The 57,671-nt window shown below is 71.4% G+C and carries 42 protein-coding genes and 1 riboswitch (1 of these 43 running past the window's edge); of the genes, 20 read left to right on the forward strand and 22 right to left on the reverse strand.

From position 1 onward, the window contains the following. Positions 1-135 precede the first annotated feature (135 nt). A complete protein-coding gene (locus AB0K14_RS12850) occupies positions 136-1,059 on the reverse strand; it encodes an alpha/beta hydrolase (protein WP_360449944.1) in 924 nt (307 codons plus the stop codon). A 136-nt stretch (positions 1,060-1,195) separates the two neighbouring features. On the opposite strand from AB0K14_RS12850, the gene AB0K14_RS12855 reads away from it, so the two are divergent. The 4 genes from AB0K14_RS12855 (at position 1,196) to fxsT (ending at position 10,165) form a co-directional block, all read left to right on the forward strand. After that, complete coding sequence (locus tag AB0K14_RS12855) at positions 1,196-3,130, forward strand: MDR family MFS transporter (protein ID WP_360450661.1); 1,935 nt, start codon at positions 1,196-1,198, stop codon at positions 3,128-3,130. 153 nt (positions 3,131-3,283) lie between these two features. Continuing rightward, positions 3,284-4,783: a hypothetical protein gene (locus AB0K14_RS12860; RefSeq protein WP_360449947.1), complete on the forward strand. Its 1,500-nt coding sequence runs from the start codon at positions 3,284-3,286 to the stop codon at positions 4,781-4,783. A gap of 21 nt (positions 4,784-4,804) precedes the next feature. After that, a complete protein-coding gene (locus AB0K14_RS12865; protein WP_360449950.1) occupies positions 4,805-5,860 on the forward strand; it encodes a MoxR family ATPase in 1,056 nt (351 codons plus the stop codon). A 54-nt stretch (positions 5,861-5,914) separates the two neighbouring features. Then, positions 5,915-10,165: an FxSxx-COOH system tetratricopeptide repeat protein gene (fxsT, locus tag AB0K14_RS12870; protein WP_360449953.1), complete on the forward strand. Its 4,251-nt coding sequence runs from the start codon at positions 5,915-5,917 to the stop codon at positions 10,163-10,165. Here fxsT and AB0K14_RS12875 read toward each other — a convergent pair. The 3 genes from AB0K14_RS12875 to AB0K14_RS12885 all read right to left on the reverse strand — a co-directional run bounded on the left by AB0K14_RS12875 (position 10,162) and on the right by AB0K14_RS12885 (position 13,222). Then, a complete protein-coding gene (locus tag AB0K14_RS12875) occupies positions 10,162-11,979 on the reverse strand; it encodes an HEXXH motif domain-containing protein (protein ID WP_360449955.1) in 1,818 nt (605 codons plus the stop codon). The genes fxsT and AB0K14_RS12875 overlap by 4 nt on opposite strands. Positions 11,980-12,016: 37 nt before the next feature. Next, positions 12,017-12,181: a hypothetical protein gene (locus AB0K14_RS12880; RefSeq protein WP_360449957.1), complete on the reverse strand. Its 165-nt coding sequence runs from the start codon at positions 12,179-12,181 to the stop codon at positions 12,017-12,019. Positions 12,182-12,319: 138 nt separating this feature from the next. After that, on the reverse strand, positions 12,320-13,222 hold the full coding sequence (locus AB0K14_RS12885; RefSeq protein WP_360449960.1) for a hypothetical protein: 903 nt from the start codon (positions 13,220-13,222) through the stop codon (positions 12,320-12,322). Positions 13,223-13,334: 112 nt separating this feature from the next. On the opposite strand from AB0K14_RS12885, the gene AB0K14_RS12890 reads away from it, so the two are divergent. After that, the gene (locus tag AB0K14_RS12890; RefSeq protein WP_360449962.1) at positions 13,335-14,600 is read left to right on the forward strand and encodes a hemolysin family protein; all 1,266 of its coding nucleotides are present in this window, start codon (positions 13,335-13,337) and stop codon (positions 14,598-14,600) included. Positions 14,601-15,603: 1,003 nt separating this feature from the next. Continuing rightward, positions 15,604-17,100 carry a glycosyltransferase family 4 protein gene (locus AB0K14_RS12895; RefSeq protein WP_360449965.1) on the forward strand — a complete coding sequence of 499 codons (1,497 nt, stop codon included), beginning with the start codon at positions 15,604-15,606 and terminating at the stop codon, positions 17,098-17,100. Here the strand turns inward: AB0K14_RS12895 and AB0K14_RS12900 are convergent. Then, on the reverse strand, positions 17,066-19,195 hold the full coding sequence (locus tag AB0K14_RS12900) for a tetratricopeptide repeat protein (RefSeq protein WP_360449967.1): 2,130 nt from the start codon (positions 19,193-19,195) through the stop codon (positions 17,066-17,068). The genes AB0K14_RS12895 and AB0K14_RS12900 overlap by 35 nt on opposite strands. An 87-nt stretch (positions 19,196-19,282) precedes the next feature. After that, on the reverse strand, positions 19,283-20,698 hold the full coding sequence (locus AB0K14_RS12905; RefSeq protein WP_360449969.1) for an aminopeptidase P family protein: 1,416 nt from the start codon (positions 20,696-20,698) through the stop codon (positions 19,283-19,285). A gap of 183 nt (positions 20,699-20,881) precedes the next feature. Here AB0K14_RS12905 and AB0K14_RS12910 point away from each other — a divergent pair, with 183 nt between their 5' ends. Next, a complete protein-coding gene (locus AB0K14_RS12910; RefSeq protein WP_360449970.1) occupies positions 20,882-23,392 on the forward strand; it encodes a hypothetical protein in 2,511 nt (836 codons plus the stop codon). Here AB0K14_RS12910 and AB0K14_RS12915 read toward each other — a convergent pair. Further along, complete coding sequence (locus AB0K14_RS12915; protein WP_360449972.1) at positions 23,389-24,165, reverse strand: SDR family oxidoreductase; 777 nt, start codon at positions 24,163-24,165, stop codon at positions 23,389-23,391. The genes AB0K14_RS12910 and AB0K14_RS12915 overlap by 4 nt on opposite strands. Before the next feature lie 124 nt (positions 24,166-24,289). Here AB0K14_RS12915 and AB0K14_RS12920 point away from each other — a divergent pair, with 124 nt between their 5' ends. Continuing rightward, a complete protein-coding gene (locus tag AB0K14_RS12920; protein ID WP_360449975.1) occupies positions 24,290-24,859 on the forward strand; it encodes a TetR/AcrR family transcriptional regulator in 570 nt (189 codons plus the stop codon). Here the strand turns inward: AB0K14_RS12920 and sigJ are convergent. Further along, positions 24,856-25,695 carry an RNA polymerase sigma factor SigJ gene (sigJ, locus tag AB0K14_RS12925; RefSeq protein WP_360449978.1) on the reverse strand — a complete coding sequence of 280 codons (840 nt, stop codon included), beginning with the start codon at positions 25,693-25,695 and terminating at the stop codon, positions 24,856-24,858. The genes AB0K14_RS12920 and sigJ overlap by 4 nt on opposite strands. 136 nt (positions 25,696-25,831) lie before the next feature. On the opposite strand from sigJ, the gene AB0K14_RS12930 reads away from it, so the two are divergent. From AB0K14_RS12930 to AB0K14_RS12950, 5 genes are all read left to right on the forward strand, one after another. After that, on the forward strand, positions 25,832-26,935 hold the full coding sequence (locus tag AB0K14_RS12930; protein WP_360449981.1) for an amidohydrolase family protein: 1,104 nt from the start codon (positions 25,832-25,834) through the stop codon (positions 26,933-26,935). Between the two features lie 91 nt (positions 26,936-27,026). Continuing rightward, positions 27,027-27,473: a GNAT family N-acetyltransferase gene (locus AB0K14_RS12935; protein ID WP_360450664.1), complete on the forward strand. Its 447-nt coding sequence runs from the start codon at positions 27,027-27,029 to the stop codon at positions 27,471-27,473. 46 nt (positions 27,474-27,519) lie between these two features. Next, positions 27,520-27,903 carry a hypothetical protein gene (locus tag AB0K14_RS12940; protein ID WP_360449983.1) on the forward strand — a complete coding sequence of 128 codons (384 nt, stop codon included), beginning with the start codon at positions 27,520-27,522 and terminating at the stop codon, positions 27,901-27,903. A gap of 46 nt (positions 27,904-27,949) precedes the next feature. Beyond that, a complete protein-coding gene (locus tag AB0K14_RS12945; RefSeq protein ID WP_360450667.1) occupies positions 27,950-28,321 on the forward strand; it encodes a hypothetical protein in 372 nt (123 codons plus the stop codon). Positions 28,322-28,686: 365 nt separating this feature from the next. Then, positions 28,687-31,776 carry an efflux RND transporter permease subunit gene (locus AB0K14_RS12950; RefSeq protein WP_360449985.1) on the forward strand — a complete coding sequence of 1,030 codons (3,090 nt, stop codon included), beginning with the start codon at positions 28,687-28,689 and terminating at the stop codon, positions 31,774-31,776. Positions 31,777-31,918: 142 nt separating this feature from the next. Here the strand turns inward: AB0K14_RS12950 and AB0K14_RS12955 are convergent, their stop codons facing one another. Next, complete coding sequence (locus AB0K14_RS12955) at positions 31,919-32,053, reverse strand: hypothetical protein (protein WP_360449987.1); 135 nt, start codon at positions 32,051-32,053, stop codon at positions 31,919-31,921. Between the two features lie 94 nt (positions 32,054-32,147). Between AB0K14_RS12955 and AB0K14_RS12960 the strand changes: the two genes are divergently transcribed. Together AB0K14_RS12960 and AB0K14_RS12965 are read left to right on the forward strand one after the other, a co-directional pair. Continuing rightward, entirely contained in the window at positions 32,148-33,350 is a 1,203-nt protein-coding gene (locus AB0K14_RS12960) for an MFS transporter (RefSeq protein ID WP_360449990.1), read from the forward strand. Further along, complete coding sequence (locus AB0K14_RS12965) at positions 33,347-34,585, forward strand: cytochrome P450 (RefSeq protein WP_360449992.1); 1,239 nt, start codon at positions 33,347-33,349, stop codon at positions 34,583-34,585. The genes AB0K14_RS12960 and AB0K14_RS12965 overlap by 4 nt, the downstream gene beginning before the upstream one ends. A 42-nt stretch (positions 34,586-34,627) precedes the next feature. Here AB0K14_RS12965 and metH read toward each other — a convergent pair whose 3' ends face one another. The 4 genes from metH to AB0K14_RS12985 all read right to left on the reverse strand — a co-directional run bounded on the left by metH (position 34,628) and on the right by AB0K14_RS12985 (position 41,319). After that, positions 34,628-38,227, reverse strand: coding sequence for a methionine synthase (metH, locus tag AB0K14_RS12970; RefSeq protein WP_360449995.1), 3,600 nt, complete (start codon positions 38,225-38,227; stop codon positions 34,628-34,630). Then, positions 38,227-38,305: riboswitch (S-adenosyl-L-homocysteine riboswitch) on the reverse strand. It overlaps the preceding gene by 1 nt. A gap of 70 nt (positions 38,306-38,375) precedes the next feature. Further along, positions 38,376-39,203, reverse strand: coding sequence for an LUD domain-containing protein (locus AB0K14_RS12975; protein ID WP_360449997.1), 828 nt, complete (start codon positions 39,201-39,203; stop codon positions 38,376-38,378). Continuing rightward, the gene (locus AB0K14_RS12980) at positions 39,200-40,594 is read right to left on the reverse strand and encodes a LutB/LldF family L-lactate oxidation iron-sulfur protein (protein ID WP_360450000.1); all 1,395 of its coding nucleotides are present in this window, start codon (positions 40,592-40,594) and stop codon (positions 39,200-39,202) included. Before AB0K14_RS12980 ends, AB0K14_RS12975 begins: the two co-directional genes overlap by 4 nt. Continuing rightward, positions 40,591-41,319, reverse strand: a complete 729-nt coding sequence (locus AB0K14_RS12985; protein WP_360450003.1) for a (Fe-S)-binding protein — start codon at positions 41,317-41,319, stop codon at positions 40,591-40,593. Before AB0K14_RS12985 ends, AB0K14_RS12980 begins: the two co-directional genes overlap by 4 nt. 59 nt (positions 41,320-41,378) lie before the next feature. Between AB0K14_RS12985 and AB0K14_RS12990 the strand changes: the two genes are divergently transcribed. Beyond that, complete coding sequence (locus AB0K14_RS12990; RefSeq protein ID WP_360450005.1) at positions 41,379-42,092, forward strand: FCD domain-containing protein; 714 nt, start codon at positions 41,379-41,381, stop codon at positions 42,090-42,092. A gap of 69 nt (positions 42,093-42,161) precedes the next feature. On the opposite strand, the gene AB0K14_RS12995 is transcribed toward AB0K14_RS12990, so the two are convergent. Both AB0K14_RS12995 and AB0K14_RS13000 read right to left on the reverse strand, forming a co-directional pair. Continuing rightward, positions 42,162-43,550 (reverse strand): rhamnulokinase family protein, encoded by a 1,389-nt coding sequence (locus AB0K14_RS12995; protein WP_360450008.1) that lies wholly within the window; start codon positions 43,548-43,550, stop codon positions 42,162-42,164. Between the two features lie 360 nt (positions 43,551-43,910). Further along, positions 43,911-45,572 carry a heme peroxidase family protein gene (locus AB0K14_RS13000; protein ID WP_360450011.1) on the reverse strand — a complete coding sequence of 554 codons (1,662 nt, stop codon included), beginning with the start codon at positions 45,570-45,572 and terminating at the stop codon, positions 43,911-43,913. Positions 45,573-45,850: 278 nt separating this feature from the next. Here AB0K14_RS13000 and AB0K14_RS13005 point away from each other — a divergent pair, with 278 nt between their 5' ends. Then, positions 45,851-46,585 carry a class I SAM-dependent methyltransferase gene (locus tag AB0K14_RS13005; protein ID WP_360450013.1) on the forward strand — a complete coding sequence of 245 codons (735 nt, stop codon included), beginning with the start codon at positions 45,851-45,853 and terminating at the stop codon, positions 46,583-46,585. A 221-nt stretch (positions 46,586-46,806) separates the two neighbouring features. Here AB0K14_RS13005 and AB0K14_RS13010 read toward each other — a convergent pair whose 3' ends face one another. Then, positions 46,807-48,834, reverse strand: coding sequence for an alpha-L-fucosidase (locus AB0K14_RS13010; RefSeq protein ID WP_360450015.1), 2,028 nt, complete (start codon positions 48,832-48,834; stop codon positions 46,807-46,809). Positions 48,835-49,454: 620 nt separating this feature from the next. Between AB0K14_RS13010 and AB0K14_RS13015 the strand changes: the two genes are divergently transcribed. Then, positions 49,455-50,309, forward strand: coding sequence for a transglutaminase-like domain-containing protein (locus AB0K14_RS13015; protein ID WP_360450018.1), 855 nt, complete (start codon positions 49,455-49,457; stop codon positions 50,307-50,309). Here AB0K14_RS13015 and AB0K14_RS13020 read toward each other — a convergent pair. Beyond that, positions 50,279-51,145 (reverse strand): SDR family NAD(P)-dependent oxidoreductase, encoded by an 867-nt coding sequence (locus tag AB0K14_RS13020; protein ID WP_360450020.1) that lies wholly within the window; start codon positions 51,143-51,145, stop codon positions 50,279-50,281. The genes AB0K14_RS13015 and AB0K14_RS13020 overlap by 31 nt on opposite strands. 130 nt (positions 51,146-51,275) lie before the next feature. Beyond that, a complete protein-coding gene (locus AB0K14_RS13025; protein WP_360450022.1) occupies positions 51,276-52,277 on the reverse strand; it encodes an AraC family transcriptional regulator in 1,002 nt (333 codons plus the stop codon). Between the two features lie 69 nt (positions 52,278-52,346). On the opposite strand from AB0K14_RS13025, the gene AB0K14_RS13030 reads away from it, so the two are divergent. After that, on the forward strand, positions 52,347-53,861 hold the full coding sequence (locus AB0K14_RS13030) for an NAD(P)/FAD-dependent oxidoreductase (RefSeq protein WP_360450025.1): 1,515 nt from the start codon (positions 52,347-52,349) through the stop codon (positions 53,859-53,861). Between the two features lie 51 nt (positions 53,862-53,912). Here the strand turns inward: AB0K14_RS13030 and AB0K14_RS13035 are convergent, their stop codons facing one another. After that, on the reverse strand, positions 53,913-54,449 hold the full coding sequence (locus AB0K14_RS13035) for a TetR family transcriptional regulator (RefSeq protein ID WP_360450028.1): 537 nt from the start codon (positions 54,447-54,449) through the stop codon (positions 53,913-53,915). Between the two features lie 110 nt (positions 54,450-54,559). On the opposite strand from AB0K14_RS13035, the gene AB0K14_RS13040 reads away from it, so the two are divergent. Further along, positions 54,560-55,480 carry an SDR family NAD(P)-dependent oxidoreductase gene (locus AB0K14_RS13040; protein WP_360450030.1) on the forward strand — a complete coding sequence of 307 codons (921 nt, stop codon included), beginning with the start codon at positions 54,560-54,562 and terminating at the stop codon, positions 55,478-55,480. Here AB0K14_RS13040 and AB0K14_RS13045 read toward each other — a convergent pair. The 3 genes from AB0K14_RS13045 to AB0K14_RS13055 all read right to left on the reverse strand — a co-directional run. Then, positions 55,455-56,270 (reverse strand): TIGR02569 family protein, encoded by an 816-nt coding sequence (locus tag AB0K14_RS13045; RefSeq protein WP_360450033.1) that lies wholly within the window; start codon positions 56,268-56,270, stop codon positions 55,455-55,457. The genes AB0K14_RS13040 and AB0K14_RS13045 overlap by 26 nt on opposite strands. Positions 56,271-56,351: 81 nt before the next feature. Next, complete coding sequence (locus tag AB0K14_RS13050; protein WP_360450036.1) at positions 56,352-57,113, reverse strand: SDR family NAD(P)-dependent oxidoreductase; 762 nt, start codon at positions 57,111-57,113, stop codon at positions 56,352-56,354. A 108-nt stretch (positions 57,114-57,221) separates the two neighbouring features. Further along, a protein-coding gene (locus AB0K14_RS13055) for a discoidin domain-containing protein (RefSeq protein ID WP_360450038.1) crosses the window boundary here: on the reverse strand, positions 57,222-57,671 show its end. It continues 1,212 nt past the right edge of the window; the window shows 450 of its 1,662 coding nt (coding positions 1,213-1,662); its start codon lies off the right edge, out of view — the gene reads right to left on this strand; its stop codon occupies positions 57,222-57,224.

Below are 57,671 nucleotides of genomic sequence, written 5' to 3' on the forward strand. Positions count from 1 at the left end.
CGTCGGCCTACTCCTGGCCACCGGCCAGGCACACACCCGACCAGCCCACCACAAGAAGGGCACCAAACCCCGCCGAACAGCTTAAACGGCAAGCTAAGGGGCACGCGGATCCCGCCGCGCGGGCGGCAGGCGGCCTCAGCCGACGTGGGCCGTGATCCAGCGGGTCAGGGTGTCGAGGTAGCCGGGCGCCAGGTGGCCGCCGTCGACGAGGACGCGGTGGTTGGCGCCCGGGAACACCTCGACGGTCAACGTCGCCCGCCGATCGCGGTCGGGGTGGGTGGCGGCGGCGGTGAACAGCTCGACGCTGTCGGCGACCGGGACCAGTTCGTCCGCACCACCGAAGATCGCCAGCTGCGGGCAGCGCAGGCGCAGCGCGTCCGGGACCGGGTCGTGGTCCAGCTTGCGCTTGATGCACTCCCAGAGGCGTTCGTCCACGTCGGCCCAGTACTCGGCGAACTCGGGTGGCGTCGCGGCGGCCTCGACCTGCCGGTTCGCCTCGGCCAGATCGGCGTCGCGTCGACCGGCCTCGACCACGCGGTCGTACGCGGCCAGAGCGGCGGCGACACCCTCCTCGGTGACGCCTTCCGTCCCGCGCAGCCAAGTGGCCAGGGCGTAGCGGTCCTGGACGCCGTAGGTCATGCCCGGGGTGCCGTTGGTGACCACCCACGGCACGTCGTCGCGCAGGGTGGCCGCGCGCAGGACCACCCCGCCGCCCTCGCTGTGGCCGAACAGCCCGGTGACCGCGGCTCGCACGCCGGGCCGACCGCGCAGGAAGTCCAGCGCGGCGGCGGCGTCGGCGGCCAGGTCGGCCGGCGTCGAGGCGAGCCAGTCACCGGATGAGCCGCCGACGCCGCGCTTGTCGTAGGACAGCACGGCGATCCCGGCCTCGACCAGGTGCGCGCGGATCGCCGGGAAGTGGGTGCCGTTGTTGCGATCGGACGGTCCCGAACCGCCGACCATGACCACGCCGGGCGCCGGTGCGCCGGTGTCGGGCACGGTCAGCGAACCGGCCAACGTCACCCCTGCACCGGCGAAGCTGATGTCGCGAGGGTTCCCCATGGGATCGAGTATCACCCGGCCGTGGTCGTGGCGGGCGGGGGCGCGACGGCGGTTTTAGGGTCGAGCCCGGGAGGTGCACGTGGTCGAACGGGTCGAGGTCGGGCGCGGCGCGCGTCGCGCCGTCGTCTCGGTGATCATGCTCGGGATGCTGCTCGCCGCGCTCGACCAGACGATCGTGGCGACCGCGCTGCCCACCATCGTCAGCGACCTCGGCGGCGGCGGGCACCTGTCCTGGGTGGTCACGTCCTACCTGCTCGCCGAGACGATCATGACCGCCCTGATCGGCAAGTTCGGCGACCTGTTCGGCCGGAAGCGGGCGTTCCTGGTCAGCGTCGCGCTGTTCCTCGTCGGCTCGTTCCTGTGCGGCTGGGCCGACTCGATGACCTGGCTCATCCTGGCCCGCGCGGTGCAGGGGCTCGGCGCGGGCGGGCTCATGGTCACCTCGGCCGCGGTCATCGCCGACGTGGTGCCGCTGTCCGAGCGCGGCAAGTACCAGGGGTTCATCGGCGCGGTGTTCGGCGTCGCCACGGTCGTCGGCCCGCTGCTCGGCGGCCTGTTCGTGGACCACCTCAGCTGGCGCTGGGCGTTCTACGTCAACCTGCCGCTCGGCGTGGTGGTGCTGGCCGTGGGGGCGTTCGCGCTGCCCGGCGTGCGCGGTGCCGGTCGGCAGAAGATCGACTACCTGGGCATCCTGCTGATCGGCCTGGCCGCGACCGGCCTCACCCTGGTCACCAGTTGGGGTGGCGTCGAGTACCCGTGGGCGTCGCCGACGATCATCGTGATGGCGGTCGGGTCGGTGATCGCGCTCGCCCTGTTCGTGGTCGTCGAGAACCGTGCGGCCGAACCGATGCTGCCCATGCGCCTGTTCCGCAGCCGTGTGTTCACCGTGTGCACGGTGCTCAGCTTCGTGGTCGGGTTCGCCATGCTCGGCGGTGTCACGTTCCTGCCGACCTACCTGCAGTACGTGCACGGCGCGTCGGCGACCCAGTCGGGGCTGGAGATGCTGCCGCTGGTGGTCGGCCTGCTGATCGCCTCCGTCACGACCGGCAACGTGATCAGCAAGACCGGCCGCTACCGGGTGTTCCCGCTGGTCGGCAGCCTGCTGATGGTCGGTGGGCTGCTCCTGCTGTCCCGGCTGGACCCGCAGACGTCGTTCTGGCAGGCGTCGGGGTACATGCTCGTGCTGGGTCTGGGCGTCGGCATGTGCATGCCGGTGGCGATGGTGGTCGTGCAGAGCACCAGCAGCTACGAGGACCTGGGCGTGGCCACGTCCGGCGTGAGCTTCCTGCGCACCCTGGGCAGCTCGTTCGGCGTGGCGGTCTTCGGCACGGTGTACGCGAGCAACCTGCCGGGCAACCTCGCCGCCGCCACCCCGCCGGGCGTCGACCCGGCCGCGGCGGCGAACGTGCAGGCCCTGCACGCCCTGCCCGAGCAGGTCAAGGCACCGATCATCGCCGCCTACGCGGACACCCTGCACCTGGTGTTCCTGTCCGCCGCGCCGGTCGCCGCGGTCGCGTTCCTGGTCGCCCTGTTCCTCAAGGAAGTCCCGCTGCGCGACACCGCCCGCGCGGCGGCGACCGAGGTGGGCGACAACTTCGCCGCGCCGCACACGGCGGACTCCGGTGACGAGTTGGAGAAGCTGGTCGCCCTGATCGTCAGCCGCGAGCGCCGCGACCCCACACCGGACGTGCTGAGGGACTCGGGCGTCCCCCTCACGCACGCGCAGGCGTGGCTGGTGGTGAAGGTGTTCCGGCAGAGCGTCGACCACGGTGCCGCCACCCTGGACCAGCTGGCCGAGACCACCGGCGTGCCGGCGGGCGTCTTCGAACCGGTGGCACGCCAGCTCCAGACCAGGGGCTACGTCACGGAGTCCGACGGCCACTACCGCTTCACACCTCAGGGCACCGAGGTGTTCACCGCCCTGGTCGCCGCCTGGCGCCGCTGGCTGCTGGTCAAGCTCACCGACTGGCACTGCGACGACGTCGAGTTCACCGACGCGGTCGACCGCGTCGCCACCGACCTGACCACCAGCGGCCGCGCCCTGACCCGCCACCCGGCCACCGTCGGCTGACCGCATTTTGCGGTTGTTCCCGGTGTGGACGTTCGTGGGTATTGCGTAATTCCGTCGGATACCACACCATCACTATTCACCGGTTCGTGTGCTCGCTGATCTGCCTCGAACGGGTCTGGTCGGTCTGCCGGAGGGACGCGGAAGGACAGGCTCGTGGGATTCGCACCGGGGCACCAGGCTGTGCAGCTACGGATCCAGCGGGACGTCGTGGACGCGTTGGAAGGCACTGCGGCACTGCGGACCGACGGCGGCAGGCAATTGCTGGTCGACCTGCTTTCCGACGTCTTCGCCGGCACCGTGTTCCTGCGCGCGCAATTCGCCAGTCGGGTGCAGTTGGTCGACCTGGTCAGACACTGCTGTGCACTCCCCGGTGGGCTCCACTCGCTCGCCGCGGGTGTCGCCATGCTGGAACCCGGGGCGGTCACGCTCCCGACCCTGATGGTTTCGGCGGACGAGTGGGAGGCCTTGAGCGCCCTGCCGATCGAGGACTGGCACGAACTGCGAGCCTCGCTGCTCCTCGTGCGGCTCGCCGGCGACGAGCACGCGGAGCGCATCCGGCTTCGAGGGCTGCTGCGCTTGTGCACCGAGTCACGGATGGACGAGCTCCCCGATCACTGCCGATGGGTGTGGGAGACATTCCTTCACCTGGCAGGTGTGAACAGCGCTCCGGACTCCCCTCCGCCCGCGTTGATCTTCCTCGGTCGGGTGGCCGACGAGGTCCGGGATCTGGTGCTGGGCGCAGAATTGCGGAACTGGGTCCGACGCTGGTCCGACTCACTCGGCTTGAGGTCGCCGGAGTCCCGGCAGGCCGAGCCGTGGCGGGATATGGGCGAGATCGTGGTCTCCGTCGATGTCGACCTGGTGATCCAGTTCGATCCTGACCCCACGGATCGTGACCGCTTCCTGGTGTCCCACTGGCGCAATTGGGGCACGCGCGGCCCGCACTCCGCCCGGCGTGGCGACACGATCGTCGATCGCGTCGACCTCGAACGCGAGGTCGACCGGTTGATCTCCGAACTGGAGGTGGAGTTGGGCAGTTCCCCCGAAGCGTCCGACGCCGGCCAGATCTTCCTCGTCTTCGTCGTGCCCTGGGAAATGCTGAACGTGCCGGTCGAGTTCTGGCGCAAGGCCTCGATGTCCGAGGACGCCGTTCCGCTGGCGGTGGACCACCCCGTCGTGCTCAGCAGCCTGGAGCGGATGCGGGCCGTCCGTCACCGGTTGGCCTGGAAGCAGCGGTGGCGCTTGTTGTCCAGCCGTCCGTCCACCTGCCGCGCCTACTGGAGCAGGCCGAGCGGGGGCGAGTACTTCACCCGGCTCGCGGCGGACCTGAGCGACGACCACATCGCCTCTCTGGTGCTCAGCGAGCCACCTGCGAACCTCGCCGGCATCGCGTGGCGGGAGATGGCCATGGCTTTCCGAGCTGGAATACCCGCGATCATCTGGGATCGTGAGGACTGCGCGGACGACGGTTTCCGCGCGGCGATCGCCGCCGTGCACGCCGACGGCGACGAGATCGCCGGACTGCCTCGGCGCATTGCGGCTTTGCGCCGGGAGGCGCTTCGAGTGGATCCGGACCAACGCCATGCCGGACGTCGTCTTGCAGTACTGTGGGACGACCCTGACCGACTTCCGGAGTCCGCTAGCGCCTGGTGAGGCCCAGAGAGGGTATTTTCGATGGGGTTGGACAGCGCGGCCGACGAACCGGCCGAATTATCGTCTGGCGGGCGCGGTGCGGTACCCGATTGGTGGATATATCGAGGTGTCGGACGAGTCCTGACCGCCGAAGAACGCGATTCGAGGTGGCCCAAGCCGCCATCGTGGCGCAGATTCACCGGTGGTCCCGATCTGCCCGTTCCCGAGTTCGATGCTGTCGAAGCCCAGCGTCGACTGGGTCACCACATGTTCAATTCCCTCGACTACGGGGTGCTGGAGAAGATCAATTCGGCGATCCTGCTCGCCCGGCCGCTGGTGGTGGTCGGTAAACCAGGTGTGGGCAAGTCCAGCCTGGCCTACTCGATCGCGCGCGAACTCGGGTTGGGGCGAGTGCTCCGATGGGGTATCACCAGTAGGTCGACGGTCAAGTCCGGGCACTACGAGTACGACGCGATCGGGCGCGTGCACGCGATGAGCCTGAAGGAGAAGAACAACGACGACATCGGGAACTTCGTCCAACTCGGACCACTCGGCACGGCCCTGCTCCCGCACCGGCTGCCCAGGGTCCTGCTGATCGACGAGATGGACAAATCCGACGTCCACTTGGTGAACGACCTGCTCGGCTCGCTCGAAGAGGGCGAATTCAGGATCCCGGAACTGGAACGCTTCCACGAACCGGTCGTGGTCGTGCGGACCGCCGACCCGGGTGCCCGAGCGCCGATCACGGGCGGCAGGGTGGTGTGCCACGCCTTCCCCTTGATCATCATCACGAGCAACGGGGACCAGGACTTCCCGCCGGCCTTCCTTCGGCGCTGCCTGTACGTCGAACTCCCCGAGCCCGGCGTCGAGCAGTTGGCGGACATGGTCGCCGCGCACTTCCCCGATGAGGCGGAAGAACTGGCGGCCGGCCTGGCTGGTCAGTTCGACGCCGTTCGCGCCGAACACGGCGGTCATCTCGCCGTTGACCTCCTGCTCAACGCCGTGCACGTGATCCGCGCCCAAACGCCGTCCGGCCTGGACCGGAACCAGGCGGAGGCGATGGTGCGCGCCATCGTGAACCGGCTGTCGCCCGAATGACGACCGCCACCGCGCTTCCGCCGAGCCGAGGGTGACTATCTGTCGGAGTGGTCAATGGATGGCAGGGAAGCGGGTTCTCCCGGGCTCACCGCGCGTGAGATAGCGGATGCGTTGTGGCTGCTGACCGGGGGTCGGGCAAGTGATCCGGTCCCGACGACGAACGAGGAGGACGCGCGGCTGCGGGGAGCCCGGCGGCCTGCGCGGTCCGCCGACGAGCAGCCACCGCGAAGCCCTGAGAGCACGCGGCCCGGCCCGCCCGGACCGGAGATGACGACGACGGGCGGCATGGCGGCGGTCGGTTTCGACACCGCACCGCTGGTGGGCGGTTCGGGCAAGCGCGGAGTGCCGCGCCTCGACCAAGTCACCTCAGCCCGGGGCGTGCAGCACGCTTTGCGATCCTTCCGCCAGGAGACCCCGTCGGCCGACGAGTGGGAGTTCGACGAGGAGGCCACGGCTGTCGGCGCGGTGCTCGACCAGCGGTGGCTGCCGGTCTACCGGCCGGCCGCGGAATTGCGCTGGGACGCCGTCCTGGTGGTCGACGACAGCCCCTCGATGGCGCTGTGGCAGGCGACCGTGGACTCGTTCGCACGGACGCTGGTCAAACAGGCGGTGTTCCGCAACGTGCACCTTCGGAGGTTCGGCGAGGAGCCCAACGGCAGGATCGTCGTTCGTGGCACGGGCACCCGAGCGACTCCCAGGAGCATCTCCGAGGTGGTCGACCCGGCCGGTCGACGCATCGTGTTGGTCATGACCGATGGCGTGAGCGCGATGTGGCGGTCCGGTAGCGCCTTCCGCGCACTGCGGACCTGGGGTTCGGCTCATCCGGTGGCGCTCGTTCACGTCCTCTCCTGGCCGATCGTGCAGAGGATGGGAATCGAGATCCACCGGCTGAGGCTGAAGTCACCGGTGCCCGGCGCGCCGAACTCGCGGCTGAACTGGGTGCCGCAGTCTCCCGCGCCGGGAGTGTTCGACGACCTCGAAGACGCCATGCCGGTCTGCGTCCTGGGGTTGGGACCGGTCGACGTCGAGCGGTGGGCCCGGATGACCACTTCCGCCACGACAGGGGCCGACCTGGCCGCGATCCTGATCCCGCAAGCGCCCGTCAGTCCGGGTCCACCGGACGCTGAGCGCACGCCGGCGGTGCTCGTCGGTCTTTTCCGGGCCACCGCGTCGCCGGAGGCGTTCGAACTCGCCACCCATCTCGCGGCGGCGCCGCTCGACCTCGAAGTGATGTCCTTCCTGCGAGCTCGCCTGGTGACCGTTTCGAGAACCGAGCACCTCACGGAGTTTCTGGGCAGCCCTTTGGTGGTGGACGCGAAGCACTCGGCGGGAACCGGCGAACCTGAACGGGTCATATTCGAGTTCGCGACCGGTGTGCGTGAGGAGTTGCTCGCTTTCAGCCGCCGGACATCGACACTGCGTGTCCGTGCTGCCGTACACCATCACCTGGCCGAAGAACTGCCCGTGTTCCGCCGGATCCTCGACGGCAGTTCCAGCGAGGAAGCGCCGGGTACGCGTTTGCTCGCGCGGCAGTTCTTCCAGGCCGAACTGGCGGCGACCCGAGCGTTGTCGGGGCCTTATACCGCGGCGGCTGCGGAAATCGGTCGGCTGCTCGATGGAGACCTCCTACGCGAGCACAGCACGTCACGGTCGCCGGTCAGGCCCACAGGTGTGGACGCGACCTCGGATCGGACCGCGACACCATCGGAACCGCTCCGTCGGGGTGGTCACCCGTCGCTGTCCGCCGGAGCGGCTACGACGGGTGGTCGGGGCGGCCGTCCGGTTGCCTCGGCCCACCGGGCCGCACCGATTTTCGGTGGAGTGCCGCCGCGCGATCCGAGATTCACGGGACGGGACGACCTGTTGAGGGCACTCGACGAGCGACTGGTGCCGGGAATCGTCACCGCCGCTGAGCCCGAGGTGCTGCACGGCCCGGGTGGCGTCGGGAAATCAGAACTGGCGATCGAGTACGTCTACCGCAATCAAGCCAATTTTGACGTTGTGTGGTGGATACCGGCCGAGCGAACCGTCAAGATCGCGAATTCGCTCATGGAACTGGGATTGCGACTCGGTCTCGATGTGGGGATCGAGTCCAATGCTGCGGTGCAGTCGGTGCTCGACGCGCTCAAAGGCCAGCCCCGGTACAACGTTCCGTCGAACTGGTTGCTGGTGTTCGACAACGCGCGCAGCCCTCAGGCGATAGAGCCGTACCTGCCCATCGGAGGGCCTGGTCGCATCCTGGTCGCTTCACGTGATCCTCGATGGTTGAGCGCGGCACGGTGCCTTGACGTCACGGTCTTCCAACGCGCCGAAAGCGTGCAGTTGCTGTGCCGGCGTGACCCCGCACTGAGCGACGTGGATGCGGATCGCCTGGCGCAGGCGTTGGGCGACCTGCCGCTCGCCGTCGCGCAGGCGGCGGCGTGGCGCATCGAGACGGGCATGCCCGCCGGTGAGTACTTGGACCTGCTCGCTGAGAAACAACTTGAGCTGGGTGACGTCACCGAGACACTCGATTATCCCCAGTTCGTCGCGGCGATGTGGAACCTGTCGCTCGGCGAGCTCAAGCGCAAGAATCCCTCGGCGTTCCGGTTGCTCCAAGTGTGCGCCTTCCTGGCACCGGAGCCGATCAACCGCACGATGTTCACCTACAGCCGCAACATCACCGGCGTGCCGAACGAGCTGTCCCGGGTGCTCCGCGACCGCTTGCGGCTCAACGAGGCCATCCGCGACGCGAACCGCTTCGCGTTGGTGCGCGTGGACCACCGCACGAACTCCATCGAGCTGCACCGCCTCGTGCAAGCCGTGCTCATCAGCCAGATGAGCGAGGACGAACGCGTGACCATGCGCAACGCCGCACACCTGATGCTCAGCGAAAACGACCCGGACGGACCGGAAGAGCCGGACAACTGGCCGGTCTACGTGGACCTGAGCGCGCACCTGTCCGCCTCCAACGCCTACGAGAGCGATGCCGAGCCGGTCCGATCGCTGCTCTACAACCAGGTGCAGTTCTTCTACCGGTGGGGTGATCACAAGCGCAGTGCCGAGTTGGCCGAGAGGATCTACCGGATCTGGTTGGAGCGGCTGGGGGAGGACCACCCGGAGACCTTGCGGATGGGTCGTTGGTACGGCTTCATGCTCTGGGCGCAGGGCCGGTACGCCGAGGCGACTCCGCTGAACCTGGAACTGCTGGAGCGGCACCGCCGTACCTTCGGCGAAGAGCACGAGGAGACCATCCAGGCGATTGGCCAGGTCGCGGCGGACAAGCGGGCGGAGGGGGACTTCGTCGGCGCGCTGGAGCTGTCGAAGCGCAGCTACGACATCTGCGTCCGCTACCTCGGCGACGAGGACCCGGTGACCCTGAACGCGGCGCACAACCTGGGCGTGAACCTCCGCCTCGTCGGGGACTTCACCTCCGCCGTCAAGCTCGACGCCGACACGTGGGACCGCAGGGTCCAGATCTACGGCCAGGAGCACGAGGTGCCCCTCTTCACCCAGGTGGGCCTCACCCTCGACAAGCGGGAGCTCGGCAACTACCGGGAGGCGGCCGCCGAGCATGAGGAGATCATGCGCATGTACGAACGGCTCAGCGTGGGGAGACCGCTCAACCCGACCTGGCTCCGCGCCCTGCGCCACTTCGCTGTGATGCGCCGCAAGGCAGGTGACCACGGGGGCGCGATGACTGCGGCGGAGACGGCGTACGACGGCCTGCGGCGACGGTACGACCTCGACCACCCCGAAACGTTGGCCGCCGCGTTGGCCCGTTCCATCGAGCTGAGGCACCTGGGCCGTCTGGAGCAGGCCGCGCAACTCTCGCAAGACACGCTGACCCGGTACGGAAGGACGTTGGGCCCTCATCACCCGCACACTCTGTCTGCGGCCGTCAATGTGGCGATCGTGCGCCGTTTGATGGGGGACTTGGAAGGCGCACGCCGACAGGACGAGGCGGCCCTGGACGGTTTCCTCGCCCGGCTGGGTGACGACCATCCCTCCACCCTGATCACCCGTATCAACCTGGCCAGCGACCTGCACGCCGTGGGCGAGGTGCAAGCTGCTCACGACGCCGACGCCGAGACCCTGAGCCGCGCGACCGCGGTCTTCGGTGCGGAGCACCCCACGACGCTGGCGTGCCGTACGAACCTCGCGCACGACTTGCGTTCCCTCGGGCGAACGGACGAAGCGGGCCTGATGCGGAGACGAGCGGTGGACCTCATGCGCGCACGGCTCGGGAGTCACCACCCCGCGGTGACCGAACTCAGTGATCCAGAGGCGCGTGCGAACTGCGACATCGACCCGATGCCGCTCTAGTCGTCCCCTCCCAGCCATGCGGCGAGGCGCTCGACGTCCGGCATGCCACCGGCTGCGGTGATCGCTTCCCGCACCGCGCGGACCAGGTGCGGGTGTTCGAGCAACGCCCTGGAAGCCGGGCCGGGGGACAGGTGGCGCACCGCGAGTCCGAAACCGGACCACGCGCCCGGCCGGGTCGATCCCGCGCCGAGTTCCGCCGCGTACAGCGCGTGCGCCCGCTCGTGCTCTCCCGCCACGAGGGCGAAGTCCGCCTCCGTCAGATCCGCAGCCACTTCCCGCACGTGTTCCGAGGAGCCTGATCGCATGGCCTCGAACTCCGCGCGGCCGGTGAGCAGGACCCGGATGAGGATCGCCTTGGCGTCCAACCTGGGCGGCGTGGCAGCGCCGGCCACGACCGGGCGATGGTCGGAGGTCGGCGCGGGCTCATCCGCGAACCAGCGTTCGGCGCACTCCAGCACGTGCGCTCGCGGCGGGTGGAGGTGGGTGGCACGCCAGGCCGCGCGGTGGTCCAGGGCAGCCGTCTCGGCGGCCGAGAGCAGTTCTGCCGGTACCTCCAGGTCCAGCAGTGCCGTCAGTCGTTCCGCGAGGACGCCCGCGAACCTCTTCCCGGGCTCGGTCAGTGATGGATGACGGCGGAGCGCGTCGAGCGCTTCCCCGACTTGTCCCCGCAACAGGGCGAAGTCGAAGTGCATCAGGGCGGCTTCTCCTCCGGTCGAGTGCCCGCGTTGCCGCGCCAAGAACTCGACGACGGACAGGAAGGCGTTCACCCCCTGGTACAGGCCGGCGACCGGACGGGCGTCGTCGCGCCACGGCGCGTAGCAGGCGGCGGCCGAATCGACGCTGGTCAAGGGCGCCAACTGGCCAATCGCGTTCAGTTTGCTGTGCTGGTACTCGTGCACCATCGTCATCGCCAGGTGCGCGGCGTCGTGCGGTTCGGAGATGATCGCGGCGCCATAGCCGTCGCCGACCGAGCCGCTGTGCGACCGGAAGCGGAAGACGGTCGAGCGGGGAGTGATCATCGACAAGCCGTCGGCCAGTTCCCGTGCCTGGTGCGGGTGGTGCCGCTCCAGGAGCGTCCACGCTCCGGTGAAGATCGACTGCCACCGCGCCACCGCCGCACCGGACAGAGGCGTGGGGCGTTCGGGGATCGCCAAGCCCCGGTACGGCCCGGTGTCGTCCAAGTGGACGCGTGGCGCGGTGGAACCGACTTCACCTCGGAGGATGTGATCCGGCTGCCACTCGACCGGGTGGGCATCGCCCGAGCTGGTCTTCACCGTCAACCCCGACGCATCCGACACCAGCGTGCAGTGACCCCATTCGGCGGCATCGGGCACTCGTGCCGCGCCCAAGCCGGGAAGCACCGCGACGCCCTCCCACAGGGGGATTCCCAGGGTGAAGCGCAGTCCTGCGGCGACGCCGCCCGCGGCGGCCAACAGGTGCAGTTGGCCGATGTGGAACCACAGGGGTGCGGGGTCGGTCACCCGGCCCCGCATGCGGCGCAGGAGGTGCGCCGACCAGACGCCGACCTGCGGACGTGACAGCAGGTCCGCCACCGCCTCAGGTCGGGTGCGCTCGGCCGCGACCAGGAGTTCCCACGCCTCGTCCACCGGGGGTATCGGACTGCTCGGCGAGCGGTGTCCGCGGGCGTGGTGCAGCACCAGTCGCAGGGCGAGCAGCCGTCTCGTCCTCCCGACGCCGCGCAGCAGGGCCATGCTGCCGTCGTCGGGTCGACCGGAGGCCAAGGCGTCCAACTGGGCCAGGGTGATCCCGTGGTTGAGCAGCGGTATCCCGCTCGGCGGGTTCGAGCCTGGCACCTCGTTCGCCTTTCGCCGTGGTCGTGGAGCTCGCCGGTCAGGAGTCGTGGCCTCCTACGCTGCTGCTGGCGTGGTCGACCTGCCTGAGGAAGCGCTCGGTCGACGGGGAGAGCACCTCGGCGTCCAACGCGTCCAGCGCGTCGAGAGGGACGTCCGTCAGGTCGAGCAGGCCGGAGTCGATGCGGATTGGCGATTCATCCACTGGCTGGCCTCCCGAGACGGCCACAGGTAGGGCGGTTCTGACGCCGCGAGGAACGACTTCCGAGAGCATGGCTGAGTGTAAAGTCACGGAAACGGAGCGGGAGAGGCGCATGGCGGTACCCCGTGACGTCAGTGGCAACTATGCGCCGCCGGTCCGCTGTGCCAGCAGGGTGTCGAGTTCGGCCATGGCGGACGTGCCGTCGGCGTAGAAGCGGACCGCTTCCTGCAACGCCTTGAGCCCGTTCGGGTACTGCGCACACGTCCGGACGATGCTGACCGTGTCCGCTCGATCAGAGCTGTGTCGGGGGACGGAAGCGGCGAAGGGCAGTTCACGGAGCACCAGGTCTCGTCCTTCCCGGGTGTCGAACCCGGGGGCACGCAGCAGGACGGCGACGATCGTGCCCAGGTCGGCCAGGCTGAGAGGAGCCTGCGGGGAACCGGAGGTCGACCGCTCGACGGCGACGGGTTCCCCGTCCACCAGGCGCACCCACACCCGCGCGTGCACCTCTTTCACGTCGGCATCGGCCTGCCGGTACGCGTCCGGGCGCGCGGCGGGCTGGTGGCGGACCACGGACTGGTAGAACGGGTCCGAGGCGATCAGCACCAGCGTGGCCGTGGACTCGCGCAGTGCCCGCTTGGCCTCGGCCGCGTCCAGGATGCGGTAGGTGAAGATCATCTCGGCGCTGGTCTTGCCGTGCCCGTCGTAGTGCACTTCGCCTGCGTGCACGGCCATCCGCAGGCGCAGGCGTGCCCCGGTGGCGTGCACGTGGTTGTGCTCGCGCAGCGCGGCTGCCAGGCGTTCGGGCAGTCGGTCGACCAGGATGCCCTTGGGGGTGTCGGCGGGCAGCAGCACCATCACGCTGTCCCCGACGTCGTCCGAGGCGTCGTCGTCCCATGGCAGGCCGCAGTCGGCGAAGGCAGTCGTCAGCACCTCGTACAGGCCGTCACGCACGGCGGTGCGCTGCCTCGACGTCCTCGTCTCGGCCCCGTAGCCCTCGACGTCGACCACGACGAATGAACGATGGTGCCCCGCTGATCCCATAGGACCTCCCCGAGACGGTTGTAGCCCAGGAGGACCACCGGGTGGGAGTGCCGCCACTCGAAATGACCAATCTCCGGTTGCGGGGTGGACCGGTTCGGGTATGGAGTCGGGTGTGGACGGGTACGGGTGGACGATTGCGCTGGTCGCGGTGCTGGTGTTGCTGAACGCGCTGTTCGCGGGCAGCGAGATGGCGTTGATCAGCCTGCGCGAGGGCCAGTTGCGGTCGCTGGAGCGCGACGACCGGGCGTCGGCGAGGACGCTGGTGCGGCTGGCCCGCGACCCGAACCGGTTCCTGGCCACCATCCAGATCGGCATCACCTTGGCCGGGTTCCTGGCCTCGGCGACCGCGGCGGTGTCGTTGGCCGCGCCGCTGGTGCCGGTGCTGTCGTTCCTCGGCGACGGGGCGAACGCGGTGGCGATCGCCCTGGTCACGGTCGTGCTGACGTTCCTGACCCTGGTGTTCGGCGAGCTCGCGCCCAAGCGGCTGGCGATGCAGTACGCGCTGCGCTGGGCGTTGCTGGTGGCACGGCCGCTGCACGTGCTGTCGGCCGCCTCACGGCCGGCGGTGTGGCTGTTGAGCGCGTCCACGAACGTGGTGGTCCGGCTGTTCGGCGGCAAGCCGGACGCGGAGTCGGAGCAGATGTCGTCCGAAGAGCTGCGCGAGCTGGTCTCCGCCCAACGGGGACTCAACGCCGAGCAGCGCATGATCATCACCGGCGCGTTGGAGATCGACGAACGCCGGTTGCGCGCGGTGCTGGTGCCGCGGCGGGCGGTGGTCACGCTGGACGCCGACCTGGACGTGCCGACCGCCCGCGCCGAGCTGGCCGCCTCCGGCCACTCCCGCGCGCCCGTCGCCCGCGGCGGGCACCTGGACGACGTCGTGGGCGTCGTGCACCTGCGTGACCTGCTCGAAGACGACGCCAAGCTGGTCGACGTGGCCCGACCGCCGGTGGTGTTCCCCGACTCGGTGCGGGTGTCCGACGCGCTGCGCCGGTTCAAGGCCGAACGCGAGCAGCTCGGCCTGGTCGTGGACGAGCACGGCGCGGTCGACGGCATCATCACGCTCGAAGACCTGCTGGAGGAGATCGTCGGCGAGATCCTGGACGAGACCGACCGCGACGTGATGGCGGTGCGCAACGCCGCGGACGGCTCGCTGGTGCTGCCCGGCACCTTCCCCATGCACGACCTGGTCGACCTGGGGATCGAACTGCCCGACGCGCCCGAGGGCGACTACGCCACCGTCGCGGGCCTGGTGCTGGTGGTGCTCGGCCGCATCCCCGAGGGGCCCGGTGACCGGATCACCGTGTCCGGCTGGAACGTCGAGGTGCTGAAGGTCGAGCACCACGCCATCACCTCCGTGCGCCTGCGGAAGGGCTGAAGCCCGTCCCCGGGTGGGGGCGGGACGACGGGTCGACGGCCAGGCGGCGACCTGTGCCGGCGGGATCCCGATCATCACCTGGGACCGGGAGGACTGTTCCGGCGGCTGTTCACGCGAAGCCGTGACCTACCTGCTTCCCTCCGGTGAGGCGCGTCGGTCACCGGACCTGTCCACCTGCGCCTAGACCCGCTGTCGGCAGTGACACCGATGAGCCGCATGTCGCCCGTGGTCTTGCCGTATTGTGGGATGACGCACAGCGTCTACCGGAACCACTGACCTTGAACAGGGTTCGCAGGGAGGTATCCGACCTTGCCTTACCGGTGCGCTGGCACGCTATTCACCGGCCTTGCCGATTTCCGGCTCGGTCCGGCATTCACCTGAATGGCCACTCTTCCGTTCGTCGAATCGGTCCTCAGTGGGCCGTTCTTGCTGCGGCGGAAGGAACGGGTGATCCTTCATGGGCCCTTGTTCCCATCCCGTCGAACTTGGCCCCGGTCGCCCCGGCACTACCCGGCCGACGTGTGGTGCAGTGCCGCTGAGCTGTTCGCGGCACCGGACCGCGGGGTCGAAGGCGGTATTCGACGCGGCCGCGACTCGTCCTCGTGGTTCGTTCCACCCCTGAACGAAGAGTCGGTATCACCCTCGCGCGATTGTGGCACCGCCACCCGCGGCCCGAAGCGGACCGGGCAGTGCGGTCGGCCTGGTTCGGACTGCACCTGCGGAATTCCAAGTCGGGCGGTACCCCGAGTCATGCCGAAGCCGGTGGTCGGCAATGATGGGTCGATCGGGGATTCGGAGAGCGGAAGGCGACCGAACACGTGTTCTCAATGACACGGTTCGTCGTTGCGGAATGCAGGAGGAGTCGAGGTGACGGCTACCGAGCCGGAGATAAGGGGAAACATCCTCGCACCGCCCGTCTTCGGTGGGGTGCCGCCGAGGAACGTGAACTTCACCGGCAGGGCGGTCCTGCTCCACGATCTCGAAAGGTGCCGCGTCTGCGGCGATGCTGCGCGAAGCGCTGCACGGCATGGGCAACGTGGGCAAGTCGCACCTGCCCATGGGGCACGCCCACCGCAACCGCACGAACCCCCGCGTCGAGAGCGGCATGCCCGCCTCGCTCTTTCCGAACCGCACGGCCACGAGTGCACAGGAGCAACGCGTGACGACGACCCGACACCAGCCGACGACACCCGTGGTCGAGTCGCAGCCGCGTCGAGGGGAGGACAGAACCACCGGTACCCCGCCGGTCGCCGGTGTGCCCGAGCACGATGAGCGGGCGGCCCGAGCAGTGCCGGCCGAAGCCAGATCGGTGCTGATCATCCTCATCCTGTGCGACGAGTGGTTCCCGGGTAAGGGTGGAATCAGTTCCTTCAACCGCTACCTGTGCAGGGCCCTCGCGGCTGCGGGGCACCGCGTGCTGTGCCTGGTGCCTTCCGCGACACCGGTCGAAGAGGGAGATGCCGAGGCGAACGGGGTGCGATTGATCACCGCGAGGCAGCAGGGAGGTGTCACCGACTCGGAGGCGTTGATGCGCAAGCCCGATCTGCCGGACGGCGTGGTCCCCGACGTCGTCATCGGCCACGCCAGGATCACCGGTCCCGCCGCGCGGGTGCTGGTGGAGAGCTGCTACCCGACGGCGCGGCGGCTGCACTTCGTGCACATGCATCCCGACCAGATCGTGTGGGGGAAGCCGGATCGGGAGGACGACGCCGCGTTGACCAGCGAGGAGCGTACGAGGCAGGAGCGCGATCTGTGCGTAGGTGCGGCTCGTACGATCGCGGTCGGACCGAAGCTGCACGACTATGCGCTGAGCAAGCTGACCTATTCGCTCCGCGTCCCGAACGCGGTGCAGATCGTCCCGGGGTTCGACGACGTCGACGTCCGGCGGCCGAGCAGGGACGGAACCCCGATCGTCACGGTCGTGGGGCGAGTGGCCGATGCTTACAACAAGGGCGTCGACCTGGCAGCCATGGCGATCGGGCACTCGATCCTCCGGCTCAACGTTCCCGAGCACAGACTGGACTTCCTCGTCCGAGGCGTTCCAGCGGGGGAGGGCGACGACATGCGTGGCTGGATCCTCAAGTGGTCCGGCGTGCCGGGTCTCACCGTCTCCATGCGCAACTACGCCTCCAACCCCCAAGATGTCATCGATGACCTGGACATGACGAGCCTGCTGTTGATGCCCTCCCGCGAGGAGGGCTTCGGACTCTCCGCTTGGGAAGCGATGCGGCTCGGGATCGCGGCGCGGGTCAGCGCGCGGAGTGGATGCGGCTGGCTGCTGAGCGCGGCGCTCCCGGACGACTTGGCGAGGAACGTCGTGTTGCCCGTGCACAAGGACGATGCCCGCGATGTCGAACTGTGGGCGAGTCACATCAACGCGGTCATGATGAACCCCCAGGCCGCGTTCGACACCGCCTGGAAGGTGCGGAACGTGCTGGCGGAGCGTTACACCTGGGCCGATGCGGTCAAGGTCGTGGAGACGGCGCTCCAGCCGGGTTGACCGGACCCGAGGCCGCTTCGGCGACGCGCAGGCGGTCGCGTACTTCTTCGGCCTCCTGTGGGTCCAGGTGCTCCATGAGCGCCAGGGAACGGTGCCACGCCGTGGTCGCGTCAGCATGCCGACCTGCGGCCCGGTGAGTGACACCGATCTCGTTCAGGACGAGAGCGGCGTAGTAGTCGTCGTGCAGGGCGAGGTCCAGTGCCAGCGACTCCTCGTAGTGCTTGATCGCCTCGTCCCATCGGCCGAGTCGGGTATGGGCGGATCCGAGGACCCGCAGCGCATCGGCCGCCCCTTCGGCATTGTCGATGCCCTGGTAGAGCGCGAGGGCCTTGGTGCTGTAGGTGATCGCCCGCTCCGGGATGCCGGTGTGCAGGGCGCAACGGGCGGCCGAGTTCAGGGCGGTGGCGCGCAGGTTGGTGCTGCCTGCGGCTTCGGCCAGGGCCAGGGCACGGTGTGCGTCGGTGTCCGCTTCGGCATGGGCACCACGTCGCCGATGGAACTTGGCCCGGCTCAGCAGCGCGTCGGCCTCCTCGGCCTGGTCCTCCAGGTGGTGGAAGAGGGCGACGGCGCGTTCGATGAAGTCCTCCGCCTCGGCTTCCCTGCCGTGGCGGAGGAGTGTCTTGCCAAGCACTCGGCAGATCTTGGCCTCCGCGTACCGGTCACCGAGTGCGCGTGCGGCGGCGAGGGCCTGCCGCTGGGTCCGCAGTCGGTCGTGGATGTGGCTGAACCGTCGCAGGTAGGTGACCGCTGCCCAGGCCAGCTGCCACGCGTGCCGATCGAGACCGGCTTGCGCTGCGTGCGCGACTGCGCCCACGACGAGTTGGTGCTCCGCGACGAACCACTCGACCGCCCGGTGGTACTCCGACACGTCGGACACGCTCACCCCGGGAACGGGCGGCGGCACCGTGATGCGCAGCCGATGAGGGCTGAGCGCCGCGTCCGCGGCGATGGCGGTGTGCAGGTACGACTCGATCATCCGCGTCACCGCTGCGGTGCGCTCGGTCTCCAGTTCCTCGGCCAGGCGTTCGGCGGCGTACTCGCGCAGTAGGTCGTGAGACCGGAACCGGCCCGGCGCGTACTCCTCCATCAGGTTCGCCCTGACCAGGTGATTGAGCACCGAGCGGGTCGGCGGGAGCGGCAGGCCGAGCAGGGAGGCGGCGGCGGGCAGCGCGATGTCGGCGCCGGTCGTCGCCCCGAGCAGGCGGAACGTGCGTCGTGCCGCGCCGGGGAGCGCTTCGTAGGACCATGAGAACACCGAGCGCGCGGTGGTGTGCGGGTCACCGGTGTCGAGTGAGTCCAGCCGCTGCGTCGCCGAACGCAACTCCTCCACCAGCACGCCGAGCGGGAACGAGCGCTGCTGCGCCGCGCGTCCCGCGACGACGGCCAAGGCGAGCGGCAGTCCCGCGCACCTCGCAGCCAGTTCGCCCACCGCCTCGTCGTCGACCTCGGCGCCGTCGAGGCGATCGGCGATGAGCCGCCGCGAGTCGGCCTCACCGAGCACGCCCAGGGCGATCCGCCGGACACCCTCACGCACCGTCAGGCCGGTCAGCTCGGTGCGGCTGGTGACCGCCACCACGCAGTCGGTCCCTCCGGGCAGGAGCGCGCGGACCTGGTCGGCATCGCGGGCGTTGTCCAGCACCACCAGTGCCCGCCGGTCGGCCACCACGCTGCGGTACAGGTTCACCTGCGCGGCGACCTCCGCCGGGATGCGCTCCGGCGGTACCCCGAAACCGTCCAGGAACCCCCGCACCGCCTCCGCGGTCGACAACGGCGGGTGCGACGGGTCGAAGCCGCGCAGGTCGACGTACAACTGGCCGTCGGTGAAGCGGTCGGCGACCGACCGCGCCCAGTGCAGGCACAGCGTGGTCTTGCCGACCCCCGCCGTACCGCTGATCACGACGATCCGGCTGTTCGACCGCGACCCGCTCTCCAACGCCTCCAGCTCGGACGACCGACCCACGAGGTGGGGCGCGTTGTGCGGCAGCTGCCTGGGCACCATCAGCGCGGGGGCGTGCACGTGCACGCCCCCGTGGATCGTGTGCGCCTGCACGACCGGTCCGTGCACGCGGCCCGAGACAACGTTGCCCTCGACCACGATCCGATGATGGCCGCACACGGTCCGACCTTTCGACCACCACAGGGGTGAGGGGTCGGCGTCACCGCCAACGGCGTCGTGCGTTCGTCAGCGGCCCGCGGCGGAGACCCAGGACTCCAGGCCTGCCACGTCGTGGGGCAGCGCGGACGACAGGACCCGGTTGCCGTCCTCGGTCACCACGACGTTCTCCTCCAGCCGCACGCCGATGCCCCGCAGCTCCGGCGGCACGGTCTCGTCGTTCGGGTGGAAGTACAGGCCCGGCTCCACCGCCAGCGCCATGCCGACCTCCAGCGAACCCTCGTGGTAGGCGGTGGCCCGGGAGTTGGCGCAGTCGTGCACGTCCAGCCCGATGAAGTGCCCCACGCCGCACGTGATGTAGCGGCGGTGGTGCTGGCCGTCCGGGTCGAGCGACTCCTGCACCGACACCGGCAGCAGGCCCCAGTCGTGCAGGCCCTCGGCGAGCACCCGCATCGCCTCCTGGTGGAAGTCCCGGTACGCCGCGCCGGGCCGCACGACCGCCAGCGCCGCCACCGACGCCCGCTCGACCAGCTCGTGCACCTGCCGCTGCGCCGGGCTGTAGGCGCCGGAGACCGGCAACGTCCGGGTGATGTCGGCGGTGTAGAGCGTGTCCAGCTCCACACCGGCGTCCAGCAGCAGCACGGCGTCCTCGGGCACGGGACCGTCGTTGCGCACCCAGTGCAGCACCGGCGCGTGCGGCCCGGCCGCCACGATCGAGGCGTAACCGGGTCCGTTGCCCGCGGTGCGGGCGCGCCGGTCGAACGTGCCCTGCAACCACCGCTCGCCACCGCCCTTGACCGCGGCACCCAGCTCGGCGGCGACGTCGGCGAAACCGAGGACGGTGGCGTCGACCGCGGCCTGGAGCTGGCCGACCTCCCAGTCGTCCTTGATCCGGCGCAGCTCGGCCAGCACGGTGCGCAGCTCGGCGGTGTGGTCGGCGCCCGCCACCGCGTCCAGCAGCGGGTCGACGCCCCAGGTCGCGTGCACGGCGGGCAGCCTGCCGCGCAGCGCCGACGGCAGCTCGTGCAGCGGGCGGCAGCGCACGCCCAGTGCCTCGGTCCACTCCGCCAGGCCCGGCACCGGGCCGATCCACAGCTCGCCGTCACGGGCGTTGGCGAAGAAGTCCGGCTCGTCCGGCCCGGCGGGCGGGCGCAGGAACAGCTCCGCGTCGTGACCACCGGCGACCGGGTTCATCACCAGCACTGCGCCTTCCGCGGCGCAGCCCGTCAACCAGGAGAAGTCGCTGTCGGGCCGGAAGCCGTGGTCGGTGTCGTTGGACCGCACCGGCGCCCAGCCCGCGGCCACCGCGATGCGCGTGCCGGGCAGCGCGGCGCTGAGCCGGTCGCGGTGCGCGGCGGCGGCCTCGGCGGCGCCGGGCGTGACGCGCGCGGCGCGGTCGGCCGGGCCCCAGCCGTGCTGGACGAACTCGCGGAACCCGGAGGCGTCGACGAGCTTGCTCGGGTCGCGGCGGGCGGGCTTGGTCACCGTGGGCAGCCTTTCGGGTCGGGGCCGTGAACGCGCCCGGTCCGATCGGGGCACGGGCGTCACGGAGGATGTTCTCACCAGCCCGGGTATCGCCCAACCGGGTGTCTCCCGCCCTGAAACGGCGTACCTCTCGTGGGCGATCCGGTAGTTAACACCCACGGCTACCTACGGCAGGGGAAAAGCATGCGTCCCGAGGATGTCGTCGAACTGCGGGTGCACGGGGTGTCCGGCACCCCGCCGGAAGCGATGCTCGGCGACCCGTTCCCCACCCCGGTGGCCGGTGACGACGTCGCCCGGTTCCTGCGGGCGGGCAGGCCGGCGCGGGCGTCGTCCAGCGGGCGCACCCGCACCGTGGAGGCGTTCCACTGGGGGCGGTTCACCTCGGGCGGCGCGAGCCGGGCGCTGTGGCTGCTGCTGATCCCGTTCGCGTTGCTCAACCTGGCCCGGTACGCGCTGCTGGGCGCGGGGCGGTTCGCCGAGGCGGTGTTGCGGCTGCTCGGGCTGGTGCTGACGTGCATGCTGGTCACGGCCACCGCGTACGTGTCGCTGGAGCTGCTGGTGCGGCAGTGCGCGGGCACGGCGGCGTGCCGGTCGGAGCACCTGGCGTTCTTCGCCGGCTGGCCGTTCGGGGCGTTGCTGCTGGTGGGCGCGGTCCCGCCGGGTCTGGTGATCACCGTGCTGTGGTGGTTCGGCCGGCAGACGTTCCTGTACGAGCCCAAGGGCACGCACCACGCGTGGGAGACCCGCACGGGCAGCCTGGGCGACTACGCGTTCTGGCACACCTCGCCGCGCACGCCCGTGCTGCGTGACGCGCACGTGGCGGCGGCGTGCGTGGTGGTGGGGGTCCTGTACGCGGGGGCGTTGCGGACCGCCCAGCCGGACCGGCCGTCGGACGTGCTGTCGTGGGCGGTGATCGGGCTGGGCGCGGTGGTGCTGCTGTGGGCCGTCGGGTGCGTGGCGATGTCACCGGACCGGCGGGAGGTGAACTCGCGGCTGCTCAAGTGGGTGGCGGCGGCGTACCTGCTGCTCGCGGTCGGGGTCGCGACCGCGTTGCTGTGGCGGCTGCCGACCGACGCCGCCGGGCCGGTGACGCCGTTGGCGGGGTTCGAGGCGGTCACCAACATCCTGTCGGCGTTGGCGATGTTGCTGCTGGTGGTGCTGCTCGGGGCGTGCGTGCGCATGCGGCACTCCGCGCGCGGTGTCGAGCTGATGGTGTCGGACAAGCGGTTCCGGCCGATGTGGCACGGCTACGGGACCGTGGTGATCGCGGCCGTGGCGACCACGTTGGCGGTCGGGTTCAGCGGCGGGTTGGCCTACCGGGTGGTGGACTGGGTCGGCGACCCGGTGCCGGAGGCGGGGCGTCCGGGGCTGGTGCTGAGCACGAGCTACCTGGTCGGCGCGGGGTTGTGGGGTGTGCTGGCGATCGCGTTCCCGTTGCTGGTGGCGCCGATCGTGGCGGCCATGGTGCGGCAGGTGTCGAGCGCGCTGGTGCTCGGCGCCGGGTCGGTGGCCGCGGTGGTGGCGGTGGTGCTGCGGTGGACGTCCGTGCCGGGGTGGGCGTTCTGGCTCGTGGCGGCGGTGTCCGGTCTGCTGTACGCGATCGGCGCGGTCTCCTGTGCGCGCCATGCGATCGGCGTGGCCGTCCGCGACGGTGTGGTGGCCGACTACCACCCGGGACGCCCGGACCGGCCCGGTATCGGCAAGGTGGCGTTCACCCAGCGGCTGGCGTCGGCGAAGTACCGCTACCACTGGCTGCTCGGCGCGATCGCGGTGCTCGGCGGCGTGCTGGTGGCGGCGGGCGGCGGTCTCGCGCTGGCCCGGCTCGTGCACCCGGACTGGCGGGCCGCGCCGCCGCCGGGACTGGCCGACTGGTTGTCGACCCTCCCGGCGCAGGAGTTGGGCGCGTTGGGCAGCCTGGTGGTGTCCGGTCTCGTGCTGCTCCTGTTGTTGTTGGGTGTGCGGACGTGGCAGAGCCCGCGGATGCGCACGGCGGTCGGCATCGTGTGGGACCTGGTGGCGTTCTGGCCCCGGATGGCGCACCCGATCTGCCCGCCGCCCTACGGCGGTCGCGCCACCATCGAGCTGACCTCCCGCGCGGTCCGGCTGGCCGGGCACCACGACGTGGGCGCGGTCGTGCTGTCGGGGCACAGCCAGGGCAGCGTGGTGTGCTTCGCCGCGTTGTCGTTGCTGCGCCGCGAGAGCGAGCGACCCGACCCCGCCGACGGCGAGCGGTACATCAGGCAGGCGGACGCCCTCGCGGCGGTGCGCCGGGTGGGCCTGGTCACCTACGGCTCGCAGCTGCAGTGGGCGTACTCGCGGCTGTTCCCGCACTACCTCGGCCACGCCGAACTCGTCCGCCTGCACGAGGACCTCGGCGACCGCTGGTGGAACGTGCACCGGTTGACCGACCCGCTGGGCGGTCCGGTGCAGGTGTGGCCGGAGACGGCGGAGGAGCGGGTGTTCGCCGACCCGAAGCTGTGGGGCGTGCGCTGCGGGAACGACGTGCGGCTGCGTGACCCGGAGTTCCTCGACCCCGACCCGGACATGGTCGCCTCGCCGTTGCGCGGGCACGGCGACTACTACGACGACCCGGTGTTCGACGAGGTGGTGGCGAGGGTGGCGGACGCCGTGGCGGCGCCGCGCACCACCGTGGTGATCGGCGACCTCACCTTGTCGGGTGATCACGCCAACTAGCCCTGGAGCACGGACCGGGTGACGCGTTCGGCGATCGCGGTCACCATCCGGCGCGGGCGGCGCGGTACGAGGTGGGCGGTCAGCGCGTTGCGCAGACCCGGTGTGACGTAGCCGCGGTCGCGGTCCAGGCCGTCGAGGCCCGCGCGCACGACGGCCTCGGCGGTCATCATCCGGCCGCCGAGCGCGGCGCGGGGCGTGACCCGGTCGAAGAAGCTGGTCTCCGTCGGGCCGGGGCACAGGGCGAGCACCTTGATGCCCCTGCCCTGGTACTCCTTGCGCAACGCGAGGCTGAAGTTCAGCACGAACGTCTTGCCCGCGCTGTAGGTGGCGAAGTACGGCGACGGTTGGAAACCGGCGGTCGAACCGACGTTGACCACGGCGCCCGAACCTGCTTCGACCATGCCCGGGACGAGCGCGCGGGTGAGCCCGACCAGGGACACCACGTTGACCATCAGCTGCTCGTGGTCGTGGCCCTCGGGGATCTCCTCGAACCGGCCCGCGGTGCCGAAGCCCGCGTTGTTCACCAGCGTGTGCACGGGGGAGCGCAGCCGTGACACGACCGAGGCGGCCGCGTCCGGCGCGGACAGGTCCTGCACCACGACGTCGACCTCGGTGCGGTGCTCGCGGCGCAGCTTCTCGGCGAGGGTGTTCAGGCGGTCGCCGGAGCGGGCGACCAGGACCAGGTCGTGACCGCGGGCGGCGAGCTGGGTGGCGAACTCGACGCCCAACCCGGCGGACGCGCCGGTGATGAGAGCGGTGGGGCGGTCGGACATGGCGGCGTCTCCCTCGATCGACTGCTTATGTGGGACATCTTAGGCACAGTTGCAGTCATAACTGCAACAGTGGTGTCTCAGTTATGGTCGTAGCTGTACCATCGGTGTGCCGAAAGGGGACATCTTGGGAGCGACCCGGCCGTTGCGCGCCGACGCCGAACGCAGCGTGCGCACGATCCTCGAAGCCGCCGAGCGGGTGCTGTCGGTCAACCCCGGTGCGTCCATGGAGCAGATCGCCGAGGCCGCGGGCGTCGCGCGCACCACCGTGCACCGGCGGTTCGCCAACCGGCAGGCGCTGGTGGAGGCGATGACCGCGGACGTGGTGCGGCAGCTGGACGACGTGATGGACGCGGGCCGGCCGGAGACCGCGCCGCCGGTGGTCGCGCTGCACGAGATCACCGCGAACGTGCTGCGGGTCAAGATCGGGTGGCCGTTCGCGATGGGCCTGGTCTTCACCGACGCCGACTCACCCGCCGCCGAGGGCAAGCGGCGGGTGGACGACCGCTGCCTGGCGTTGTTGCGCCGGGCGCGCGACGACGGGCTGCTGGACGCCGCGACCGACCTCGACTGGACGCGCCGCGTGTTCTACGCGTTGATCGGCGAGGCCGTGCACGGGCCGGACAGCGGCCTGGAACCGGACGCGTTGGCGCAGCGGGTGGTCGACACCCTGCTGCACGGCGCGGGACCGCGTTAGCCGAGGCGGGTGAGCTTGTCCGGGTTGGTGATCGAGTAGACGCCGCCGACCACGTCGCCGCGGACCTCCAGCACCAGCACGGCGAACGGGGCGTCGTCGGCGAACAGCAGCACCGCCGGGTCGCCCTGCACGCGGCGCAACCTCAGGTCCGCGGTGCTCGGGACGCCCTTCGCGACCGCGATCAGCAACCGCGCCACCCGGTCCCGGCCGTGCACCGGCTCCGGGCTCGTGGCGGGCCCCTTGCCGCCGCCGTCGGTCCACAGCGTCACGTCCGGCGCGAGCACCCGCAGCAGTCCTTCGAGGTCACCGCCCAGCGCGGCGGCCACGAACCGCTCGGTCACCGCCCGCCGGGTGCGCGGGTCCACGGTGAACCGGGGCCGGCGGGCCTGCACGTGCGCCCGCGCCCGGTGCGCGAGCTGCCGCACGGCCGCCGGACTGCGCCCGAGGATGGCCGCGATCTCCGGGTGCGCGTACCCGAACACCTCGTGCAGCACGAACACCGCGCGTTCGGCGGGGGTGAGGGTCTCCAGCACCACCAGCACGGCCATCGAGAACTCCTCGCCGCGCACCACCTCGTCCGCGGTGTCGCCGACGAGCGGTTCGGGCAACCACTGACCGGGGTAGGTGTCGCGACCGCTCCTCTCCCGGCGGCGCAACGCGTGGTTGACCGCGATCCGCACCAGGTAGGCGCGCGGGTTCTCGACGTTGTCCCGCGGCGCCCAGGACAACCACGTCTCCTGGAGCACGTCCTCGGTGTCGGCGACCGTGCCGAGCATCCCGTAGACGATGGAGAACAGCAGTTCCCGGTGCTCGACGAACGCCTCCGTGCCGCCCATGGTCCCTCCCTCGCGTCGACTCTAAGAGCGCTGCGGCGGATGGGCTGTGACGCGGTGTGACGTGGACCTCAGCACGTCACGGTCGCCCGGTCGCGCTCCCTCTTGGTCGGTGACGAACCCGTTGGAGGGAGACACCATGCGAACCCTGATCCGTGACGTGCGCGTGTTCGACGGCCGCCGCGTCGTGCCGCGTGCCGACGTGCTGATCGACGGCCCGCTGATCGCCGAGCCCGGTGGTCGGTGCGACGTCGAGGTGGACGGCCGGGGCAGGACCCTGCTGCCGGGGCTGATCGACGGGCACACGCACACGTTCGACGGCAGCCTGGCCGACGCGCTGGCGGCCGGTGTGACGACTGAGCTGGACATGTTCTGCCTGCCGGGCAACCTGGCACGGCAGCGCGAGCTCGCCGCGTCCCGTGACGACGTCGCCGACCTGCGCAGCTCGGGCCTGCTCGCCACCGCGCCGGGAGGACACCCGAGCCAACTGCCGGCATCCGTCGGCGACGGGTTCGGCGACGCCGCGCAACCGTTCGAGACCGTCGCGGACGTGGCGGCGGCACGGGCGTTCGTCGCGGCACGGGCGGCGGAGGGCGTGGACTACCTGAAGGTCGTGATCGACGACGGCGGCGTGCACGGCGTCGACCTGCCCACCCTCGCGCCGGACGTGGTGGAGGCGTTGGTGGACGCGGCACACGCCCGCGGCCTCAAGGTCATCGCCCACGCCATCACCGCGAGGGAGGTCGGGATCGCGGTGGACGCGGGGGTCGACGGCCTGGCGCACGTGTGGTGCGACGCGGGCGACGACCTGGTCGGCCGCGTCGCGCGACGAGGCGTCTTCGTGGTCAGCACGCTCGTGTACTTCGAGTCGATCACCGGCCGGGCGGCGACCGTCGACCACGCCGCGCACGGCAGCTTCGAGCACGCCGTGCACGCGGCCCGTGTGCTGCACGAGGCCGGCGTGCCGATCGTGGCGGGCACGGACGCCAACCCGTGGGCACCCCGGCACGGCGTGGGCCTGCACCGCGAGCTGGAACTGCTCACCGGAGCCGGCCTGACCCCGCTGGAAGCCCTGGCCTCGGCCACCGGCGCGCCCGCCGTCCACTTCGGACTGACCGACCGCGGCCGCGTCCGACCGGGCCTGCGCGCGGACCTGCTGCTGGTCGACGGCGACCCGACCACCGACATCACGGCGATCGGCGCCGTGGTCGACGTGTGGCGGCGCGGGGTCAGGCTCGCCTGACCCCGACGCCTTCGCCCGCTCCCAGGAGGCGGTGGTCATACTCGGGGCAGGGGCGGATGGGACCGCCGACCACCAGGGGAGGACCGTGCCAGTGATCATCCGCCGTGCGACCGCCGAGGACGTACCCGCCATCGTCGCCATGCTCGCCGACGACGAGTTGGGCGCGCGGCGCGAGTCACCGGACGACCTGGCGCCCTACCTGCGGGCGTTCGAGGCGATCGACGCGGCCGGGCACGAGCTGCTGGCGGTGGCGGAACGGGACGGGGAGGTCGTGGGCACGCTCCAGCTCACGGTGTTGCGCGGCCTGTCGCGGCGGGGCGCGGCGCGGGCGCAGGTCGAGGCGGTGCGGGTGGCGTCCTCGATGCGCGGGCAGGGGCTGGGGGAGGAGCTGGTGCGGTGGGCGGTCGACGAGGCGAGGGCCCGCGGTTGCGTCATCGTCCAGTTCACGTCGGACAAGACCCGCGTGGACGCGCACCGCTTCTACCGCCGCCTCGGCTTCACCCAGTCCCACGAGGGCTTCAAGCTGCTGCTGCCGTGACGCGGGGTAGGTTGCCGCGGTACGTCCGAACGACCGGGAAGCTCCGATGATCCAAGTCCTCGCGACCGCGCTGACGGTCGTGGCGCTCGTCGCCGCCCTGTGGTCGCTGGTGCTGGTCGTCACCGACCGGCCCATCACGTTGGCCACCAAACCCACCCTCGGCCTCGCCGCGGTCGTCGTGCTCCTGGAGGCCGGGCTGCTCGTGCAGGCGGTGCTGGCCACCGTCAACGTGATCGGCGCCGACCGCGGCGAGATGAACCGGGCCACCTTCTTCGGGTACCTGATCGCGGTGGTCTCGGTGCTGCCGGTCGGCGCGTTCTGGGCGATGGGCGACCGGTCGCGGTGGGGTGCGGGGGTGTTGGCCGTGGCGTGCCTGAGCGTGCCGGTGATGATCCTGCGCCTCGACCAGATCTGGGCGCTCCGTGGCTGAGCGGTCCCGGGAGCTGGCGGAGGCGACCCGGTCCGGCCCGGGTCGGATGCTGATCGCGGTCTACGGGATCTTCGCCATCGCCGCCACGGCCCGGTCGGCGGTGCAGATCGCCACCCACTTCGAGCGGGCGCCGCTGGCGTACGCGCTGTCGGCGTTCGCGGCCGTCGTGTACGTCGTGGCCACGGCCGCGCTGGCCGGCGTGGTGTCGCGGCGGGTCGCGTACCTCGCGTGCGGCGTGGAGCTGGCCGGGGTGATCGTCGTCGGCGCGGCGAGCCTGGTGTTCGCGGGCGCGTTCCCGGACGCCACCGTGTGGTCGGACTTCGGCGGCGGCTACGGGTTCATCCCGCTCGTGCTGCCCGTGCTCGGCCTGCTGTGGCTGCGCCGCACGGGACTGCGGAACTCCGAACTGGACCGTTGAACTCGGAGGCACCCGGTCTCGTAGTGCAGTCGGACCGTCGGCCCCACACCGGCGGACCGATCCGTGGTGGCGGCCGAGACCAAGGGCGTCCGGCAGGGCACGTCGCCGTGGGTGGAGGAGGCCGGGGATGGTTCCCCGGCCTCCGTGACAAAGATCACCCGGCCGTCCCGATCTTGCTGTGAGCACGATCCTCGCAGGTCAACGGCCGTCCACGCGGCGTGGAATCAACCCATGTCTGAGCCCGTTCTCAGGTGGCGTGTGCCAGCGTTCGCACATCCGCCCGCGGCACCCCGCGCAGTCGTCCGACCGTCGGTTCCCTCGACGGCAGCGCGCCGGCCGGTCCGCTCACCAAGGAGATTCCCACGATGTCCGTGCTGGCTCGGCTGAGCCTGGCCAACCGAAGTCTCGTCGGGCTGCTCAGCCTGCTCGTGATCGGTTTCGGTGTGTTCACGCTGCCCTCGATCAAGCAGCAGCTGTTCCCGTCCATCGAGCTGCCCGCCGCGGTGGTCATCGCGCCGTTCCCCGGCGCGTCGCCCGACCTGGTGGACAGCCAGGTCGCCGAGCCGATCCAGTCGGCCGTGCGCGGCGTCGACGGCGTCGAGCAGGTGCTCACCCGCTCCGCCGAGAGCTCGGCGACCGTGCAGGTGATGTTCACCTACGGCACCGACATCGCCGCCGCCGTGGCCGAGATGCAGCAGGCGGTGAACCGGCTCCAGCCCCGCCTGCCGCAGGGCGTCGAGCCGACCGTCGCCCAGGGCAGCACCGACGACATCCCGGTCATCGCGCTCGCCGCGACCTCCGGTGACGACGACATCGCCGCCGCGACCCGGCTGCGCGCCGAGGTCGTGCCCGGCCTGGAGGCCATCCCCGGCGTGCGCGAGGCGACGGTCAGCGGTGAGCGCGACCGCCAGGTCACCGTCACCGTCGACTACGCCCGCCTCGGCGCGGCCCGGGTCGACCCGCAGGCCCTGACCACGGCCCTGACCACCGCGGGCGCGGTCGTGCCCGCGGGCACCGTCCCGCAGGCCGACCAGACGCTGACCGTGCAGGTCGGCAGCCCGGTCGGCACCGTGGACGACCTGCGCGCCCTGCCGCTCGCCTCGCCCGCCGGCCCGGTGAAGCTGGGCGACGTGGCCAAGGTCGAGTCCACGCCCGCGGCGGCGACCGTCCTGACCCGCACCAACGGCGATGCGACGCTCGGCATCAGCGTCACCATGACCTCCGACGGCAACGCGGTCGAGATCTCCCGGCAGGTCCGCGACAAGCTCGGCGAGTGGGGCGAGGCGGCCGACTCCACGCTCACCGTCGCGTTCGACCAGGGCCCGCAGGTGGAGAAGGCGATCAGCGGCCTGACCACCGAGGGCCTGCTCGGCCTGCTGTTCGCGGTGCTCGTGATCCTGCTGTTCCTGCTGTCGGTGCGGTCCACGCTGGTGACGGCGGTGTCGATCCCGCTGTCCGTGGTGGTCGCGCTGATCGCGCTCTACACCGGCGACCTGTCGCTGAACCTGCTCACCCTGGGCGCGCTCACGATCGCGGTCGGCCGGGTGGTGGACGACTCGATCGTGGTGCTGGAGAACATCAAGCGGCACCTCGGCTACGGCGAGGAGAAGCAACGCGCGGTCCTCGACGGCACGCGTGAGGTGGCGGGCGCGGTGACCGCGTCCACGCTGACCACGGTCGCGGTGTTCCTGCCGATCGCGTTCGTCGGCGGCATCGCGGGGGAGCTGTTCGGGCCGTTCTCCGTCACCGTCACGGTGGCGTTGCTGGCGTCGCTGCTGGTGTCGTTGACGATCGTGCCGGTGCTGGCGTTCTGGTTCCTCAAGCGCCCGGCCGTGCCGACCGACCCCGAGGAAGCCGCGAAGGCGCGCGAGGCCGCGCTGGAGAAGGAGAAGCGCAGCCCGTTGCAGCGCGCTTACGTGCCCGTGCTCAAGTTCGCCACCACACGGCGTTGGGTGACGTTGCTGATCGCGGTGCTCATCTTCGGCGGCACGCTCGGCCTGGCGAGCTCGCTGCAGACCAACTTCATCGACAACGCGGGCGGCACCGCGTTGCAGGGCACCCAGAAGATGCCGCCCGGCAGCAGCCTCGCCGCCCGCGACGACGCCGCCCGGCAGCTCGAAGGGGTGCTCGCGGAGACCGACGAGGTGGAGACCTACCAGGTCACCGTCGGCACCGACAACAGCCTGGCCGCGTTCGGCTTCGGCGGTGACGGCGACACCCGCGTCCGCGCCACCGTGCGCGAGGGCACGGACCTGGAAGCGCTGCAGGACCGGCTGACCGAGCAGCTGGGCAACACGCCCGGCGCGGGCGAGGTGGCGTTCGGCGCGGCCGCGTCCGGCTTCGGCTCGGACACGATCGACGTGCTGGTCACCGCGCCCGACGCGGCCGCGCTGCGGGACGCGGCCGACCGCGTGCAGCAGGTCGTCACCGGCACGCCCGGCGTCGGCGAGGTCACCAACGACCTGTCGGTGAGCGCGCCGCGCGTGCAGGTGACGGTCAACCAGGCCACCGCCGCGGCCCGCGGGCTCAGCAGCCAGACCATCGGCCAGTTCGCGGCGCAGGCGCTGCGCGGCGTGCCGGTGGCGCAGCTGCCGATCGACGGCGTATCCCAGCAGATCCTGCTGCGCACGGGCAGCGCGCCGGCCGACGTCGACGCGTTGCGCGCGTTGCCGCTGCCGGGCGGCATCACGCTCGGCCAGGTCGCCGAGGTGGCCGTGGTGGACGGTCCGGTGCAGGTGCGGCGCACCGACGGCGCGCGCAGCGCCACCGTGTCGGCCAAGGCCACCGGCTCGGACCTGGGCGCGGTGACGGCCGAGCTGACCTCCCGCCTGGACGCCCTGGACCTGCCGTCCGGTGCCTCGCACAGCATCGGCGGCGTCAGCGCCGACCAGGCCGAGACGTTCGCCGACCTGGGCCTGGCCATGCTCGCGGCCATCGCGATCGTGTTCCTGATCATGGTGGCGACGTTCCGCAGCCTGGTGCAGCCGCTGATCCTGCTGGTGTCCATCCCGTTCGCGGCGACCGGCGCGATCGGCCTGCTCCTGCTCACCGGCACCCCGCTCGGCCTGCCCGCGCTGATCGGCATGCTGATGCTCGTCGGGATCGTGGTGACCAACGCGATCGTGTTGATCGACCTGGTCAACCAGTACCGGCGGGACGGGATGCCGGTGCGGGAGGCGGTGGTCGAGGGCGGACGGCGGCGGCTGCGGCCGATCCTGATGACCGCCGCGGCCACGATCTTCGCGCTGCTGCCGATGGCGCTGGGCATCACCGGTGAGGGCGCGTTCATCGGCAAGCCGCTGGCGATCGTGGTGATCGGCGGCCTGATCAGCTCCACCCTGCTCACCCTGGTGCTGGTGCCCACGCTGTACTCGATGGTCGAGGGCCGCAAGGAGCGCAGGCTGGCGCGCCGGTCCGCTCGGCCCGTGGAGGAGCGCGAACCGGTCACCGTCTGAGCGCCTTGCCCGAAGGCCCCGTCGTCCCCCGTGGCGGCGGGGCCTTCGTTTTCCCGGCCGAACCTTCCCGCGCCGGTTGTTCCCGGTCTTGCGCAATATCGCGATAAGAGCGCCGCCGCAGCCGCGCGCGGGCCGGTCGAAATCAATGGGCGTGCAGCTCAGGACCCGTTTCTTCGAAATTGCCCTGCGTGATTCCGAAGGCGGGAATGGTGGCGGCCATCACGGTGGTCGGCAACGTGGATACGTTGTCGACCGATGGACGTGCCTGCGAAAACACCCATTCCCTCCTCGGACGACAACTGGCTGACCCGTCGGCTGCTTTCGGTGTTCCGGTTGTCCCGCCACTCGGATTCCGACCCGCGGAGGCGGGTGTGACAGCGGGTATGACGGTGATCGCGGCGCCGCCGCGCAACAACGCGGTGGTGCTCGTCGCGTTCACCGCGTACGGCGCGTTGTGGGGTCCGTACCTGGCCGCCCTGCCCGAGGTGCGGGCGGCGACCGGCGCGACCACCGGGCAGCTGGGGTTGGCGCTGCTGGTCGGCGCGGTGGCCGCGCTGCCCGCGATGGCGTGGGTGGGCCGCCTGCTGGACCGCTTCGGCCGGGTGGTCGTGGCGTCGGTCCTCGTGCTGTTCGCGGTGACGGCCGTGCTGCCGACGACGGCCGGCTCGGTGCCCGGCCTGGTCGTGTCGATCGCGTTGTTCGGGTTCGGCTCCGGCGCCTGCAACGTCGTGGTGGTGGCGCTCGCCTCGGCCGCGGAGACCCGGACCGGGGCGCGGGTGATGAACCGGGCGCACGCGTTGTTCAGCGTCGGCGTGCTGGTGTGCAGCGCCCTGACGGGACTGGTCGCGACGGCCGGTGTGCCCGCGCGTGCGGTGTCGGTGGTGCTGGCGATCGGCCTGGTCGGCTGGGTGTGGGCGGTGCGCGACTCGTTCCCGCGGCACGTGGGCCGCCAGGAGCGGAGCGCCCGCCGCGAACGGACGCCGGGCGCCGTCCGCCCACGGATCCGCCCCGTGCCGCTGCTGGTGCTGCTGGCCGGTCTGGCGATGCTGGTCGAGAGCGGTGTGCAGCAGTGGAGCGCGGTGTTCCTGTCCGACGTCCTGGACGCGGCACCGCCCTGGTCGGCCGCCGCGCCCGGGGTGTTCGCCGGGATGATGGCCGCGGGCCGCCTGGGCGGGCACTGGCTGTCCGTCCGCGCCACGGACCGGACGCTGCTCCAGGCCGCCGGGCTGGTCTCCGGGGTGGGGGTGCTGCTGATCGCCACGGCCGCCGAGCCGCTCATCGCGCTGGCCGGCACGGCGCTGGTCGGCGCCGCGATCTCGGTCGTCACACCCGTCACCTACGGGCTGGCCGGGCGCGGCGCGCCATCCGGTGAGCGCGGCGCGCTCATCGGCGCGACCGCCTCGTTGGCCAACCTGGGCCTGCTCCTGGGGCCGGCGGTGGTCGGCCAGATCGCCGACCGCAGCGACCTCCGCACCGCGATGGTGGTCCTCGCACCGGTCTGCCTCGCGGTGTGCCTGCTCGGTCGTCGCACGGCAACTGTCCCGGTACTCGCTGAGGAGAGGAAGTCACCATGACCACGGTCAGCACCGCCCACGGCCTCGGGGGAGCGGAGTTCGTCGACGGCGCGCACCAGCGGCAGCTGATCGGCACCACCGCGGTCCCGGTCGACCCCGCGGTGGTGCCCGTGCACGGCCCGGACGGCGGCCAGTGGCTCGTGACCGGCTACCCCGAGACGCGGGACTTCCTGCGGGACGGGCGGTTCAGCCGGGCCGAGGCCTCCGAGGCGTGCCACCCGCGCGGGCCCGCGCTGCAGATGTCGATCACCGAGATGGACCCGCCGAGGCACACCCGGATCCGCAACATCATCGGCGGCGCGTTCTCCGCCAGACGCGTCGAGCGCTTGCGCCCCACCATCGAGCGGATCGCCGAGCGGCTGCTGCACGAGGCCGTCCGGTCCGGCCCCGTGACGGACCTGATCGCGGACTTCTGCGCACCGCTGACCTTCACCGCCCACTGCGAGCTGCTCGGCGTGCCCGCCGCCCGCCGCGAGTCGATCGGCCTCAGCTCCCTGCGCCGGCTCGGCACGCCCGGCGCCGCCGACCCGACCGAGACCTACCACGCGGAACTGCTGCTGCACGCCGAGGTCACCGACCTGCTGGCCGACCCCGACCTGCCGCCCGGCCTGCTGGCCGACCTCGTCGCCGCGCACCACGACCGCGGCCTGCTCACCGACACCGAGCTGACCGGCCTCGCCGCGTCCCTGTTCTTCGACGGCCACGCGCTGGCCGCCGCCCAGATCGGCAACGCCGTGCTCTGCCTGCTGACCCGCCCCGCCCTGCTGGCGTCGCTGCGCGAGAACCCCTCGCTGCTCGACGGCGTCATCGAGGAGTCGTTCCGCTACAGCCCCTCGGTCACCCTGAGCATGGCCCGCGTCGCCACCGAGGACGTCACCCTCGGCGAGGCGTGTATCAGGGCCGGCGATCGGGTCACCGCGGCCCTTCCGCTGGCCAATCGCGACGCCGCGGCCTTCGAGCACCCGCAGGTGTTCGAGCCCGACCGGGGCGCCAACCGGCACCTCTCGCTCGGCTACGGCACGCACCACTGCATCGGGGCGCACCTCGCCCGCGTCGAGGTGCGCGCCGCGCTCGGCGCACTGCTGCGCGACGACGTCCACCTGGAGCTCGCCGTGCCGGAAGAACAACTCGCCTGGTACGCGTCGCCGACCATCCGCAGCCTCACCGCCCTGCCGGTCCACCTGTCCCAGCGCCCCCGCGCCCCCCGGACGCACGACACCGGACCAGGGGCCTAGGACCGGCCCCCGCTCGACGGTCCCCGACTCGGCTACCCCTGCTCAGGCACCCGGCTCGTACGCCAGGTTGGGCCGCAACCACCGCTCGACCTCCGCCAGCGGCATGCCGCGGCGGCGGGCGTAGTCGACCACCTGGTCCCGACCGATCCGGCCGACGGTGAAGTAGCGCGCACCGGGGTTCGCGAAGATCACGCCGCTGACGCTCGCCGCCGGGGTCATGGCGAACGAGTCGGTCAACGCCATGCCCACCTGCTCGGCCTCCAGCAGCGCGAACAGGTCCTGCTTCTCGCTGTGGTCCGGGCTCGCCGGGTAGCCGAACGCGGGCCGGATGCCGCGGAACCGCTCGGCGTGCAGGTCCTCCAGCGCCGGGTCGGCGTCAGGCTCGAACCAGTCGCGCCGCGCCCGGAGGTGGACGTGCTCGGCGAACGCCTCGGCCAGCCGGTCGGCCAACGCCTTCACCATGATCGACTTGTAGTCGTCCTGCTCGCGCTCGTACCGCCCGGACAGCTCCTCTGCGCCGTGGATCGCGACCGCGAACCCGCCCAGGTGGTCACCCTCCGGCGCGACGTAGTCGGCCAGGCAGCGGTTCGGCCTGCTCTGCGGCTTGGTCGTCTGCTGCCGCAGCATCGGCAGCCGCCTGCCGTCCACCACGATGTCGTCACCCTCGGCGTGCGCGGGCCAGAAGCCGTACACGCCCTTCGCCCGCAGCGAGCCGTCGGCGATGATCTGGTCGAGCATCGCGTTCGCGTCGTCGAACAGCTCCTGCGCGGCCGGGTTGGTCTTCAGGATCTTCGGGAACTTGCCCTTGAGCTCCCAGGCCAGGAAGAAGAACGTCCAGTCGATCATCTCGCGCAGCTCGGCCAGCGACGGCTCCACCACGCGCAGCCCGGTGAACGCGGGCGTCGGCAACTCCTCGAACGCCACCACCTCGGCGTTCGCCCGCGCCTGCTCGACGGTCAGCAATGGCGTGCTCTGCCGGTTCTCGTGCTCCTCGCGCAACCGCTGCTGCTCGACCCGCGTCGCCGCGCCCAGCTCCTCGGCGCGGTCCTCGTCCAGCAGCGCCGACACCACGCCCGCGACCCGCGACGCGTCCAGCACGTGCACCGTGGTCTGGTCGTACGCGGGCGCGATGCGCACCGCCGTGTGCTGGCGGGACGTCGTCGCGCCACCGATCAGCAGCGGCAGCTTCATCCCGCGCCGCTGCATCTCCGCCGCCACCGACACCATCTCGTCCAGCGACGGCGTGATCAGCCCGGACAGGCCGACCGCGTCCGCGCCCTCGGCGATCGCGGTGTCCAGGATCTTCGCCGCGGGCACCATCACGCCCAGGTCGACCACGTCGTAGTTGTTGCAGCCCAGCACCACGCCGACGATGTTCTTGCCGATGTCGTGCACGTCGCCCTTCACCGTGGCCAGCACGACCTTGCCGTTGCCGCGGGTGGAGCCGGAGGCTTCCTTCTCCGCGTCCATGTACGGCTCCAGGTGCGCCACCGCGCGCTTCATCACCCGCGCGCTCTTCACCACCTGCGGCAGGAACATCTTGCCCGCGCCGAACAGGTCGCCGACGACCTTCATGCCGTCCATCAACGGACCCTCGATCACGTCCAGCGGCCGCTTGGCCTCCAGCCGTGCCTCTTCGGTGTCCTCGATGATGAAGTCCACGATGCCGTGCACCAGCGCGTGCTCCAGCCGCTTGGCCACCGGGCCCTCGCGCCACGCCAGGTCGATCACCCGCTTGGTGCCCGAGCCCGCCACCGTCTCGGCGAACGACACCAGCCGGTCCGTGGCGTCCGGGCGGCGGTCGAACAGCACGTCCTCGACCAGCTCCAGCAGGTCCTTCGGGATGTCCTCGTAGACCGCGAGCTGACCGGCGTTGACGATGCCCATGTCCAGGCCCGCGCGCACACCGTGGTACAGGAACGACGAGTGCATCGCCTCGCGCACGGTGTCGTTGCCGCGGAACGAGAACGACAGGTTGGAGATGCCACCGCTGATCCGCACGCCCGGGCAGCGCTGCTTGATCAGCGGGATCGCTTCCAGGAACGCCTTGGCGTACCCGTTGTGCTCCGCGATGCCGGTCGCCACCGCCAGCACGTTCGGGTCGAAGATGATGTCCTCGGCCGGGAAGTCGGCCTTCTGCGTCAGCAGGTCGTACGCGCGACCGCAGATCTCGACCTTGCGCTCGGCGGTGTCGGCCTGGCCCAGCTCGTCGAACGCCATCACCACCACGCCCGCACCGAAGTCGCGGATGCGGCGGGCCTGGGCCAGGAACGGCTCCTCGCCCTCCTTCAGGCTGATCGAGTTGACCACACCCTTGCCCTGCACGCACTTCAGCCCGGCCTCCAGCACGCTCCACCGCGAGCTGTCGATCATGATCGGCACCCGGGCGATCTCCGGCTCGGTGGCGACCAGGTTGAGGAACGTGGTCATCGCCCGCTCGCTGTCGAGCAGGTCGGCGTCCATGTTCACGTCGAGCAGGTTCGCGCCGCCGCGCACCTGCTCCAGCGCGACGTCCACCGCCGCCTGGTAGTTGTCGCCCTCGATCAGCCGGCGGAACTTCGCCGATCCGGTCACGTTGGTGCGCTCGCCGATCATCACGAACCCGGTGTCCGCGCCGATCTCGAACGGCTCCAGACCGCTGAACCGGGTCCGCTCCGGCCTGCTCGCCACGGGCCGCGGCGCCATGTCCTTGACCGCCGTGGCGATCCGCGCGATGTGGTCGGGCGTCGTGCCGCAGCAGCCGCCCACGATGTTGACCACGCCGTCCTCGGCGAACTCGTGCAGCAGCGCGGCCGTCTCGTCCGGGGTCTGGTCGTAGCCGCCGAACGCGTTGGGCAGCCCGGCGTTGGGGTGGCTCGCGGTGTAGGTGCCCGCGAGCCGGGCCAGCTCGGCGACGTGCGGCCGCATCTCGGTCGCGCCCAGCGAGCAGTTCACGCCCACCACGAGCGGGTCGGCGTGCGCGACGGAGTTCCAGAACGCCTCGACGGTCTGTCCGGACAGCGTCCGCCCGCTCAGGTCCACGATGGTGACCGAGATCCACAACGGCAGGTGCGGCGCGACCTCGCGGGCCGCAGCGACGGCGGCCTTCGCGTTGAGCGTGTCGAAGATCGTCTCGATCAGCAGCAGGTCGACGCCGCCCTCGGCGAGCGCGCCGATCTGCTCCGCGTAGGAGTCCTTGACCTGGTCGAACGTGACCGTCCGGTACGCCGGGTCCTCGACTCGCGGCGACAGCGACAGGGTGACGTTGAGCGGGCCGACCGAACCCGCGACGAACCGGCCGCCCGCCTCGTCGGCGGCCTGGCGGGCGAGTTGGGCGCCGCGCAGGTTCATCTCGCGCACCAGCTCCTCCAGGCCGTAGTCGGCCTGGGCGATGCTCGTCGCGGTGAACGTGTTGGTGGTGGTGATGTCCGCGCCCGCGGCCAGGTAGCGGCGGTGCACGTCGAGGATGAGGTCCGGCCGGGTCAGGTTGAGCAGGTCCGGGTCACCGGTGACGTCGTGCGTGTGGTCGCCGAGCAGATCGCCGCGGTAGTCGGCCGGGGTGAGCGCGGCGGCTTGGAGCATGGTGCCCCAGGCGCCGTCCAGCACCGCGACCCGCTGGTCCAGCAGCTCTCGCAGGGCGTTTTCCGACACGCGGCCTCCCATCGTGGGAGGCGCCCTTGCGGATGTCTAACCCCACCGAGCGTGGCGGGCTCGTCACCCGTTGCAGCGCCTCTCGGTTGGAGGGTCAATCTTAGCCAAACCCGCTTTGGTGGGCGGATCCGCCCACTTGCTGGGACCGGGCTGCGCGTCCTCAGCGGGCGATGACGACCTCCAGCGTACGCGGGCCGTGCACGCCCTCGACCCGTTCCAGCTCGATGTCGCTGGTCGCGGAGGGTCCGCTGATCCAGGTCTGGGTGCGCACCCCGGCCAGCGCCGCCACCGCGTCCGGCACGCCCGCCACCACCTGGTCGGCCCGCACCACCACGAGGTGGTAGTCCGGCACCAGCGTGAGGGCGCGCGGTCCCTGGTCGGCGGCGTCGTGGTCGAGCACGATCGTGCCGGTCTCGGCGACGGCCACGTGGCAGGCGGTGACCACGGCGTCGACGCGTTCAAGGGTGTCGACGCCCACGGGCGTGCGGATGAGCCCGGCTTCACGGCCGGCGGGCTCAGCTCCACCGGCGTCCCCGCCCACGGTTTCGCGCGCATCCTCGCCGACGGTTTCGCGGCCCACGGTTTCGCGGCCCACGGTTTCGCGGGGGACGACGCGTGCTTCACGAGGGCCTTGGCCCAAGGCTCCGCGGGGGTCCCCGCCCAGGGGAACCCTGGATTCGATCCTACCGCCGGGGTCCGACAATTCCGGCTGGTCGGACCACGTGGAGGTCCACTCCGGCGGGAAGCCCGGCGCCACCACCACGAGCCGCGCGCCCCGGTCGCGCAGTGCGGCCGCGACCGCACCCGGCACCTCGTCCGCGGCCACGAGGCGGACCCGGGCGCGGTAGTCGCGCAGGCGTTCCGCGAACAGCTCCAGGTCACCGGGCCCCCGCGTGCCCGCCGCCCGGTACTCGCGCGGCACCGGCGCGGCCCCGCCAGGCCCCTTCGCCCGCCGCACCCTCGCCAAGACCTCGTCACGCGCGCTCATCGGGACTCCCACCAATCGCGGAACGTTTCCTTCGGCGGCTGCGGCAGGTCACGGGCCGTCGACCAGCCGGGCAGCGGCACGTGCCGGCTCGCCAGCCGCCCGAACCGGCCCAGGCGCACCAGCCGGCGCCACCGGCGCGCGTCCGACATCGCCCACGCCAGCGCGCGCATCGCCGTCGACTCCGGTGTGGTCTTCTTCGACTCGGTCACCCGTGCCCGCAGGTGCACCAGCATCGACGGGATGTCGATCGCCACCGGGCACACGTCGTAGCAGACACCGCACAACGACGACGCGAACGGCAGCGTGGGGTTGCGATCCACCCCCGTCAGCTGCGGCGACAGCACCGCGCCGATCGGGCCGGGGTACGTCGAGCCGTACGCGTGACCGCCGGTGCGCTCGTACACCGGGCACGAGTTCAGGCACGCCGAGCAGCGGATGCAGCGCAACGCCGCCCGGCCCTCCGGGTCGGCGAGGGTCGCCGTGCGGCCGTTGTCCACCAGCACCACGTGGCTGGTCTGGCCCTCGGTCGGCCCGGTCCACACCGACGTGTACGGGTTCATCCGCTCACCGGTGGAGGAGCGGGGGAGCAGCTGCAGGAACACCTCCAGGTCCTGCCACGTCGGTACCAGCTTCTCGATGCCCACCACGCTGATCAGCGTGCGCGGCAGGGTCAGGCACATCCGGCCGTTGCCCTCGGACTCGACCACCACCAGCGACCCCGTCTCGGCCACGCCGAAGTTCGCGCCCGAGATCGCCACGTCGACCGTCATGAACTTGTGCCGCAGGTGCTTGCGGGCCGCCTCGGCGAGCGCACGCGGGTCGTCGGTCAGCTCCGGGTCCACGCCGGGCATCTCGCGCCGGAACACGTCCCGGATCTCCTGCCGGTTGCGGTGGATCGCGGGCACCAGGATGTGGCTGGACTTGTCGTTGCCCAGCTGGACGATCAGCTCGGCGAGGTCGGTCTCCACCGCGTGCACGCCGATGTCGGCCAAGGCCTCGTTCAACCCGATCTCGACCGTGGCCATCGACTTGACCTTGATGACCTCGCGCGTGCCGGTCGCCCGCACCAGGTCGGTGACGATGCGGTTGGCCTCGTCGGCGTCCCGCGCCCAGTGCACGTGCGTGCCGCGGCTCGTCAACGCCTCCTCGAACCGCACCAGGTGGTCGTCCAGGTCGGCCAGCACCTCGTCCTTGATCGCCGCGCCCGCCGCGCGCAGCTGCGCCCAGTCCGGCAGCTCGCCGACGACGTTCGCGCGCTTGGCCCGGATCGTGGTGGTGGCCTTGGCGAGGTTGCGGCGCAGCTGGGCGTTGCCCAGGGCCTCGCGCGCGGCCTTGGGGAACGGCTCGCCGGTCAGGTTGCCGCCGCCGGCGGGCATGCCCAGGAACGTCATCGGGTGTGCTCCAGGACCTGCGCCAGGTGCAGCGGGCGGACGCCGCTGCGCAGCCTGCTCAGGCCGCCGCCGATGTGCATCAGGCACGACGAGTCGCCCGCGGTGAGCACGCCCGCTTTCGTGCTCAGCACGGCGCTCATCTTGTCGCCGAGCATGGCGGTGGAGGTGTCGGAGTTCTTCACCGCGAACGTGCCGCCGAAGCCGCAGCACGTCTCGGCGGACGGCAGCTCGACCAGGTCGATGCCCTCGACCGCCCGGAGCAGCCTCAGCGGCCGGTCCCCGACCTTCAGCACGCGCAGCGAGTGGCACGTCGGGTGGTAGGTGACCCGGTGCGGGAAGTACGCGCCGACGTCGGTGACGCCCAGGACTTCCACCAGGAACTCCGACAGCTCGTACGTGCGCCCGGCGGTGTCCGCGGCGGCCTCGGCCAGCTTCGCGTCACCGTGCTCGCGGGCGACGGCGGCGTGCTGGTGCCGCACCGATCCCGCGCACGACCCGGACGGCGCGACGATCACGTCGGCCCGCTCGAACGCCTCGACGTGGTTGCGGATCACCGGCAGCGCCTGGCCGGGGTAGCCGGTGTTGATGTGCATCTGCCCGCAGCAGGTCTGGTCGGGCGGCACGACCACCTCGTGGCCGAGGCGTTCCAGCAGCCGGACGGTGGCCTTGCCGACGTCCGGGAACAGCCCGTCGACCAGGCACGTGACGAACAGCGCGACTCTCACCGCGGTGAGTCTAGGCTCTGTGGTCTGACCACACCAGGCTGTGGTCAGACCACAGTCGCGTGCGGAGGTTCGCCTTGTCCGGGTATGGCGCGGTGCTGCGGCACGTCGAGTCGGAGCTGAGCGCGGGCAGGCTCGGCGTGGGGCAGCAGCTGCCCGCCGAGCGCAGGCTGGCCGAGGACCTCGGTGTCAGCCGCGCCACCGTGCGCGAGGCGATCCGGGTGTTGCAGGCGATGGGCGTGGTGCGCAGCGGCGTCGGCTCGGGGCCGGACGCGGGCACCACCGTCATCGCCGACCCGGCGGGCGGGCTCGGCGCGGCCCTGCGGCTGCACCTGGCCACCCGCAGGCTGCCCATGGCCGACCTGGTCGGCACCAGGGTGATGATCGAGAGCCACTCCGTGCGCGCCGCCGCGGTCGACCCCGACCACCCGGAACTGGCCCGTGCCGCGGACCTGCTGGCCCGGATGGACGCGCCGGACCTCGACGCGGACGCGTTCCACCAGCTCGACGCCGACTTCCACGTCGCGCTCACCGCGGCCGCGGGCAACGCGGTGAACACCGCGATCATGGCCGCGCTGCGCGACGCGATCCACCGCACCGTGCTGGACGCCGTGCAGGCGTTGCCCGACTGGCCGCGCACCGCCGTGCGACTGCGCCGCGAGCACCGGTCGATCCTGCGGGCCGTTCAGGCGGGTGACGGCGACCTGGCCGCCACGCGGGTCACCCGCCACGTCGAAGGTTTCCACCGCGAGTGGGAGCGCCACGCCATGCCGTGAGCGGGACGGGGCGCTCGTCACCACCGCGTGGCCCGGAACACCGGCTTGCCCGCCTTGAGCAGCGGTCAGTCAGGTCGGGTCGTAGTGGCGGATGTCCGCGGTGGTCGCCAATCGGGCGCGCATCGCTTCCAGCGTGGCCGGGCCGGCGCCGTGGGTCCGGGCCTGCACCAGGACGTTGCCCAGGGCGGTGGCCTCGACCGGACCGGCGGTGACCCGGCGGCCGGAGAGGTCGGCGGTCAGGCGGCACAGCAGGTCGTTGCGCGAGCCGCCGCCCACGACGTGGATCACGTCGACGTCCCGGCCCGTCACCTCGGCGGCCTGGTCCACGGTGCGCGCGTAGGCGACGGCCAGGGAGTCCAGCACGCAGCGCACGATCTCGGCGGGCGTGCGCAGCGGACCGGTCGCCGCCGCCGCGATCCTCCGAGGCATGTCGCCCGGTGCGATGAACGCCGGGTCGTCCACGTCGACGGTCGGGCCGCCCGCGGGGAGGGCCTCCGCCCGGGCCAACAGGTCCGCCGGGTCCAGGTTCCCCCACTCGCGCAGCGACTCCTGGAACAGCCACAACCCGCCCACGTTGCGCAGGAACCTGGTCCGCCCGTCCACGCCGCCCTCGTTGGTGAAGTTGAGCTCGCGGGCGCGCGGGGTCAGCACCGGCTCCGGCAGCTCGACACCCGCCAACGACCACGTACCGCTGGACACGTAGGCGAAGCGCGACCCGTCTGCGGGCAACGCGACCACCGCCGACGCGGTGTCGTGCGACCCGACCGACGTGACCGGCGTCGTGCCCGGCAGCCCGGTCGCCCGCGCCACCTCCGGCCGCAACGACCCGCGCACCTCGCCCGGTTCCTGCAACGGTGGGAACGGCACGCCGGCGGCCAACTCCGGCGCCCACGTCCGCGTCCGCACGTCCAGCAGACCCGTGGTGGACGCGTTCGTGATCTCCGTCCGCAGCTCGCCGGTCAACCAGTACGCCAGCAGGTCCGGCAGCAGCACGACGTGCGCCACCTCGGCCCACCGCGGGGACGTCCGCTCCGCCTCCAGCTGGTACAGCGTGGTGAACGGCAGGAACTGCAGGCCGTTGATCGCGTACAACGCCTCGGGCGGCACCCGCGCGTGCACCCGCTCCACCGCCTCGGCGGTGCGTCCGTCCCGGTAGGACACGGGTTCGGCGAGCAGCGCCCCGTCCTCGCCGAGCAGCCCGTAGTCCACGGCCCACGTGTCGATGCCGATGGACACCACCTCGGGGAACCCGGAGGCCAGCGCCCGCAGCCCGACCACCACCTCCCGGTACAGCCCGGTGAAGTCCCACCGCAGGTGCCCGTCGCGCGTCACCACGCCGTTGGGGAACCGGTGCACCACGTGCAGGGTGGTCCGGCCGCCGGCCACCACGCCGGCCACGACCCGCCCGCCCGAGGCGCCGATGTCGATGGCTCCGAAAACCCCGTTGAGGGACGACATGGGCGGCTCCACAGGCTTGAATCGTTTCAAACCCCCGCAGTCAATCGCCCCGCGCCCTCGGCTGTCAAGGAGGTGGAGAAACCCGGTCCCCGGGAGGACCGGGGACCGGGCACCGTCCGCACCGCCGGCTCGTTCGCGCCCCCACGACACGTCCGAGCCGCACCGGTGCGGCACAGCTGAGCACCACGTCCTTCACCACGCGCTCGCCGGTCGTGGTCGACAGCAGGGGTCGCTCCCGGTCGTCCCGGGAGCAGGCGCCTGGACGGGGACCGGGAACGTCCCCGCCAGGTGGACCGCCACGACGACCTGCGTCAGCCGCGGCGGCCGCCCGAACGGCAACACCACCCCCGGGTCGACACGTCAGTCGCCCAGCGGGTTGAGCAGGTCCGCCTTGCCCTCGAACGCGAACAGCAGCAGGTCCGTCATCCGGAACGTCTGGGCGTCCGGACCGAACGCCGGTCGCCACGACGGCTCGCGGACGATCGACGTGCGGCTGCCCTCGATGGCGCGGTGGAACACCTCGGCCACGATCCGGCCGCCCACCGGCCCGAGCCGGCCGTTGCCGAACTCCGCCTCACGCAGCACGTAGAGCCACAACGGGGTCGAGGCGGTCACCTCGGCCTTCTGCGCGTCGGTCAGCGAGTCCAACGTGGCGCCCTGGTTGCCGACCAGGACCTGCTCGCCGGTCAACGGCGGCACGCCCAGGAACTCCGCCATCTGCTGCCCACTGGCCAGCCGGACCATGTTCGCCCGGGTCAGGTTGCGGAACGCCAGGTTGCGCTCGATCTCGGGGAACGTGGTGCCGCGCCCGTCGAACGTGCCCGCCGGCAGCTGGGTCAGCGGGTTGACCAACAGGCTGTCGAGCCGCTTGGTGAGGTTGCCGCCGTCGGTCGGCGGCGCCAGGTCCGGCCGGTCGGCCTCGGTGAAGTCGAACAGCCTGCGGAAGTCGGCGATCCAGTTGGTGGGCAGCGTGTCGACCGTGCCCGAGTTGGGGTTGTCCAGGTCGGGCAGCTCCGCCCCCGGGTCGAAGTTGCCGGAGGTGCCGGTGAAGACGAACAACAGGAACAGGGAGGCGGTGCGGCCCGGGATGGTCGAGTTGAACACCCGGTTCCACTCGTAGGTGTCCCGGATCATGCTGTGGCCCAACCGGTACGCCGCCACCGAGAACTCCAGCGGCATGGTCGGTTGGAGCCCGTGCGGCGACCTGCCCCGGCCCGGCGCCTCGAAGAACCGCCGACCGTTGGTGAACACGTCGTCCACGATCGCCGGGTCCACGATCCGCGGCAGGAAGTCGGTGCGCAGCATCCACTGGTAGTGGCGCACCACCTGCTCGCGTGCCGCGGTGAACAGCCGCCGCCCGGTCAGACCGCGCAGCGCCAGCTCGTCCACAACCCGGTTGTGGAACCTGATGAACGCCAGGTGGGTCTGGGCGACAGCCAGGTTCTCGTCGTTGCGGGTGTCCGGGATCAACGGTCGGCGCCGGTCGGCGCCGGTCATGCCCGCCGCGCCGAACCGCGGCAGGTCGAACCCCTCCAGCGCGACGTTGACCCGTTCGTCCGGGAACGGCGCCGGCGAGGTGGTGCCGACCTTGAGCTTCACGCCGTCCGCGGCGTAGAAGATCCGGTCGTTGCGGTCACCGGGACCGCGTCCGTACACCGAGTCGAGGTCCAGGGCGGGTGAGCGGCCTTGCACCAGCTCGTCGAGGTTGACGTCCTCGCCGAGCTGCGACTCGGTGCGGTCCATGGTCAGGTCGTGGTCGACGAACTGGCCGAGGTAGGTGAAGCCCGCCGGGATCGGCGGGTCCGCGGAGTCCGACTGCGGCACGTTGGCGGTCATGGCGGTGGCCAGGGCGATCCTGGTCCCCTCGTCCAGCGGGGTCCCCTCCGGCCCCAGCCGGGAGAACCGGAACCGGCGCAACTCCTCCACCGTGAGCGGCCGGCGGGTCGTCGCCTCGCCGTCGCGGTCGAACTCGAGCACGCCCTCGCCGACGACGAAGAAGCTGTTCGTACCGTGCTGCTTCATAGACCCCCCCCAGGTCTGAGTTCCCCGGATCACCGGGCAGGACGAGCGCACCCCCTGTGGTCGCCCTGTACTACACAGGTACCAGGACTTGTCGATCAGATACACGGAGCATTCCGCTGGGCCGGTTGCGCTAGTCCAAGTGGGTGGGCAAGGTCCAGGTCAGCGGTGGTCCTGAGAGAACCTGTGAATTTCGGCTGAAGATCGTCCTGCCGTGGCCGGACAGGCGCTCGACGGGAAAGCGCGCGCGGGACGCGGACGCGACCTCCTAGGGTGACGGCGTGTTCCCCGACTTCCACCGCGCGCCCAACATCGCCGACCACCCCGACCTCTACGAGCGGGAGAACGAGGCGATCGACCCCGACGAGGTGCTGTGGCGCGCGCTGCGCGAGCGGGCCGACTGGGCCGGTCGCACGGTGCTCGACCTCGGCTGCGGCACGGGGTTCTGGCTGCCCCGCTACGCGGTCGACGCGGCGGCGGTGATCGGCGTCGAGCCGGACCCGGACCTGCTGGCCAGGGCGGGGGAGCGGGGAACCGTGCGGCACGGTTCGGCCGAGCACATCCCGTTGCCGGACGCGAGCGTGGACGTGGTGCACGCCCGGTTCGCGTACTTCTTCCCGCCGGGCTGCGAACCCGGCCTCGCCGAGGTGCGGCGGGTGCTGCGGCCCGGCGGTGCGCTGGTCGTGATCGACAACGACGGGCGGCACGGCGAGTTCGCCGACCTGCTCGCCGCCTCACCGTGGGCGTCGGCCCAGGGCACCGCCGACACGACCGACGCGTGGTGGCGGGAACAGGGCGCCGAGCGCACCGAGGTGATGTCGGCCTGGCGCTGCCGTGACGCGGCCGAGCTGGAATCCGTGCTGCGCATCGAGTTCCCGCCCGACGTGGTGGACGGGTGGGTCCACGCCAATCCCGGTCGGCGCGAGTTGAGCTACGGCTACGTCCTGTTCACCGTCACCTCCCCCTCCAACCGGAGGTTCTCCCGTCTTCGACCCGACACACCGTCGACGACCTGACCGGTCACCGCGTGCGGACGTCCTTCCAGCAGGACCGCTGCTCCTGCCAACTCGGTGTCCGCTGCCCGGGGTGAACCGCGTGCGGCCGGTGGCCGGGGCAGTGAAAGCGACGGGACTGCGATGGCGCGGCGGGGGTCCAGCGGGATTGTGCCCCTCCGTGCCGGCCGGTGCGGTGGAGTCGCTGCAACGGGTTCTCGGCGTCGGTGGACAGCGGTCGGAGTTCAGGCCGCGGTGATGGTCCACTGGAGGTTGGTGCTGGACTGTGGCGCCCAGAGCTTGACCTGCGAGTCGGCGGTGGTGTTCCCGCCGCTGTCCAGGCAGGTGCCGGTGCCGCGGTTGATGACCTGGTAGCGGCCGTTGCCCATGCTGTTGAGCCGCCATTGCTGGTTGTTGCCGCCGTTCCAGGGTGCCTGCTTGGCGATGGCCCCGTTGGTGGCGTCGCCCCAGCTGTCCGCGACCATGCCGTTGGTGCGGTTGACCAGGCGGTAGTAGCCGCTGCCGGCGTCGACCAGTTGCCACTGGAGGTTGTAGCTGCTGCCGGGGTTCCACTGCTTGAGCGGTGAGCCGGACGCGACGTTGCCGCCGCTGTCCAGGACCAGCCCGGTGGCGACGTTCGTGATCCTGGCCCACCCGGTGGGGATGGTCCCACCGGTGCCGCCACCCGGGGTGGGGATGGTCCCGGAGAAGGTCAGCTTCAGCACGTACGCGGGTGCGCTGTACGGCGCGTTCGACGGCATGGTGATGCGCAGGCCCGAGCCGTCCTGCGTTCGGCTGGGCAGGTTGACGTAGGTACCGGCGGTCGAGCCGAGCAGCTGTACCGAGGTGAGGGTGCCCAGGTTGATCCGGTTCGAGTTCAGGGTGGTGATGTTCAGGGTGCCAGTGGGCCAGCCGAGGACGGTGGCGTACAGGACGCGGTTGTCCTTGCTCCGCGTGAACCGGATGTCGGTGTTCGTGCCGACCTTCGGCGCGACGAACGAGCCGCCGCCCATCTTGGTCGGACCCTCGCCGTAGACCGCCCACGCCCGGGTGGAATAGATCGACTCACCGTTGCGGTTCAGGTAGGTCCCGAAGTCGTTCAGCACGTTGCGCTGCGCTTGCGGGATCTCCCCTTCGGCGGTCGGGGCGACGTTGAGCATCATGTTGCCGTTCTTGCTGACCCGGTCGATGAGTTGGTGGATCATCTGCTGAGACGAGTAGTAGCCGATCCCCTTGGTGTAGCTCCAAGTGCCGGAGGCGATCGACTCGTCGGTCTGCCAGTACGGGTGCACCAGATCCGCCGGGCCGCCGCGCTCGTAGTCCTCGACCGCACTGGCGTTGTGGAAGCCCCGGTCGAAGTGCTTGTAGGTGGTGACGACGTCCTTGCCCCACTCCAGGCCCTTGTTGAAGTAGTAGGCCAGGAAGTTCAGGCGCTGCTGCTCGGCGACCGCGCACGGGCCCGGGTCACCGTGGCAGTAACCGGGGCTGTCGAGGGCGAAGTCGTGGTAGATGACGTCCGGCTGGGCTTGGTCGATGACTTCCTTGAGCTTGTCGAACCAGAGTTGGTCCTCTTGGGCTCGGGAAAGCTGGCCGTAGAGCTTCTTCAGGCTCGGGTCGGACTGTTGCGGCACGAACCGGAAGAACCCGTTGTGGTTGAACGAGTGGTGCATGGATACGAACAGCTTCATGTTCTGCCCGCGCACCGCGTCCGCGAAGAGCTTCAGCAGGTCCAGTCGTGGGCCGCGATCGACCGAGTTCCACTCGTTGACCTGGCTGTCCCACATCGAGTAGCCGTCGTGGTGCTCGGCGACGGGCCCACTGATCCGCGCGCCCGCGTTCTTGAACAGCTGGACCCACTCGTTCGGGTCGAACTTGCCGCCTTGCGACTTGAGCACCGGCCGGAACTGCACGCGGTTGCCGGCTTTGTCGACGCCGCCGTCGATGAACTTGTCGTACCCCCACTGCGTGCGGGGGTCGCCGTAGGTCGCCTTGTGGTGGTTGTTGATGCCGGTGCCGTCGTTGTACATCTCGCGGCCGTACCACTCGTACCCGTACTCGGGGGTGGTGAACGCCCCCCAGTGCCAGTAGATGCCGAACTTGGCGTCCTGGAACCACTCCGGGGCTGCCGGGTGTTGGTCGACCGACTCCCACGTCGGTGTGTAGCTGGACGGGCCGTCCGCAGCCCAGCCGGCACCGGCGGGCAACAGACCGGCAGCCGCGGCACCACTCACGCTGAGCAGACCCAACATCTTCCTGCGGTCGAAACTGGACATGACAGGGGAGACCTCCTTCGGTCCGAAGGTCCGCGTCCGACTCAAAGTGCTCCGCGTCCGTCCCGTCCGCATCCACGGCGGGACCGGTTCTGTGGCAGCGGTCCACCTTGACCAACCGAACACAGACATCAGATGTATGTGTAGAGGAAGTCTGCTGTTGAGTCCAGTATCCAGCCAGATGGCCCAATCTTGCTGGGCAAACGTCCGTATATGTCTGCGGTCTTCGCGCTGAAGGTTGACTGAGGTCCGATGTCTGGCGATACGGTCGACGTATGTCGCCGACCGACGCGGCGATCGCGCATCCGGGCGCGAGGGTGACCTGTCGGTTCGAACAGGGCTGAGCGGCGGTGCCCGAGCGCCGGGTCGCGGAGGGCGGCCGGCGCTCGGCGTTCCGCTGGGTGTTGGGGGTCCGTCCAGCGGAACAGGCCCTGGAACCCTCCGGTACGACGAGGGCCGAGCGGCGCGGTGGAGCTCCACAGGTGCCGCCGGAAGAACCGGTCTCCGGCGGGCTCGGGGGAGTCGGGTTCCGGATCAACCGGCGTCGGCTCGACGTCGCCCCTTGACCGCGCCCCTGGGGCACGGACTAGACATGGCGGCACATCGTGGTGAGGGGGGAGTAAGTGATCGACTACGCGAAGCACAGCCGGTTCAGTGACCCGGGGCCGTCGGCCGGGTGGTTGGACGGCGTGGGGCCGGACCTGGCGGAGTTGCGGCGGGCCGCGTCCGGGTTGGTGTTCCACTTCTGGGGCAACGGGGACATCACCGGCCACGGGTTCCCGGCGGAACGGTTGGCGGAGGTGGGCCTGCGGTACGCGGCGGACATGTTCGCCCGGCTGCACGAGCTCAACCCCGCGCCGTTGGGCGACGGGCGCGCGCCGACCGAGCGGATCGTGGGTTGCTGCCGGGACTTCACGCTGCTGTTCGTGTCGATGGCGCGCCACCACGGCATCCCGGCGCGGTCACGGGTCGGGTTCGCCGGCTACCTCGCGCCCGGCTGGTACCTGGACCACGTGGTGGCCGAGGTGTGGGACGGGCGGCGGTGGCGGCTGGTCGACCCGCAGTTCGCCGAGGGCGAGGTCGACCTCATGGACGTGCCGCGTGAGGCGTTCCTGGTGGGCGCGGACGCGTGGCGGGCGTGCCGTTCGGGCGAGGTCGACCCCGAGCGGTTCGCGGTGTCACCCGAGCTGACCATCCCCGGCACGCGTGGCCTGACCCAGGTGCGGCACGACCTCGTGCAGGACCTGGCGTCGTTGAACAAGCACGAGATGATCCTCTGGGACCTGTGGGGCACGCTGAGCGACGCGCCGGAGCTGTCCGAAGAGGACGTCGTGGCCGCCGACGAGCTCGCGGCGCTGCTGCGCGACCCCGACGTCGACGTGCGCGCGGCCTTCGACGTCGACGCCTACCGCGTGTCGCCGGTGATCACCTCGCACGACCAGGTCACTCAGTCGCCGGTGGAGGTCGTGCTGCGCTGAGTCGCGTTCCGTGCCGTGGACGGGCTGAGCCGGGTCATCACGGCCAGGTAGGAGGTGGGGAACAACCGGGCCAGGATGTCGGGCGCGACGGCGGTCCACGCGATCAGCACCCGGCCCTTGCGCTTCTCCACGCCGGCCAGGATCCGCTCGGCGGCCTTGTCGGCGGGGTAGGTCAGCAGCTTGGCGAAGCTCTCCTTGCCCTGCGCCGCCTCTGCCTCGCTCACCCCGGACGCCACCCGGGCGGTCTCCGCGATCCTGGTGCGGATGCCGCCCGGGTGCACGCACGTCACGCCGACGCCCCGGTCGGCCAGCTCGTGGCGCAGCGCCTCGGTGAACCCGCGCAGGGCGAACTTGCTGGCCGAGTACGCGGTCTGGCCGGGCGGCCCGATGAGCCCGAACAGGCTCGACACGTTGACCACGTGGCTGCCCGGCGACTCCAGCAGCGTCGGCAGCAGCAGCCGGGTCAACGCGACCGGCGCCCGGAAGTTGACGTCCATGACCCAGTCGAACTCCTCGGCGTTCACCTGGTCGAACGTGCCGCCCAGGGCGACGCCCGCGTTGTTCACCAGCAGGGTGATGCGGGGGTTCGCGGCCAGCACGCGGGCCGCGAGGCCGTCCAGACCGGCGATGTCGGACAGGTCGGCCACGTGCGTCTCGACCCGCGCGCCGCGGATCCTCGCCGCCACCGCCGCCAGCCGGTCGGCGTCCCGGTCGATCAGCACCAGGTCGCTGCCGCGTCGCGCCAGCTTGTAGGCGAGTTGCTCGCCCATGCCGCCGGCCGCGCCGGTGACCACCGCCGTGCCGCCCGCGAACCGGTAGCGCGAGAGCTGGGACATGCGGCCTCCTCAGGACGTCGGTCCCACCAGTCTGGTCCGGCCCGCACCTCGGAGCTTGACTTCACACGACAGAGATTTGACCCGGCACGACATCAGCGACCCGGGACGACAGCGGTGACCCGGCACGACATCAGGCACCGCGTCGGACGGCGCTCGGCGTGACGCCCCACCACCGGCGGCAGCAGCGGCTGAGCGCGGACTGCTCCGACAACCCGAGCAGGCCGGCCACCTGGCTCATCGGCATGTCGGTGGTGGTCAGGTACCGCTTCGCCGCCTCACGCCGCACCTCGTCCAGCACCGCGGCGAACGTGGTGCCCTCCGCGGCCAACCGGCGCTGCACCGTGCGCGGGTGCAGGTCGACCAACCTGGCCACCCCGCCGATCTCGGGCGGGAACGTCCCCAGCGACCGGGTCAGCACGGCGCGCACCCGTGCCGTCATGGACGCGCCCTCGCCCGCCGCCTGCTCCGCCAGGAACGCCAGCGCCAACCGCCACACCCGCTCGTCACCACCGGCCAACGGCTGGTGCACCAGGGCGCGCGGCATCCGCAGCACCGGCGCGTCCTGTCCGGTGTGGACGGCCGCGCCGAAGAACTCCTCGTACACCGCCGGAGGTGCGACCGGCGTGTACGGCAGCTCCACGCTGCGCAACCCGTACGGGCCGCCCAGCAGGTAGGTGATCGACCGGTGCAGGAAGCCGAGGCCCAGGTCGATCGCCTGCACCGAGATCGGCAGACCCGGCGGCAGGCCGTAGTGCAGCGCGGCGAGGTCCGGCGCGCCGTACGGGTCGTCGACCAGCGACAGGCTCAACGACCGGGCGTGCACGAACAGGTAGCGCGAGGTGCACTCCAGCGCGTCGGCCACGGTCGGCGAGTTCTGGATCGCCAGCGCCAGCGGCCCGAGCATGCCGAAGTCCTGCCGCGCGGCCACCCGCAGCCCGAGGTCCGGGCAGCGCAACCCCTCGGCGGCGAGCTCCAGCACGGCCGCCATCACCCGGTCGGACACCAGCAGGTCGTCCACGTCGAGCGCGGCCACCGGCAGGCCGGCCGCGCGGGCGTAGTCCTCGGCCCGGCCGCCCAGCTCGGCCACGGTCGCCCGGAACCCGCGCAACCCCGCCGACCGGACCACCGACATGTCGTACAGGGTCAAATACTTGTCGTCCCCAGTCAAGAAGCGCGCCGGCGCCTCCACCACACTGGAGCCATGACCACTCCCGAGCACCTCGACGTCGTGATCGTGGGCGCCGGACTGTCCGGTGTCGGCGCGGCCTACCGGCTGCGCACCGAGTGCCCCGGCAAGTCCGTCGCGATCATCGAGGCACGCGACGCCATGGGCGGGACGTGGGACCTCTTCCGGTACCCCGGCATCCGGTCGGACTCGGACATGTTCACCCTCGGCTACCCGTTCAAGCCGTGGCGCGAGGCGAAGTCGATCGCCGACGGGCCGTCGATCCTGAGCTACATCCGGGACACCGCCGCGGAGTTCGGCATCGACCGGCTGGTGCGCTACCGGACGAAGGTGCTGGCCGCCGACTTCTCCACCGAGACCGCGCGCTGGACGTTGACGATCAGCCGCCGCGACGAGGCGGGTGCGGTCACCGAGAGCACGATCACCTGCGACTTCCTGTACTCCTGCACCGGTTACTACGACTACGACCAGGGGCACGACCCGGTGTTCCCCGGTGTCGAGTCCTTCCGCGGGCAGGTCGTGCGACCGCAGTTCTGGCCCGAGGACCTCGACTACGCGGGCAAGCGCGTGGTGGTGATCGGCAGCGGCGCGACCGCCGTGACGCTGGTGCCCTCGATGGCCGAGACCGCCGGGCACGTGACCATGCTCCAGCGCTCGCCGACCTGGATCGGCGTGGTGCCCGGCCGCGACAAGCTCGCCGACAAGACCCGCGAACTGCTGCCCGCGGGCATCGCGCACCGGCTGATCCGGACCAAGAACATCCTGTTCGGGCTGGCGTTCTACCAGTTCTGCCGGCGCTGGCCGAGGGTTGCCCGCAAGGTGCTCACCGGGTTGTCGGCCAAGGCGCTCAAGGACGAGCGACTGGTCCGCGAGCACTTCACGCCCACCTACGACCCGTGGGACCAGCGGCTGTGCGCGATCCCGGACGCCGACCTGTTCCGGTCGATCGGGTCCGGCCGCGCGTCGGTCGTCACCGACCACATCGACACGTTCACGCCCGACGGGGTGCGGTTGAAGTCCGGGCGGGTGCTGGAGGCCGACGTCGTGGTCACCGCGACCGGTCTGCGACTGCTCGCGTTCGGCGGGATCACGCCGAGCGTGGACGGGCGGCCGGTCGGGCTGCCCGAGCAGTTCATCTGGCGCGGCGCGATGATCACCGGGCTGCCGAACTTCGCGGTGTGCGTCGGCTACACCAACGCGTCCTGGACGCTGCGGGCCGACCTGACCTCGCGCCTGGTGTGCCGGGTGGTCAACCACATGGACAAGCGCGGTTACGCCGCCGTCGTCCCCACGCCGGACCGCGAGCTGGCCCGCCGTCCGCTGCTGGACCTCGCCTCCGGCTACATCCAGCGGGCCATCGACGCGTTCCCGCGCCAGGGTGACCGCGGTCCGTGGCGCGTGCGGCAGAACTACGTGCTCGACGCGGTGTCCACACTGCGCGGCGACCTGAACCGGCAGCTCGTCGGTACGCCGAGGACGGCCGTGCGGCGACCCGTGCCGCGGTCGGTGCCGGCGGGCCAAGGCCGCTAGAGGTCAGAGCCGCTGGAGGCCAGAGGCGGCAGGGGGCAGAGCCGGTAGGGGTCAGGCCCGGTAGCGCAGGCCGTCCATCACCAGGTCGAGCGTGCCGGGCCTCGGTCCGATCTCACCTGCCGCCATCGCGATCCCGCCGAGGGTGGCCAGCAGGTCCAGCGGGATCACGTCCGTGCGGTCGATGGCCTTCAGCAGCAGGTCGGCGGTCTCCACGAGCCGCGCCAGGCTCTCCCCGTACGGGTCGCCGCCGCTCGCGATCACCGCGCTCAGCGCGTCCGCCAGACCCCGTTTCGCGGCCATGTAGTCCGTGAACCGGTCCATCCACGCCCTGGTCGCCTCGTACGGCGGCAGTGTGCGCAGCAGTTCGGGCGCGGAGTCGCAGAGCTTGGCCAGCTCGGTCCGGTACACCGCTTCCACCAGCGCCTCGCGGGTGGGGAAGTGGCGGTAGAGCGTGCCGATGCCGACGCCCGCTCGCTTGGCGATGGACTCCAACGTCACGTCCGCGCCCTCGGTGGTGAACGCCTCCAGCGCCGTCTCGATCAGGCGGTCGCGGTTGCGCTGGGCGTCCGCGCGCAGCGGGCGGGACACGGGGCCTCCATGCGGGTGTGACACAGGTCTCCATGCTAACCGGAGGAACCTCCGGTTACTGTCGAACGTAACGGAGGAACCTCCGCTTCAGTGTACGACAGGGGAGAGACATGACCGAGCACATCACCACGCCGTTCGACGCCGGGTCCACCGCGGCGGAGGTCGTGGCGGGCATCGACCTGACCGGCCGGCGCACCGTGGTCACGGGCGGCGCGTCGGGCATCGGCGTCGAGACGGCGCGGGCGCTGGCGTCGGCGGGCGCCGAGGTCACCCTGGCCGTCCGCGACACCGCGGCCGGGCAGCGGGTGGCCGACGACATCGGCGGCGACGTCCGGGTCGCGCGGCTCGACCTGGCCGACCAGGCCTCCGTGGCGGCGTTCGTGGCCGCTTGGGACGGCCCGCTGCACGTCCTGGTCAACAACGCGGGCGTGATGGCCACGCCGGAGACCCGCACGCCGGAGGGCTGGGAACTCCAGTTCGCGACCAACCACCTGGGCCACTTCGCGCTCACGGCGGGCCTGCACCGGTTCCTGGCCGTCGAGGGTGCGCGGGTGGTCTCGGTGAGTTCCGCCGCGCACCTGATGTCGCCGGTCGTCTTCGACGACATCCACTTCGCCGACCGGCCCTACGACCCGTGGGCCGCGTACGGCCAGTCGAAGACCGCGAACGTGCTGTTCGCCGTGGCGGCGACCAAGCGCTGGGCGGCCGACGGGATCACCGTGAACGCCCTCATGCCCGGCGGGATCATGACCAACCTCCAGCGCCACGTCGACCCGGACGCCATGCAGGCGATGATCAGCCGGGCGGGCGCCGACGGGTTCACGCTGAAGACGCCCGAGCAGGGCGCGGCCACCTCGGTGCTGGTGGCGACGTCACCGCTGCTGGAGGGCGTCGGCGGGCGGTACTTCGAGGACTGCAACGAGGCCGTCGCGAACGACGGCAACATGGTCAGCGGTGTCGCCGACTACGCGCTCGACCCGGCGGCGGCGGACCGTTTGTGGCAGGTCAGCGAGCAGACCCTGGCCCGCTGAGCCTGGCCGCCACCAGGTCGACCGCGGGGCGGTAGGCGCGGACCTGGTCCGGCGACCAGTCGCCGGTGGCCCGGTCCTGCGTGACGATCCGGTAGATCAACGCCCGGAGCAGCACCTGGTCCCAGCCCGGCAGGTGCGCCCACCGGTCGACCAGCTCCGCCGGCGCGCCGTACCAGCACAGGCAGTCCGCCACCGCGACCGCCGCCGCCCACGAGGCGGGCCGCCAGTACGGCGGCCAGTCGATCACCGCGGGCGGCAGGCCGGCGGCGAACAGCACGTTGCCCGGCAGGTCGCCGTGCACCACCTGGGCGGGCAGGTCCACCGGGCGGCGGGCCGCGACGAGCGGCTCCAGCAGCCGCGCGGCCGCCGGGCTCGCGTCGAGGGGCCGTTCCTCCCAGGCGACCCGGTCGCCGACCGACCACGGGTCGTCGCGCAGGTCCAGGTACGCGGGCCGGGGCACGTCGCGCACGGCGGCGTGGAACGCGATCCCGGCCCGCAGCACGTCGTCCGGCCGCCCGACGTCCGGCTCACCGGCCACGAACCGGCACGCCTCCCACCCGTCGGCCACCCAGTCGCCGGTGGCGGACCGCACGGGCGGGGCGACCCGGAACGCGGTCGACGGCGGCAGCGCGGCGAGCACGTCGGACCGCCACCGCGTCTCGGGCTCGAAGTCGACCGGCTTGAGGACCAGCCCGCCGGCCCGCCACGTCCCGCCCCGGCCGCCGGGCAGCGCGACCGGCTCGGCCGTGACGCCGAACGCGGCGAGCACGGCGCGCGGTGGTCGGGGCACGGCCGGATCGTAGGCAAACCTCGGCGCGGAACGCGGCGCCCTTTTCCGCCGGTCCTCCTGTGGCGGCTCGGTGTGGCCCGGTCAGGGGAGCTCGACGCCGGTGATCTCCGCACAGGCGGCGAGCAGGCGGTCCTGCACGTCCACGTCGTAGGCGGCCGGGTTGGCGCGCAGTTCTTCGCGCCACTTGAAGTAGCGGCCGGTGGCGGTGGCGGCGGGTTCGTCGCTCGTGGCCAGCCACACCGGGGTGTCCGCGCCCTTCGGCAGCTCGTCGGTGGCGTTCGGACCGCCCATCCTGGTCTTGATCCAGCCCGGGTCGACCGTGTTGCTCGACACGTCCGGCCACCGGCGGGCCACCGCGAAGGCCAGCACCACGTCCAGCAGCTTGGAGTCGGAGTACGCCTGCATGCCGTTCCACGGGCCGCGCTCGTGCTGGAGGTCGTCGAGGTCGGCCACGCCCTGCGACTCCAGCCCGGAGGTCAGGTAGACCAGCCGTCGCGGGCGGGGCATCAGGGCCGTGAGCAGGTACGGCGCGAGCACGTTGACCTGGAACAGCAGTTCCAGGCCGTCCTCGGTGACGGTGCGCTCCGGCAGACCGCCGCCGAGCCCGGCGTTGTGGATCACCACCTCGAAGGCCCCGGCGGCCGCCGCCAACTCCCTGGTCTGGGCCAGCGAGGCGAGGTCGCCGACCACCACGCCGTCCGCGCCGGGCACGGCGGCCAGCGCCTCCCCGGCCCGTGCGGCGTTGCGCGCGTGCAGCACCACCCGGTGCCCGAGCGACACCAGCGTTGCCGCCGTCTCCCGACCGATACCGTCCGCCGACCCCGTGACCAGAACGCTCGTCATGCGCGGCAGCGTACCGTGGGAGCGCTCCCAGTCCGTCTGCTCGACCCCGTCTGCTCGGCCGGCCTGCTCGACCCCGTCTGCTTGCCCCGGTCTGCTCGGCCTGTCCGCTCAGCCGATGACCTGCCACCGGGCGAGCTGCCCGGCCGGCCAGCCCGTGTTGCCGCTGAACCGCAGCCGCACGTGCCGCGCGCCCAGCCCGGCAGGCAGGGTGATGGTGACCGCGTTGCCGGTCGCCGGGTCGAACACGTACCCGGTCGCGCCGACCACTGCGCTGAACGTCGAACCGTCCACACCCGCCTCCACCGAGATGGTCTGGGTGCGGCGGCCCCACGCCGGGTTCGGCGGCAGGCTCAGCACCATCCGCCGCGGCGCGGCCACCGCGCCCAGGTCGACCCCGATCCACTGCGGGAACGCGTTGTTCGCGCTCTCCCAGTAGCTGTGCGGATCCGGGTCGACGGCGAGGTGGCTGCCGTAGTGCTGGGTCTGGCTGCTCTGCGTGGTCGGCCTGCCCGCCGCCAGGTCGCGTTCGACGGGTGGCGTGTCGGTCGGCATCGGCTT

This window comes from Actinosynnema sp. NPDC050801 (assembly GCF_040673975.1).
In the GTDB taxonomy this organism is placed as follows: domain Bacteria; phylum Actinomycetota; class Actinomycetes; order Mycobacteriales; family Pseudonocardiaceae; genus Actinosynnema.

What these genes read in the sequence shown, in the direction of transcription:
- AB0K14_RS12850 (WP_360449944.1), bottom strand. Translation starts at nt 1,059, where the DNA reads ATGGGGAACCCTCGCGACATCAGCTTCGCCGGTGCAGGGGTGACGTTG.
- AB0K14_RS12855 (WP_360450661.1), top strand. Translation starts at nt 1,196, where the DNA reads ATGCTCGGGATGCTGCTCGCCGCGCTCGACCAGACGATCGTGGCGACC.
- AB0K14_RS12865 (WP_360449950.1), top strand. Translation starts at nt 4,805, where the DNA reads ATGGGGTTGGACAGCGCGGCCGACGAACCGGCCGAATTATCGTCTGGC.
- fxsT (WP_360449953.1), top strand. Translation starts at nt 5,915, where the DNA reads ATGGATGGCAGGGAAGCGGGTTCTCCCGGGCTCACCGCGCGTGAGATA.
- AB0K14_RS12885 (WP_360449960.1), bottom strand. Translation starts at nt 13,222, where the DNA reads ATGGGATCAGCGGGGCACCATCGTTCATTCGTCGTGGTCGACGTCGAG.
- AB0K14_RS12895 (WP_360449965.1), top strand. Translation starts at nt 15,604, where the DNA reads ATGCTGCGCGAAGCGCTGCACGGCATGGGCAACGTGGGCAAGTCGCAC.
- AB0K14_RS12910 (WP_360449970.1), top strand. Translation starts at nt 20,882, where the DNA reads ATGCGTCCCGAGGATGTCGTCGAACTGCGGGTGCACGGGGTGTCCGGC.
- AB0K14_RS12915 (WP_360449972.1), bottom strand. Translation starts at nt 24,165, where the DNA reads ATGTCCGACCGCCCCACCGCTCTCATCACCGGCGCGTCCGCCGGGTTG.
- sigJ (WP_360449978.1), bottom strand. Translation starts at nt 25,695, where the DNA reads ATGGGCGGCACGGAGGCGTTCGTCGAGCACCGGGAACTGCTGTTCTCC.
- AB0K14_RS12930 (WP_360449981.1), top strand. Translation starts at nt 25,832, where the DNA reads ATGCGAACCCTGATCCGTGACGTGCGCGTGTTCGACGGCCGCCGCGTC.
- AB0K14_RS12940 (WP_360449983.1), top strand. Translation starts at nt 27,520, where the DNA reads ATGATCCAAGTCCTCGCGACCGCGCTGACGGTCGTGGCGCTCGTCGCC.
- AB0K14_RS12945 (WP_360450667.1), top strand. Translation starts at nt 27,950, where the DNA reads ATGCTGATCGCGGTCTACGGGATCTTCGCCATCGCCGCCACGGCCCGG.
- AB0K14_RS12950 (WP_360449985.1), top strand. Translation starts at nt 28,687, where the DNA reads ATGTCCGTGCTGGCTCGGCTGAGCCTGGCCAACCGAAGTCTCGTCGGG.
- AB0K14_RS12965 (WP_360449992.1), top strand. Translation starts at nt 33,347, where the DNA reads ATGACCACGGTCAGCACCGCCCACGGCCTCGGGGGAGCGGAGTTCGTC.
- metH (WP_360449995.1), bottom strand. Translation starts at nt 38,227, where the DNA reads ATGGGAGGCCGCGTGTCGGAAAACGCCCTGCGAGAGCTGCTGGACCAG.
- AB0K14_RS12975 (WP_360449997.1), bottom strand. Translation starts at nt 39,203, where the DNA reads ATGAGCGCGCGTGACGAGGTCTTGGCGAGGGTGCGGCGGGCGAAGGGG.
- AB0K14_RS12980 (WP_360450000.1), bottom strand. Translation starts at nt 40,594, where the DNA reads ATGACGTTCCTGGGCATGCCCGCCGGCGGCGGCAACCTGACCGGCGAG.
- AB0K14_RS12995 (WP_360450008.1), bottom strand. Translation starts at nt 43,550, where the DNA reads ATGTCGTCCCTCAACGGGGTTTTCGGAGCCATCGACATCGGCGCCTCG.
- AB0K14_RS13000 (WP_360450011.1), bottom strand. Translation starts at nt 45,572, where the DNA reads ATGAAGCAGCACGGTACGAACAGCTTCTTCGTCGTCGGCGAGGGCGTG.
- AB0K14_RS13010 (WP_360450015.1), bottom strand. Translation starts at nt 48,834, where the DNA reads ATGTCCAGTTTCGACCGCAGGAAGATGTTGGGTCTGCTCAGCGTGAGT.
- AB0K14_RS13020 (WP_360450020.1), bottom strand. Translation starts at nt 51,145, where the DNA reads ATGTCCCAGCTCTCGCGCTACCGGTTCGCGGGCGGCACGGCGGTGGTC.
- AB0K14_RS13025 (WP_360450022.1), bottom strand. Translation starts at nt 52,277, where the DNA reads ATGTCGGTGGTCCGGTCGGCGGGGTTGCGCGGGTTCCGGGCGACCGTG.
- AB0K14_RS13030 (WP_360450025.1), top strand. Translation starts at nt 52,347, where the DNA reads ATGACCACTCCCGAGCACCTCGACGTCGTGATCGTGGGCGCCGGACTG.
- AB0K14_RS13040 (WP_360450030.1), top strand. Translation starts at nt 54,560, where the DNA reads ATGACCGAGCACATCACCACGCCGTTCGACGCCGGGTCCACCGCGGCG.
- AB0K14_RS13050 (WP_360450036.1), bottom strand. Translation starts at nt 57,113, where the DNA reads ATGACGAGCGTTCTGGTCACGGGGTCGGCGGACGGTATCGGTCGGGAG.